Source organism: Thiomonas intermedia (assembly GCF_002028405.1).
Taxonomy (GTDB): domain Bacteria; phylum Pseudomonadota; class Gammaproteobacteria; order Burkholderiales; family Burkholderiaceae_C; genus Thiomonas; species Thiomonas intermedia.
The window spans coordinates 282,749-339,083 of record NZ_CP020046.1 but is presented as its reverse complement, the minus strand read 5'-3'; the positions used below and the strand labels follow the sequence as shown (position 1 = coordinate 339,083).

The 56,335-nt window shown below is 63.6% G+C and carries 51 protein-coding genes and 2 tRNA genes (1 of these 53 only partly in view); 31 read left to right on the top strand and 22 right to left on the bottom strand.

Annotated elements, in window-relative coordinates:
• Positions 1-205, top strand: partial view of an NADPH-dependent FMN reductase gene (locus BVH73_RS01620; RefSeq protein WP_079415526.1) — the 3' portion only. 368 nt of this gene lie to the left of the window's left edge; 205 of the gene's 573 nt are visible here — the last part of the coding sequence; its start codon lies off the left edge, out of view; the stop codon is at positions 203-205.
• Between the two features lie 159 nt (positions 206-364).
• Here the strand turns inward: BVH73_RS01620 and BVH73_RS01610 are convergent, their stop codons facing one another.
• Positions 365-805: an Lrp/AsnC family transcriptional regulator gene (locus tag BVH73_RS01610; RefSeq protein ID WP_079420224.1), complete on the bottom strand. Its 441-nt coding sequence runs from the start codon at positions 803-805 to the stop codon at positions 365-367.
• Positions 806-1,066: 261 nt separating this feature from the next.
• Between BVH73_RS01610 and BVH73_RS01605 the strand changes: the two genes are divergently transcribed.
• From BVH73_RS01605 to BVH73_RS01590, 4 genes are all read left to right on the top strand, one after another.
• The gene (locus BVH73_RS01605; protein WP_079415521.1) at positions 1,067-2,212 is read left to right on the top strand and encodes an ABC transporter substrate-binding protein; all 1,146 of its coding nucleotides are present in this window, start codon (positions 1,067-1,069) and stop codon (positions 2,210-2,212) included.
• A gap of 75 nt (positions 2,213-2,287) precedes the next feature.
• Positions 2,288-3,070 (top strand): class I SAM-dependent methyltransferase, encoded by a 783-nt coding sequence (locus BVH73_RS01600; protein ID WP_079420222.1) that lies wholly within the window; start codon positions 2,288-2,290, stop codon positions 3,068-3,070.
• Between the two features lie 9 nt (positions 3,071-3,079).
• Positions 3,080-4,468 carry an MFS transporter gene (locus BVH73_RS01595; RefSeq protein ID WP_079415519.1) on the top strand — a complete coding sequence of 463 codons (1,389 nt, stop codon included), beginning with the start codon at positions 3,080-3,082 and terminating at the stop codon, positions 4,466-4,468.
• Between the two features lie 101 nt (positions 4,469-4,569).
• On the top strand, positions 4,570-5,982 hold the full coding sequence (locus BVH73_RS01590; protein WP_079415517.1) for an FAD-binding oxidoreductase: 1,413 nt from the start codon (positions 4,570-4,572) through the stop codon (positions 5,980-5,982).
• Positions 5,983-6,020: 38 nt separating this feature from the next.
• On the opposite strand, the gene BVH73_RS01585 is transcribed toward BVH73_RS01590, so the two are convergent.
• Complete coding sequence (locus BVH73_RS01585) at positions 6,021-6,503, bottom strand: MarR family winged helix-turn-helix transcriptional regulator (protein WP_079415515.1); 483 nt, start codon at positions 6,501-6,503, stop codon at positions 6,021-6,023.
• A gap of 74 nt (positions 6,504-6,577) precedes the next feature.
• On the opposite strand from BVH73_RS01585, the gene BVH73_RS01580 reads away from it, so the two are divergent.
• Together BVH73_RS01580 and BVH73_RS01575 are read left to right on the top strand one after the other, a co-directional pair.
• The gene (locus BVH73_RS01580) at positions 6,578-7,069 is read left to right on the top strand and encodes a carboxymuconolactone decarboxylase family protein (RefSeq protein ID WP_079415513.1); all 492 of its coding nucleotides are present in this window, start codon (positions 6,578-6,580) and stop codon (positions 7,067-7,069) included.
• Between the two features lie 92 nt (positions 7,070-7,161).
• A complete protein-coding gene (locus BVH73_RS01575) occupies positions 7,162-7,593 on the top strand; it encodes a GNAT family N-acetyltransferase (protein ID WP_245800378.1) in 432 nt (143 codons plus the stop codon).
• 12 nt (positions 7,594-7,605) lie between these two features.
• Here BVH73_RS01575 and BVH73_RS01570 read toward each other — a convergent pair whose 3' ends face one another.
• On the bottom strand, positions 7,606-8,505 hold the full coding sequence (locus tag BVH73_RS01570) for a LysR family transcriptional regulator (protein ID WP_169836732.1): 900 nt from the start codon (positions 8,503-8,505) through the stop codon (positions 7,606-7,608).
• Positions 8,506-8,608: 103 nt separating this feature from the next.
• On the opposite strand from BVH73_RS01570, the gene BVH73_RS01565 reads away from it, so the two are divergent.
• From BVH73_RS01565 to BVH73_RS01550, 4 genes are all read left to right on the top strand, one after another.
• Positions 8,609-9,598 (top strand): aldo/keto reductase, encoded by a 990-nt coding sequence (locus BVH73_RS01565; RefSeq protein WP_079415507.1) that lies wholly within the window; start codon positions 8,609-8,611, stop codon positions 9,596-9,598.
• A 41-nt stretch (positions 9,599-9,639) separates the two neighbouring features.
• Positions 9,640-10,818, top strand: coding sequence for an MFS transporter (locus BVH73_RS01560; protein ID WP_079420220.1), 1,179 nt, complete (start codon positions 9,640-9,642; stop codon positions 10,816-10,818).
• Between the two features lie 162 nt (positions 10,819-10,980).
• Complete coding sequence (locus BVH73_RS01555) at positions 10,981-11,592, top strand: DUF6088 family protein (protein ID WP_079415505.1); 612 nt, start codon at positions 10,981-10,983, stop codon at positions 11,590-11,592.
• Complete coding sequence (locus BVH73_RS01550; protein ID WP_079415503.1) at positions 11,585-12,529, top strand: nucleotidyl transferase AbiEii/AbiGii toxin family protein; 945 nt, start codon at positions 11,585-11,587, stop codon at positions 12,527-12,529. Before BVH73_RS01555 ends, BVH73_RS01550 begins: the two co-directional genes overlap by 8 nt.
• Before the next feature lie 260 nt (positions 12,530-12,789).
• On the opposite strand, the gene BVH73_RS16180 is transcribed toward BVH73_RS01550, so the two are convergent.
• On the bottom strand, positions 12,790-13,143 hold the full coding sequence (locus BVH73_RS16180) for a hypothetical protein (protein ID WP_483887647.1): 354 nt from the start codon (positions 13,141-13,143) through the stop codon (positions 12,790-12,792).
• Between the two features lie 295 nt (positions 13,144-13,438).
• Between BVH73_RS16180 and BVH73_RS01540 the strand changes: the two genes are divergently transcribed.
• A complete protein-coding gene (locus tag BVH73_RS01540; protein WP_154048390.1) occupies positions 13,439-14,479 on the top strand; it encodes a linear amide C-N hydrolase in 1,041 nt (346 codons plus the stop codon).
• A 103-nt stretch (positions 14,480-14,582) separates the two neighbouring features.
• Here the strand turns inward: BVH73_RS01540 and BVH73_RS15975 are convergent, their stop codons facing one another.
• Complete coding sequence (locus BVH73_RS15975; protein WP_218919041.1) at positions 14,583-14,819, bottom strand: hypothetical protein; 237 nt, start codon at positions 14,817-14,819, stop codon at positions 14,583-14,585.
• A gap of 124 nt (positions 14,820-14,943) precedes the next feature.
• The gene (locus BVH73_RS01530; RefSeq protein WP_079415497.1) at positions 14,944-15,846 is read right to left on the bottom strand and encodes a LysR family transcriptional regulator; all 903 of its coding nucleotides are present in this window, start codon (positions 15,844-15,846) and stop codon (positions 14,944-14,946) included.
• Between the two features lie 111 nt (positions 15,847-15,957).
• Between BVH73_RS01530 and BVH73_RS01525 the strand changes: the two genes are divergently transcribed.
• Positions 15,958-16,842 (top strand): aldo/keto reductase family oxidoreductase, encoded by an 885-nt coding sequence (locus BVH73_RS01525; RefSeq protein ID WP_079415495.1) that lies wholly within the window; start codon positions 15,958-15,960, stop codon positions 16,840-16,842.
• Here BVH73_RS01525 and BVH73_RS15645 read toward each other — a convergent pair.
• From BVH73_RS15645 to BVH73_RS01510, 4 genes are all read right to left on the bottom strand, one after another.
• A complete protein-coding gene (locus BVH73_RS15645; protein WP_154048388.1) occupies positions 16,804-17,013 on the bottom strand; it encodes a site-specific integrase in 210 nt (69 codons plus the stop codon). The genes BVH73_RS01525 and BVH73_RS15645 overlap by 39 nt on opposite strands.
• A 35-nt stretch (positions 17,014-17,048) precedes the next feature.
• Entirely contained in the window at positions 17,049-17,441 is a 393-nt protein-coding gene (locus BVH73_RS01520) for a hypothetical protein (RefSeq protein WP_079415493.1), read from the bottom strand.
• A 103-nt stretch (positions 17,442-17,544) separates the two neighbouring features.
• Positions 17,545-17,631 (bottom strand) — tRNA-Leu (locus BVH73_RS01515).
• Positions 17,632-17,707: 76 nt separating this feature from the next.
• A tRNA-Leu gene (locus BVH73_RS01510) sits at positions 17,708-17,792 on the bottom strand.
• 173 nt (positions 17,793-17,965) lie between these two features.
• On the opposite strand from BVH73_RS01510, the gene rnr reads away from it, so the two are divergent.
• Positions 17,966-20,281 (top strand): ribonuclease R, encoded by a 2,316-nt coding sequence (gene rnr / locus BVH73_RS01505; RefSeq protein WP_079415491.1) that lies wholly within the window; start codon positions 17,966-17,968, stop codon positions 20,279-20,281.
• A gap of 19 nt (positions 20,282-20,300) precedes the next feature.
• Here the strand turns inward: rnr and BVH73_RS01500 are convergent, their stop codons facing one another.
• The 3 genes from BVH73_RS01500 to ompA all read right to left on the bottom strand — a co-directional run bounded on the left by BVH73_RS01500 (position 20,301) and on the right by ompA (position 23,530).
• A complete protein-coding gene (locus BVH73_RS01500) occupies positions 20,301-21,173 on the bottom strand; it encodes a cytochrome c oxidase assembly protein (RefSeq protein WP_079415489.1) in 873 nt (290 codons plus the stop codon).
• Between the two features lie 139 nt (positions 21,174-21,312).
• Entirely contained in the window at positions 21,313-22,671 is a 1,359-nt protein-coding gene (gene aptA / locus BVH73_RS01495) for an omega-aminotransferase AptA (protein ID WP_079415487.1), read from the bottom strand.
• 166 nt (positions 22,672-22,837) lie between these two features.
• Positions 22,838-23,530 carry an outer membrane protein OmpA gene (gene ompA / locus BVH73_RS01490; RefSeq protein WP_079415485.1) on the bottom strand — a complete coding sequence of 231 codons (693 nt, stop codon included), beginning with the start codon at positions 23,528-23,530 and terminating at the stop codon, positions 22,838-22,840.
• A 436-nt stretch (positions 23,531-23,966) separates the two neighbouring features.
• On the opposite strand from ompA, the gene gyrA reads away from it, so the two are divergent.
• The 8 genes from gyrA (at position 23,967) to BVH73_RS01450 (ending at position 35,101) form a co-directional block, all read left to right on the top strand.
• The gene (gyrA, locus tag BVH73_RS01485) at positions 23,967-26,558 is read left to right on the top strand and encodes a DNA gyrase subunit A (protein WP_079415483.1); all 2,592 of its coding nucleotides are present in this window, start codon (positions 23,967-23,969) and stop codon (positions 26,556-26,558) included.
• Positions 26,559-26,564: 6 nt separating this feature from the next.
• A complete protein-coding gene (gene serC / locus BVH73_RS01480) occupies positions 26,565-27,668 on the top strand; it encodes a 3-phosphoserine/phosphohydroxythreonine transaminase (RefSeq protein WP_079415481.1) in 1,104 nt (367 codons plus the stop codon).
• A 6-nt stretch (positions 27,669-27,674) separates the two neighbouring features.
• Positions 27,675-28,772: a prephenate dehydratase gene (pheA, locus tag BVH73_RS01475; protein WP_079415479.1), complete on the top strand. Its 1,098-nt coding sequence runs from the start codon at positions 27,675-27,677 to the stop codon at positions 28,770-28,772.
• A 59-nt stretch (positions 28,773-28,831) separates the two neighbouring features.
• Complete coding sequence (hisC, locus tag BVH73_RS01470; RefSeq protein WP_079415476.1) at positions 28,832-29,962, top strand: histidinol-phosphate transaminase; 1,131 nt, start codon at positions 28,832-28,834, stop codon at positions 29,960-29,962.
• Between the two features lie 4 nt (positions 29,963-29,966).
• Positions 29,967-30,881, top strand: a complete 915-nt coding sequence (locus BVH73_RS01465; protein ID WP_169836731.1) for a prephenate dehydrogenase — start codon at positions 29,967-29,969, stop codon at positions 30,879-30,881.
• Positions 30,868-32,850: a bifunctional 3-phosphoshikimate 1-carboxyvinyltransferase/cytidylate kinase gene (locus BVH73_RS01460; RefSeq protein ID WP_079415472.1), complete on the top strand. Its 1,983-nt coding sequence runs from the start codon at positions 30,868-30,870 to the stop codon at positions 32,848-32,850. The genes BVH73_RS01465 and BVH73_RS01460 overlap by 14 nt, the downstream gene beginning before the upstream one ends.
• Before the next feature lie 81 nt (positions 32,851-32,931).
• Entirely contained in the window at positions 32,932-34,635 is a 1,704-nt protein-coding gene (rpsA, locus tag BVH73_RS01455) for a 30S ribosomal protein S1 (protein WP_079415470.1), read from the top strand.
• A gap of 133 nt (positions 34,636-34,768) precedes the next feature.
• A complete protein-coding gene (locus BVH73_RS01450) occupies positions 34,769-35,101 on the top strand; it encodes an integration host factor subunit beta (protein ID WP_079415468.1) in 333 nt (110 codons plus the stop codon).
• 68 nt (positions 35,102-35,169) lie between these two features.
• Here the strand turns inward: BVH73_RS01450 and BVH73_RS01445 are convergent, their stop codons facing one another.
• The gene (locus tag BVH73_RS01445) at positions 35,170-38,004 is read right to left on the bottom strand and encodes a valine--tRNA ligase (RefSeq protein ID WP_079415466.1); all 2,835 of its coding nucleotides are present in this window, start codon (positions 38,002-38,004) and stop codon (positions 35,170-35,172) included.
• A 293-nt stretch (positions 38,005-38,297) separates the two neighbouring features.
• On the opposite strand from BVH73_RS01445, the gene BVH73_RS01440 reads away from it, so the two are divergent.
• The 3 genes from BVH73_RS01440 (at position 38,298) to BVH73_RS01430 (ending at position 39,938) form a co-directional block, all read left to right on the top strand.
• Positions 38,298-38,981, top strand: a complete 684-nt coding sequence (locus BVH73_RS01440; protein WP_079415464.1) for a 7-cyano-7-deazaguanine/7-aminomethyl-7-deazaguanine transporter — start codon at positions 38,298-38,300, stop codon at positions 38,979-38,981.
• 309 nt (positions 38,982-39,290) lie between these two features.
• On the top strand, positions 39,291-39,521 hold the full coding sequence (locus tag BVH73_RS01435; RefSeq protein WP_079415462.1) for a ribbon-helix-helix domain-containing protein: 231 nt from the start codon (positions 39,291-39,293) through the stop codon (positions 39,519-39,521).
• A gap of 9 nt (positions 39,522-39,530) precedes the next feature.
• Positions 39,531-39,938, top strand: a complete 408-nt coding sequence (locus BVH73_RS01430) for a type II toxin-antitoxin system VapC family toxin (protein WP_079415460.1) — start codon at positions 39,531-39,533, stop codon at positions 39,936-39,938.
• Positions 39,939-40,167: 229 nt separating this feature from the next.
• Here the strand turns inward: BVH73_RS01430 and BVH73_RS01425 are convergent, their stop codons facing one another.
• The 3 genes from BVH73_RS01425 to BVH73_RS01415 all read right to left on the bottom strand — a co-directional run bounded on the left by BVH73_RS01425 (position 40,168) and on the right by BVH73_RS01415 (position 42,830).
• Positions 40,168-40,713 (bottom strand): hypothetical protein, encoded by a 546-nt coding sequence (locus BVH73_RS01425; protein WP_079415458.1) that lies wholly within the window; start codon positions 40,711-40,713, stop codon positions 40,168-40,170.
• A gap of 254 nt (positions 40,714-40,967) precedes the next feature.
• The gene (locus BVH73_RS01420) at positions 40,968-41,816 is read right to left on the bottom strand and encodes an Ivy family c-type lysozyme inhibitor (protein ID WP_079415456.1); all 849 of its coding nucleotides are present in this window, start codon (positions 41,814-41,816) and stop codon (positions 40,968-40,970) included.
• Between the two features lie 78 nt (positions 41,817-41,894).
• The gene (locus tag BVH73_RS01415; RefSeq protein WP_079415454.1) at positions 41,895-42,830 is read right to left on the bottom strand and encodes an alpha/beta hydrolase; all 936 of its coding nucleotides are present in this window, start codon (positions 42,828-42,830) and stop codon (positions 41,895-41,897) included.
• Between the two features lie 340 nt (positions 42,831-43,170).
• On the opposite strand from BVH73_RS01415, the gene dnaX reads away from it, so the two are divergent.
• The 4 genes from dnaX (at position 43,171) to BVH73_RS01395 (ending at position 47,495) form a co-directional block, all read left to right on the top strand.
• The gene (dnaX, locus tag BVH73_RS01410) at positions 43,171-45,036 is read left to right on the top strand and encodes a DNA polymerase III subunit gamma/tau (protein ID WP_079415452.1); all 1,866 of its coding nucleotides are present in this window, start codon (positions 43,171-43,173) and stop codon (positions 45,034-45,036) included.
• Between the two features lie 59 nt (positions 45,037-45,095).
• The gene (locus BVH73_RS01405) at positions 45,096-45,425 is read left to right on the top strand and encodes a YbaB/EbfC family nucleoid-associated protein (protein WP_079415450.1); all 330 of its coding nucleotides are present in this window, start codon (positions 45,096-45,098) and stop codon (positions 45,423-45,425) included.
• A gap of 13 nt (positions 45,426-45,438) precedes the next feature.
• Positions 45,439-46,053 carry a recombination mediator RecR gene (recR, locus tag BVH73_RS01400; protein WP_079415448.1) on the top strand — a complete coding sequence of 205 codons (615 nt, stop codon included), beginning with the start codon at positions 45,439-45,441 and terminating at the stop codon, positions 46,051-46,053.
• Between the two features lie 341 nt (positions 46,054-46,394).
• Positions 46,395-47,495 (top strand): NHL repeat-containing protein, encoded by a 1,101-nt coding sequence (locus BVH73_RS01395; RefSeq protein ID WP_079420219.1) that lies wholly within the window; start codon positions 46,395-46,397, stop codon positions 47,493-47,495.
• An 18-nt stretch (positions 47,496-47,513) separates the two neighbouring features.
• On the opposite strand, the gene queF is transcribed toward BVH73_RS01395, so the two are convergent.
• The 5 genes from queF to BVH73_RS01370 form a co-directional block, all read right to left on the bottom strand.
• Positions 47,514-47,933, bottom strand: a complete 420-nt coding sequence (queF, locus tag BVH73_RS01390) for a preQ(1) synthase (protein ID WP_079415446.1) — start codon at positions 47,931-47,933, stop codon at positions 47,514-47,516.
• 38 nt (positions 47,934-47,971) lie between these two features.
• Entirely contained in the window at positions 47,972-48,655 is a 684-nt protein-coding gene (gene rsxB / locus BVH73_RS01385) for an electron transport complex subunit RsxB (protein ID WP_079415444.1), read from the bottom strand.
• A 14-nt stretch (positions 48,656-48,669) separates the two neighbouring features.
• On the bottom strand, positions 48,670-49,962 hold the full coding sequence (locus BVH73_RS01380; protein WP_079420218.1) for a polyhydroxyalkanoate depolymerase: 1,293 nt from the start codon (positions 49,960-49,962) through the stop codon (positions 48,670-48,672).
• A gap of 237 nt (positions 49,963-50,199) precedes the next feature.
• Positions 50,200-51,051: a hypothetical protein gene (locus BVH73_RS15970; protein WP_154048387.1), complete on the bottom strand. Its 852-nt coding sequence runs from the start codon at positions 51,049-51,051 to the stop codon at positions 50,200-50,202.
• A gap of 217 nt (positions 51,052-51,268) precedes the next feature.
• Entirely contained in the window at positions 51,269-52,477 is a 1,209-nt protein-coding gene (locus BVH73_RS01370) for an amino acid aminotransferase (protein ID WP_079415440.1), read from the bottom strand.
• Positions 52,478-52,634: 157 nt separating this feature from the next.
• Between BVH73_RS01370 and uvrB the strand changes: the two genes are divergently transcribed.
• Entirely contained in the window at positions 52,635-54,728 is a 2,094-nt protein-coding gene (uvrB, locus tag BVH73_RS01365) for an excinuclease ABC subunit UvrB (RefSeq protein ID WP_079415438.1), read from the top strand.
• A gap of 200 nt (positions 54,729-54,928) precedes the next feature.
• Entirely contained in the window at positions 54,929-56,173 is a 1,245-nt protein-coding gene (locus BVH73_RS01360) for a PQQ-dependent sugar dehydrogenase (protein ID WP_079415436.1), read from the top strand.
• Positions 56,174-56,335 lie beyond the last annotated feature (162 nt).

Sequence of the window (56,335 nt, the reverse complement as noted above, 5' to 3'; positions counted from 1 at the left end):
AATGGCAGCGAACGTTGTCGAATCTGCTTCGGTAACCATTCCATTATTAGGTGCTGGCCTGGATGAAAACGGCATGGTTCAAACGCTATCGATTGTTGAAGCGATTCGGAAGATGCTTTCAAGTTTGCATGAAGCAGTAGCCGTACAGCGACCCTCACAGTCACCGTCCTTTCCAGTGCCGACGCAGTGTCTCCCAACATCCTGAACCTCTTCGACTTCAAAGTGCAGCGGGTCGAGGAAGCCGACCACGACTATCACGCCTATGCCGAAGTTTCGACTCCTCCCGGAGTTTGCACAGTCTGCGGCTCTGATCGCCTGATCGGCCATGGCCGTAATGAGCAAGTCATCCGCGACCTCGTCCCATTCATCCACTCGGCAATTGGAGCCGGGTTTCCAGCTTGACTTCGCGCAACGCCACCGCTGTCTTCAACTGGCGCACGCCCTTGATCTTGAGCATGAAGCGCGAGACGAAACGATCGAATGCCTGCGCATCTGGCACGTAGATCTTTAACAGGTAGTCCGCATCGCCGGTGATGACCCAGCACTCCTGGATTTCCGGTGCTGCGCGCACGGCCCGCTCGAAATCGGCGACGACAGCCTCAGAGTGCTTCTCCAGACTCACCTGCGTAAACATGCACGAGTCCAGGCCCAACTTCGTGCGGTCAAGGAGTGCGGCATAGCGGACGATCAGGCCGCTTTCCTCCATATCCCGCAACCTCCGCCAGCACGGGGGCGCCGACAGTCCGATCGAGTCGGCGAGCGCCTGCACCGTGATGCGCCCGTCGCTCTGCACGATGTCGATCATGCGGCGTACGTAGGAATCCTGCAGGAGATCGGATGTTTCTTTCGACATGACGGCACTATTGGAAAAATACTTGCTGCATAACCCCATAGTTGCAGCCATTTGATTTTAATCTTAGCGCATACTGGTAATAGTATCGATTCGTCAGATGGCAGTTACGCCTGACCGCAGCAGCGACAACGCGCGACATTGACTCGTCGTACCAGTTGAGCCAGAACCGAGTCAGTCGCACCTTGCCTGCATTTCCCGAGAAGGAGTCTCACCATGTTGACCTTGCAACGTTGTGCGATAGCCGCCATGCTCGCGGCCTGTTCCGCAGCACCCGTCCTTGCGGCACCCAGCGTGGTCACCCTCGGCTATGCCGGGCCGATGACCGGCCCGGCCTCTGCCTACGGCAAGGATGCGGCCAACGGTGTCTCGATGGCGATTCAGCACCTGAACGCCGAGCACGCCAGCATCGACGGCAAGCCGGTGACCTGGAAGGTGGATGTGGAGGACGACCAGGGCGACCCCAAGCAGGCCACGGTCGTGGCGCAAAAGTTCGCCGATGAAAAAGTGAACGGCGTCGTCGGCCACCTCGAATCTGGCTGCACCTACCCAGCCTCGCGCATCTATGACCGCGCGGGCATTCCTGAAATCACCCCGGCTTCCACCGATCCCAAAATTGCCCAGCAGGGCTTCAAGACGTTCTTCCGCATGCTGGCGAACGACGACGCCATCGGCGCCGGCCTGGCGCAATACGCGGCACACCACCTGCACGACAAGACCGCCGCGGTGGTGGACGACGGCACCGCCTATGGCCAGGGCATCGCTTCCGTGTTCATTGCCGACGCGCAGAAGGACGGCATGCGCATCGTCGATCACCAATACACCAATGACCACGCGACCGATTTCACCGCCATCCTCATCCAGATCAAGGCGGCGCATCCGGCGGTGATTTTCTACGGCGGGGCCTATGCCCAGGCCGGGCCGATGCTGCGCCAGATGGCGCAGCTTGGCGTCAAGGCGCAGTTCATGGGCGGCGACGGCATCTGCACCGGCGAACTAGCGACACTGGCCGGCCCTGCGGTAAACGGCACGATTTGCGCCGAAGGCGGCACACCGCTGCAGGACATGCCCGGTGGGCCCACATGGAAGGCCCGCTACGTGAAGGCATTCGGCGCCTCCGCCCTGCAGCCGTTTTCGTCTTATGCCTATGACGCCACGATGGTGCTGGCCCACGCAATGATGAAAGCCAAGTCGGTCGATCCCAAGGTCTACCTGCCCTTCATCCGCCACGTCGACTACGAGGGCGTGACCAAGAAAGACATTCGCTTCACCTCCACCGGCGAATTGGTGCATCCGGTCATCACCCTGTCGCAGTTCAAAGAGGGAAAGAAAACTCCGCTGGCGGTGGAGAGCGTGCAATGAAACGGGCACGGCCGCAATGGGATGCGGTTGTTGATCGCGGTTTTCAGCCTTTTGTCAATTTTGGAGATCATTGCCATGTATGCCGACACCGATGCCGAATTCAGTGGTGAGCGCTCGACCAACTATCAGGATGCCCTGCGTCTGTATCCCGACGCGTGGCTACACGATTTGAAATTAATGCACGACTTGCTTCAACCAAGACCAGGGGAATCCATTGTGGAGGTTGGTGCCGGAACAGGGTACTTCAGCCGCGAAATTGCCAGAACGCTTGGTGCGAACGGCCGCCTGGACATCGTCGATCCCGCGTCAGAGCAAACGCAAGGGCTTGCCGAAATTCTGCCGCGCAATATCCGTATCCACCACCAGGCAGCAGAGGATATGGAACTGGCGTTCAAGGGTTTCGACGCGGTCTGGAGCCGCGGCGCCATCCATCATGTCCGCGACAAAACGCGGGCGTTTGAGCGATTCGCCGCGCACACCAAACTTGGCGGTCGGTTGGTGATCACCGACATCTTTGCGGGCACGACATTGGCGCGCTATTTCGATAGCTTCATCGCTCGCTCCTGCGTGACCGGCCATGAGGTGTCATTTTTGTCCCAAGATTTCGCCACCACAATTTGTGGATTGACGGGCTGGAGCCGCCCCGCGTTCTACGACAACACCGCTCGATGGCGATTTGCCGATTCTCAGCATCTGGGCAAGTTTTTACGTCTGCTGTTTTCTGCCAAGCCGGAGTATTCGGACGAGGATTGTCTTGAGGGAGTTCAGGACTTCCTGACAGTGCAAGATGGGGGCGGTAGTTGCACCTTGCTTTGGCCGATGACCACCTTGGTTGCGCAGCGTGCGGCGACGCATTGACTGACCCGTATGTCACCACCAGAACCTCTTGCAGAGACTTCAACGCAAATCACGGGCGGTGCAGTTCCGTCTCCGCTCGGTCTGCTGCTCGCCGTTTCTCTCGGCCTGTCCATGGTGCAACTCGACATCACCGTGGTCAACGTCGCGCTGCCGCAGATTCATCGCGAACTGCACACCACGCTGTCCGGCCTGCAATGGGTGAGCGACGCCTACGCGCTGAGCTTCAGCAGCCTGATGCTGGGCGCGGGCGAACTGGCCGACCTGTACGGCCGCAAGCGCGTCTACACCCTCGGCCTGGTGGTCTTCGTGCTGGCTTCGCTGCTGTGCGCCTTGTCTCCCTCTCTGGCCTGGCTGAACGCGGCGCGCGTGGTGCAGGGCGTGGGCGCCGCGGCTTTGTTGCCCAACTCCCTGGCCATACTGCGACAGGCCTTCGTCGATGCGCGCCTGCGGGCGCGGGCCATCGGCCTGTGGGCGGGTATTTCAGGAGTGGCGCTGGTGGCCGGGCCGACCTTGGGCGGGGTGCTGGTCGATGCGCTGGGCTGGCGGGCGATCTTCTGGATCAATCTGCCGGTCGGGCTGGTGGCTTTGCTGCTGACCGCCCGCTCCGTGCGCGAATCGCACGGGGACACTCAGCGGAAGCTGGACGCGGTCGGGCAGGTGCTGGCCACGGTGAGCTTGGCCGCCTTGCTGTTCGCCCTGATCGAAGGCCATGCGCTGGGCTGGGCCGCACCGCCCATCCTGCTGGCTGGCGGCGTCACCGTGTTGGGCGGCGGGCTCTTTGTCTTGTGGGAGGGCCGCGTGACCCAGCCGCTGATTCCGCTGACCTTCTTCCGCCTTCCTGCGTTTACCGGCGCCAATGTGGCGGCGGGCTTGATGAACTTCGGCGTCATGGGCATGCTGTTCGCCATGAGTTTGTTCTTCCAGCACGTGCAAGGCTTGTCGGCGGCGCAGGCCGGGGTGCGGCTGAGCGTGATGTTTCTGCCCTTCGTGGTGCTGGTGTCGTTCGGCGGGCGGCTGGTGGGGCGGTTCGGCGCGCGCTGGACATCTGTCGCCGGGTTGGCGCTGATGGGAGTCGCCTATCTCGGCTTGGTGCGCGTTGAGGCGCAGACCCCATTTCTTGCGATGGCGCCCTGGCTGCTGGTGGCCGGGCTGGGCCTGGTGCCGGCCATGCCGGCCGTGGTGCATGCCGCCATCGGCGCCGTGCCGCACGAACGCGCCGGCATGGCCTCGGCGGTGAACAACACCGCACGGCAAGCGGCTGGCGCGCTGGGCATCGCTTTGCTTGGCGGTTTCCTGCATCTGCACGCGGGAGGCATGGCGGGCACAGGTGCGGCGCTGCTAGGGGCGGCGCTGGCTTTGCTGGCCGGGGCCCTCATCGCGGCCTGGACGCTGCGCTGATGTGTGCTTCAAGAAATTCAATGCCCAGGACCTGCGCCTGAAATGTGACGAATGGACCGGTCCACAATGTGCTTGATTAACCAACCCCAGGGGGACGTCAAATGACTGCCGTGGCGAAAAGCGAGAAGGCGCAGATCATCACTCAACTGAGGGAATTATTCGGTGAGCGATGTGCACTGGGTCAGACCATTCGCGATCAGCACGGAAAAGATGTCTCCTTTCATCCGACATGCCCACCTGATGCCGTCGTCTTTGCGAAGTCCACGCAGGATGTCGCAGCAGTTGTCGATATCTGCCACGCATCTTCAGTTCCTGTCATTCCATTCGGTACGGGAACATCCTGTGAGGGAGGAATCGGGGCGATCTCAGGCGGCATATGCATTGATCTGTCGCAGATGAATGCCATCCTCGAAGTCAACACCGCAGACTTCGATTGCCGAGTGCAGGCCGGAGTGACGCGAAAACAGTTGAACGCTGAATTGCATGGCACCGGGCTTCACTTTCCAATCGATCCGGGCGCGGATGCCTCTCTTGGCGGCATGGCGTCGACGCGCGCGTCAGGAACGAATGCGGTGCGCTATGGCACGATGCGTGACAACGTGATGTCACTTCAGGTTGTGATGTCGAATGGAGAGATTATCGAAACGGGTGGGCGCGCCAGGAAATCTGCAGCAGGCTATGACTTGACCCGCCTGTTTACAGGTGCTGAAGGGACTTTGGGGATCATCACCGAGTTGACGCTCAGACTGCATCCACTGCCAGAAGGCGTGAGTGCGGCACGATGTGGCTTCCCCAGTCTGCAGACAGCCATCGACACAGTCATCCAGGTGATCCAGACAGGTATCCCCATTGGCCGCATCGAATTTCTGGATGAACTGCAAGTTGCAGCCTGCAATCGCTATTCGAAGCTTAATCTGCCTGAGGTGCCAACGTTGTTTTTCGAGTTTCAAGGTTCCCCCGCGAGCCTCGCAGAACAAGTCGAGATGGTTGAGGCCATTGCGCGCGACAACGGAGGCTCTGGCTACGCTTGGGCGACGACGCCCGAGGCTCGCTCCCAACTCTGGCAAGCGCGGCACGATGTGTGGTGGGCAGCGCTAGCGCTGCGTCCAGGATGTCAAGGCATACCAACCGATGCGTGCGTACCGATCTCCATGCTCGGTGATGCCGCAGTTGCTGCTCGGCGAGACGTTCTGGAGTTGGGGTTGACTGCGCCGATGTGCGGACATGTTGGTGATGGCAATTTCCACCTGTGCATCGTTGTCAACCCCGACGATGCCGATGAAATGACGCGCGCGGCGGAACTCAACGCCCGCTTGATGCGACGCGCCATCAGACTCGGTGGGACATGCACGGGGGAGCATGGCATTGGATACGGAAAGCTCGATTTTCTTGAACTCGAACGTGGCCCTTCAATGCACGCCATGGTTGCGATCAAGAAGGCCCTGGACCCCCGCAACATCATGAATCCGGGCAAGGTCCTGCGTGTGACAGACCGATATGACACGTTCCAATGATGAATTGGTATGCGTATCTAAAAAGAAGGCGGAAGGTGCTAGCGGTCAAAGGGGCTGAGCGTCGCGATGTGGACTAGCCATCTTCGAATCGCCGTCTCTTCTGCAGCGCTCATCCCGTCGAGCAATTCCTGCTCGACGCCGTCCACGCTTCTCCGGCAGCGGGCCAGAAGTCGCTTGCCATCGTCCGTGATGTCCATCTGCAGAACGCGTCCGTGCGTCGTATGACGCCGGCGCCGTAGCGCTCCCATGCGTTCCAGGTTGCCGACGATCACGCTCACCGTCTGAGGCGTCAGCAGGGACAGCCGCGCGACATCCGCGCCGCTGGCCCCTGGGTACGCGACCAGCATGGTCAGCACGGCGAATTGAGGCGGCGTCAGGCCGACCGCGGAAAGCGCACGCTCCATGCGCTGCCGATGCGCCACCTCGGCCTGGCGAAGCAGGTAGCCGATGTGCCCCGATTGGCCGCGCTTGCCTTCGCCCGCGTTCGGGATGGGGGTGACGTTCACTGCGTTCTTGCGCATGGTGTTCGAATTCGAATATCCTGTCGTTGTTCGAATTCTGATACTACGCCCACCACTTGACCAGGAGCCTCCCGATGACCCACACCGCCCCAAGACTAGATCGCGCGGACTATGAAAGCCTCGCGCCGCAGACCGTCGCGGCCCTGGGCGCGCTCGGACGCGCCGTGGCCGACTCCGGACTGGACAAGCAGCTCACGGAACTGATCAAGATTCGCGTCTCGCAGATCAACGGCTGCGCCTTCTGTCTCCAGTACCACCTGAATCTGGCCCGCAAGCTCGGGACTCCCATGGCCAAGGTCGATCTCGTCGCGACCTGGGCCGAGGCGAACATCTATTCGGCGCGCGAGCGCGCGGCGCTGGCCTGGGCGGAGGCACTGACGACGATGGCGACCGGATCCGTCGGCGACGCCGGATTCGACGATCTGCTCCTTCACTTCACGATGCAGGAAGCGGCGCATCTGAGCGCCGCGATCGGCCACATCAACGCCTGGAACCGCATCGCCGGGGGGCTGCGCTTCGCCCCACCGATCCCTGCCGGGCATCTTTCCGAACAGGCCGGCACATGAGCTCGGCGCACGGCGGCTCCGAAGGCGCGCGCAGCCCCCGAGGGGGGCGGGGCGAAGTGAGCGGGGGCCACGCATGCGCCGACGCTCGCACCGTGGAACCGGTCGACAGCATCGCGGCGGCGCTTGCCGTTCACCCCCTGATCGTCCAATTGCGTCCGCACCTGGCCGACGCAGACGAATTCCTCGAACGATGGGGCCGCCAATGCAAGGCCGGATATCGACTCGTCGTGCTCCGGGACGCGGGGACGCCGGTGGCCCTTGCCGGCTATCGCCTGCAGGAGAACCTTGTTCACGGAACCTTCCTCTACGTCGACGATCTGGTGACGGACGCGCGGTGCCGAAGCAGCGGTTACGGCGAGCAATTGATACGGTATCTGCAGGAGCAGGCGCATGAAGCCGGTTGCAGCAAGCTCGTGCTGGATACGCCGATGAGCAATGCGCTCGGCCATCGCTTCTACTTCCGCTGCGGACTGCTCGCGACGGCGCTCCGGTTCAGCACTGAGGTGCCCCATAGGGTTCGGTGAATCTCGGAGGAGTCATCGCCTGCCGGCGATCGCGTCCCCGTTGTCGTGGACGAGTTCGGTCAGCAGGTCGGCGATCAAGCGCACCCGCGGAGAATCCCGTAAGCCCTGCTGGATCACCAGCCAGATGTCCTGCGACACGCACCGCGACGGCGCCAGGCAGCGTTCCAGCAGCGCGCTGGCGTCGGCGATGTAGCAGGGCAGGACCGCCAGGCCAAGACCTTGCTCCGCGGCGTGGAGCTGGGTGAAGATGCTGTTGGCGGTCAACGCGATCGCGGCCTGCGGGAAGTGCTCGCGCTGCCAGCGGGCCTGCACCAGGTGCTGCACCGAGACGTCCCAGCCGATCCACGGCAGGTTGGCGAGCGCGGCCTGGCTGCGCTTGGCCGCGGTCGGCACCAGTCCCTTGCGCGCGTAGACGGCGTAGGCCTGGATCCCGAGCTTGCGCACGACCAGTCCGCCGGCTTCGGGGCGGACCAGGCGCAGTGCGAGGTCGGCGTCGCGGCGGTAGAGATCCTGCACGGCGGAGCCGGTGAGCAGTTCCAGCACCAGGTCGGGGTAGCGCGGCGCCAGTTCGGCCCAGCGCGGCAGGATCAGCAGGTTCGCCAGCGCGTCGTTGGTGGCCAGGCGCACATGGCCGCGCGGTGTGGCGCTCATGTCCGCAGCGTGGCCCCGCAGTTGCACGACGGCGTCCTCGACGCGGCGCGCCTCGTCCAGAAGCGCGCCGCCGTCCTCGGTCAGCCGGTAGCCGCTGGCGTGGCGCACGAACAGCGACACGCCGAGCGCCTGCTCCAGTTGCACGACGCGCCGGCCGACCGTCGACGGACTCACGCCCAGTTGCACCGCCGCGCCCGATAGGCTGCGGGTCCGTGCGACCAGCAGGAACAGGCGCAGATCGTCCCAGTTCAGGTTTTCCATAGATGCAAAACAGGCTTGCGTGGATTGGCCTTCACGAGCATAGCGCTGCTCCGAATAATGGCCGGTATCGCGGCATCCGGCCGCTTGCCTTCGGAGATGTTCCATGGACACACGACACCTGGGCCGCGACGGCCCCGAGGTTTCCGCCATCGGCCTTGGCTGCATGGGCATGAGCGACTTCTACGGCAGCCACGACGATGCCGCCTCCGAAGCGCTGATCGGCGCGGCGCTGGATCGCGGGGTCAGTCTTTTGGATACCGCGGATGCCTACGGGCCCCACACCAACGAGCAACTCGTCGGCCGTGCTATCCAGGGCCGCCGCGCTCAGGTGTTCCTGGCCACCAAGTTTGGCATCCGCCGCGACCCGGCCGATCCGAGCGCGCGCGGCATCGACGGCCGCCCGGAGTATGTCCGCAGCGCCTGCGACGCCAGCCTCAAGCGGCTCGGTGTGGACCATATCGATCTCTATTACCAGCACCGCGTCGATGCCAGCATGCCGATCGAGGACACGGTGGGCGCGATGGCCGACCTGGTGCGCGTCGGCAAGGTGCGCTACCTGGGGCTGTCCGAAGCCGGACCGGCGACGCTGCGGCGCGCGCATGCGGTGCATCCGATCACGGCGCTGCAGAGCGAATACTCGCTGTGGACGCGCGACCCCGAGGACGAGGTGCTGGCCACCTGCGCCGAGCTGGGCGTGGGCTTCGTCGCCTACAGCCCTCTGGGGCGCGGCTTCCTCACCGGCGCCATCCGCAGCCCAGCGGACTTCGAGACCGGCGACTATCGCCGCGGCAGCCCGCGCTTCCAGGGCGAGAACTTCGAGCGCAACCTCGAACTTGTCGGGGCGGTGCGCGACCTCGCGGCGGCGAAGGGGTGCACCCCGGCGCAGCTGGCGCTGGCCTGGGTCCTCGGCCGCGACCCGCACATCGTGCCGATTCCGGGAACGCGTCGGCTGGCCCGGCTGGAGGAGAACCTGGGCGCGCTGCGCGTCACCTTGACCCGCGAAGAGCGCGAACGCATCGACACGCTGTTCCCGCAGGATGCGGCCAGCGGCGCGCGGTATCCGGAGACCATGATGGGCCTGGTGCGCGGATGATGGGGCGCGGCCGGTCTCCCGTTCCCATCCGTCCCGACGCCATGGAATACGTTGCCGATCGGCGAACTGCCAACGCACGTTTCACCGTGCTGATGGCGGCAGCCTGCGGCATTTCGGTCGCGAATCTCTATTACGCGCAGCCGCTGCTGCTGCAGTTCGCCCAAGATTTTCACGTCACGATCGCCACGATCGGTGTCGTGCCATCGGCCGTACAGGTCGGCTACGCGGCCGGGCTCATCCTTCTCGGTCCGCTGGGCGATCGCCACGCCCGCCATCGCATCATCCTCTGGCTATCGGCGCTGCTGGTACCAGCGACCGTTTCGGCTGCGCTGGCACCTTCGGTGGCGTGGCTGGCGGCGGCAGCGTTCGCCGTCGGTGTATTGTCCTCGATTGCGCAGCAGATCATTCCGCTGGTCGCCCACCTGGCGCGGCCGGAGGAGCGCGGCCGATCCATCGGGACCGTGATGAGCGGTCTGATGATCGGCATTCTCGGCGGACGGGTCATCGCGGGCGCGGTGGCGCAGTGGGCCAGCTGGCGCTTTGTGTTCATCGTCGGCGCGGCGCTCGACGCCGCGATGTTCGCGATGCTCTGGGCCGTCCTGCCGCGGCAACCCGCACCGGCGGATGGTGAGCACCGCCGCTATCTCGGCCTGATCGTGTCCACCTTCTCCCAGCTCGGACGATTCCCGGAATTGCGCTCGGCAGCGCTGACCGGCGCGCTGTTCTTCGGCAGCTTCAGCGTGTTCTGGGTCGGATTGACGCCGTTGCTGCAAAGTGCCGCCTACGGCTACGGGCCCGCGGTCGTGGGAGCCTTCGGCCTGCTGGGGATTGCCGGCGCGAGCGCTGCGGCGATCTCCGGGCGCTGGTCGGATCGCGCGCGAGGTCCCCGGCGCGTTCGCGGCGTCGCCCTGCTGATCGTGCTGTCGTCGTGGGCCGCGGCGGTCGTCGGCGGGCATGCGCTCTGGGGGCTCGTCGTCGGCATCGTCGCCGTGGACGCCGGGTGCCAGGCCGCGCATATTGCCAACCAGGCATCGATCCACGCGCTTCCGGGCGAGGTGCGCAACCGCGTCAACGCCCTGTACATGACGTGCTACTTCGGCGGAGGGGCTCTCGGCTCCTTGCTGGCGAGCCACGCCTGGAGCCTGGGCGGATGGCCCGCCGTGGTCTTCGTGGGAGCCGGTTTTGCGCTGTTGGCGCTGCTCGCGCACGGACTGGGTTGAAAGGGCAGGGGAAGGTGTTGGCGCAAGGAGATGCTGGCGCACAAACCCTGAGCTCGGCAGCGCTTGCTCCGGATTGCTCCGCCAGTCAATCAGCGGCTTGCGCGATGACCTGCAGCACGCATCTGAACTAGAATTGCATGAAATCTCAACGAGGGTTTAGGCATGTCCGGTGTGGCTCATCAGCCTGCAGGGTCCAAGCGGGAAGCGGTGACGCGACTCGCGGGTGAGCTGCGCGCCGGGCGCGTCTACAGGCGCGAAGACCTGCTGCCGTTCTCGACGGCGGTGGACCGTCATCTACGCGAGCTCGTGGATGGGGGGCGCTTGGCGAAGCTTGCCCAGGGGTTGTATTACGCGCCCCGTCGGTCTCGGCTCGGGGTGCTGCCGCCAGATGATGAAGAGCTTGTTGCCGCCTTCTTGCGTGACAAGGACTTTCTGCTGTTCTCGGCGTCCGCCTACAACTCGGCAGGGATTGGCGCGACCCAGTTGTACAACCGTACCTTGGTCTACAACCACAAGCGCCACGGCGTCGTCAAACTGGGCAACCGACAGTTCGACTTCCGCATGAAGTCGCGCTTCCCGAAGAGGCTTACGCCTGAGTTTCTGTTCGTCGATGCGCTGAACAACCTCGGCGATCTTGCGGAAGACCAGGCAGCGTTGCTGGAGCGCGCCCAGGGCCGAGCAGCTTCCTTTGATCGACAGCGGCTGCTGCGAGCCGTCGAGAGCTATGGCTCGATGGCAACCAGGAAGCGCCTTGCGGCCTGGCTACATGCCTGACTTCCTGCACGACCGACGCGACTTTGCGCAACTCGTCTCGATCGTGGCCGGCGAGCGAGGCATTGATCCCGTGCTCGTCGAGAAGGACTACTGGATCATGCACTGCCTCTGGGGCTTGCAGGCGCAGGGCTTCCAGTTCGAACTGAAGGGGGGGACATCGCTCTCCAAGGGCTTCGGCGTCATCCATCGATTTTCGGAAGACATCGACATTCGCATCGAACCACCCGAGTCGATGCAGGTCCGAACAGGGCGGAACCAAGACAAGCCCGCGCATGTTGAGTCGCGGCGCGCCTTCTACGATTGGCTGGCGGCAGGGATCAAGATTCCCGGGATTTTGACCGGGGAGCGCGACACGGCGTTCGATGACGAGAAACTGCGCAGTGCGGGCGTTCGTCTCAACTATCCATCTGTCAACCGAGCGCTGCAAGGCGTCAAAACCGGCATTCTGCTGGAGTTGGGCTTCGACGACACGGCGCCGAATCGCGCGGTGACCATCTCGTCTTGGGCATACGACGCGGCTGTGGCGCGAGGTGTGAAAATGGCGGACAACCGAGCTCAGCAAGTGCCTTGCTACGCGCCAACGCACACCTTCGTCGAGAAGCTGCAGACGATCTCGACCAAGTACAGGCGGCTCGGTGACGCGAAGGAGTTCCCCAAGAACTTCCTGCGGCACTACTACGATGTTTACTGCCTGCTAGGCCTGCCCGAGGTCCTGGCGTTTCTCGGGCAGCCTGCGTACGAGGAGAGGAAGCGGCAGCGCTTTCGTGGCGGTGACGAACTGAAGATCGCAAAGAACGCCGCTTTTCGGCTCGAGGACCTTGCGCAGCGGCAGCTGTTCAGTGAGGAGTACCGGAAGACGTCGGCGCTGTACTACCTTGGGCAGCCGCCGTTCGAGGATCTGCTCGCACGTATCCACGAGCACATCGTGGTGATGTGAGATTTGGTCAGAGCCAATACGGAGGCAACTGCTTGCCAGCGGCGCCCCGATGATTATCGCCCCTGCTGTCGCGCCGGACACCAAGCAAAACCATGGTACGGAACATGGCATGATCCATGCATGTTATTGATAAGTCGAATGAAAATGTTCCCCCTCTCTCCGCCAATAAGCTGAACTAAGCCCATGATTCAATGGGTTTTTTCTTTTCTGGATTGCCTTCGTCTTACCGCTCGTCTTACCCGCGTGCAAGGATCGGGCAGTTATCCACAGGTTGATGACGCGATCCGCGCCGTCAGGCATGGCGTTCGGCATGGCAGGGTAGATGTGGAAATATTTTCACATCTAGATCTTGGCAAATCTCGCGATCTTGCCGCCGAGAAGTCCGGGCTCTTGGCGATTGCGCGGGCGATTGAAGATCGGCCGTCTGCGCGTTGTGCCGCAAGCCCACAAAGCGCTGAAAGCGCAGCCGGTCCAGCAACAAGAATTCCCTCTGCTTGTCGCAAGTTGTAGAGCTGCTGGATCACCAGCATGCGCATCATCAGTTCGGTGGGGAGTGGCGGGCGATCACCGCGGATCCGGCGCGGGCGCGGCGGCGCCCCGTCGATCTCGGCCACCAGCGCGGCAAAGCCCACATGCGCGGCCAGCTTGGCCAGCGCGCAGCCAATCCAGTTCAGCTTGGTTTCGCGTTCTTGCTCCGCGAACAGAGAGACTGATCTTGATCATTCCTACGCCCCCTCGCGTCATGCAGACCCCGCCATGCCAGGGTTGTCAGGTGATGGGGGAGATTTTTCGAGGTGCCCGGGCGATTGATCTCTGCACCAAGAACAAGCTAGGCTGCGCTCATCCTTCGTTAGATGAGATTGAGGTCGTCATATGTATTTCTCTCGGGTTGTCTGGGGTGCTGTGTTGATGCTGGCAAGTACCGCGTGGGTTTTGCCCGTGGCGAATGCTTGTACGCGCATGGTGTATCACGGTGAGCACGGTTTGGTGGTGACCGGCCGCACGATGGATTGGCGCGACGAAATCCCTGCCAGTTTGTGGATTATGCCGCGCGGGCTGACGCATGACGGTGGTGCGGGGGCTGATTCGGTGCACTGGACTTCGCGATTCGGCAGTGTCGTGACGAGTTCCTTTGGGTTCAGCACAGTCGATGGCATGAACGAAAAGGGCCTGGTTGCCAATATGTTATGGCTCGCTGGCACCAGATACCCAGAAACGCAGGGCGCCAAAAACCAGCTGAGTGTGGCCGCGTGGGTGCAGTACTTTCTCGACAATTTCGCCACGGTTGATGAGGCCGTTAAGGCCATGCAGGCCGATCCGGTGACCGTGGTGTCTAGCGTCATTCCCGGCACGAATCGATTCGCGACTTTGCATTTATCGATTTCCGATGCGCAAGGCGACAGCGCGATTTTCGAATACATCAACGGCAAGTTGTTGATTCATCATGGTCGTCAGTACCAAGTGATGACCAACGATCCCAGCTACGATGAGCAGTTGGCGATTCAAAAATACTGGCAAGATATTGGCGGCACTACCTTTTTGCCGGGAACGAACCGTTCGGCGGATCGGTTCGCTCGTGCCAGTTTTTATATTCATGCCATTCCGAAAACCGCCAATCCGGAACAAGCCGATGCGCAGGTCATGAGTGTGCTGAACAATGTGTCGGTGCCGATGGGAATTACCACGCCGGGGCAGCCGAATATTTCCAATACGCGCTGGCGCACGGTGGCCGATCAAACCACGCTGCGGTATTACTTTCAGGATGTTGAAACCCCCAATGCATTTTGGGTGGATTTGAAGCAGGCGAATTTGAAGGTCGGTGCGCCGGTGTTGCGCTTGCGTCTGGAGCAGCAGCCGGTGTACGCGGGCAATGTGCTCAAGGATTTCAAACCCGCGCAGCCCTTGAAATTTCTGTCGGTCGAGGAGGCGGAGGCTGCGCGCGGCCAGTAAGAAGTCCTACGGGCTGCCGCGCGGGTTTTTAGAGCCGGTCGAGAGTCGGCTGCTCGAATTCCAACGGTGGCGCCCCTACCGCCTGCCAAGCTTCCTCCCCTCGTCAGCCGCAGGAGACGCTTACGTGAATGGCGTTGTGCAGAGCGAACGGATGCTCATCGGCGGGCAGTTTGCGTGCGTGGAGGGCTTGATGAATGGGGCCGCCAGATGGCATCACCGTGTAGGGGCCATGATCCAAGAATGGGCAGACAAGTCCGACTCCAGATTCGGCGAAGCCGGTCTGCCGATCAAGGAGCTGTGTCGCCAGGGCCGTTTCAGCGACGCCTTTGATCAATTCCAAGGCGTGGAGGAAATTGGGCTTCGCGAATTTCTTCAGGGACCGATACGTTGAACCGCCCCGAGTTTTGATGGGCGCTCCGATCTTTGGGAAGATGGAACCATGAACAAGTCAACCGAGTTTTCCGCTACGTCGGCTGCGACTTAACAAAATCTACGAAGGCCCGTAGCGGCGCGGGTAGATGACGTCGGCCAGGGTAGTACAGGAACGGCCCTGTGAAGGGCCTCCACCACGGTGCCAACACGGGCTCCAACACACCGCTTTCAAAGTGGGGCCTCAGCCAATCCTCGAAAAGGTGGATGATGCCGCAGCCCGCTATGGCGATATCGACCGCGAGGTCCACACCCCCGCTCACCCGCACAATCAAGGGCCCACTGGGCTCCACAGTCACTAGCTCGGAACCGCATTGGAACTCCCAGTCTGGCATCGCGCCGCTAGCAAAGCGGCCACGCAGGCAGGCGTGGTTCAGCAGATCATGCGGATGGGATGGACGTCCGCGAGCATCAAGATAAGCGGGGGCGGCTGCTGTCGCCATGCGTTGCCAACGCGGGCCAATCGGGATGGCGATCATGTCCTGAGCCAGGCGCTCCTCGTAACGAATGCCGGCATCGCATCCCGCCGCGAGGATGTCGACAAAGCCTTCCTCAACGACCACGTCCAGAACGATATCCGGGTACGCCGCCAGAAAGGCAGGCAGCAGACCCGGCAGGACCAACCGTGCCGCACTAGCCGGCACGTTTAGTCGCAGCGTACCGACAGGGCGATCTCGATAGCCATTGACCACATCGAGCGCAGCCTCCAACTCCACGAACGCTGGCTCCAGCCGCTCAAGCAATCGCGCACCGGCCTCGGTGGGCATCACGCTGCGCGTACTTCGATGGAGCAGACGAACGCCCATCCGGGCCTCCAGTCGTCGCATCGCCCCGCTGAGACTGGATGCACTAACGCCGCTGGCTCGCGCTGCCTCGCGAAAGCCGCCGACCTTTGCTACCGCGAGGAAAGCCGCTAGATCGCTGAGAGGTGCCGCCATTGATAGCCTCATACTGTTTTATTTATCGCACAGTCTGTTCTTACTGTGCCTACTTATCGAACACATTCTATCTGGCTACATTGTGTTTTCTTTCTTGAAAGGGAATCTCCTATGAACACAATCGATCAGTCCGGCCACTTCCGACTAGGCAGTCGTGAGGTCAGGCGCATGGGCTACGGCGCCATGCAACTTGCAGGGCCGGGCGTCTTCGGGCCGCCGAGAGACAGGGCGGCCGCATTGGCCGTGCTCCGTATGGCGGTGGAAAGCGGTGTCAACCACATCGACACCAGCGATTTCTATGGTCCCCACATCACCAACCAGATCATCCACGAGGCACTACACCCCTATCGGGACGATTGGGTCATCGTCACAAAGGTTGGCGCCCGGCGTGGGACGGATGCTTCGTGGATTCCCGCCCTGTCGCGGGAAGATCTGACACAGGCCGTTCACGACAACCTGCGTCACCTCGGTTTGGATGTGCTGGAGGTGGTGAACTTGCGCAGCATGTGGGGCATTCACGAGCCAAACGAAGGGTCGCTGGAAGAGCCGCTTTCCGTCCTTGCCGAACTGCAACAGCAAGGGCTGATCCGCCACATTGGCCTGAGCAACGTTACGCCTCAGCAGGTCACGGATGGGCGCCGGATCTGCGACATCGTTTGCGTTCAGAACCACTACAACCTGGCACACCGCCATGACGACCCACTGATTCAACAATTGGCGCAAGATGGCATTGCTTACGCGCCATTTTTCCCGCTCGGAGGTTTCTCGCCACTGCAGTCGACGGCGCTTTCCTCCGTGGCCACGGAGCTCGGTGCGACACCCATGCAGGTGGCATTGGCTTGGCTGTTGCAGCGCTCACCAAATCTGGTGCTGATCCCCGGCACTTCGTCTGTCGAGCACTTACGACAGAATCTGGCAGCCTCTGAACTGAAACTGTCCGACGAGGTAATAGCCAGGTTAGACGCCGTGACCACAAAGGTCGCGTCGAATAATTGATTGCGGCATGACAGTATTCAGTGGCGTGCTTGCTTTCGTGAGCAGTTCGCCCTGGCGCATGCCCGTCTCTAGGGCGACAACGATTGCATCGATCACCACGAACAGCCGGACTTCCTCATCGCCCTTAAATCGCCTGTCTCGTTCATTCCGAACCTTGGGCTTGGCGATCATGCGGATCGGGTTCGCCGTGGTGGACAGGTGGGAGATCAGGGCCAGCTCAAGCCGGGTTGTCGCGGCGCAACCTCTTTGAGCCTGGCATCGCGATAGCGGGCGAAATGGTCGGGACGCAGTGAGCCGATGGCCCGCTTGGCGAGCGGGTGATCCAGCAGGATACGAATGCGCGACAACTCCGGCCGCTTACTCTTCTTGTCGACGCTGACCTCGTGGTCATAGCGGGTCAAGCAATCGCTCAGGGTCACGGACAGCGCAGGCCTGTGATCGGTGTGCTGGCCGCGATCAATCTCGGACTCGGTCTTGCGCGCCCAGGCCTCGTCTTCGGCCTTGGTGTCGACGGTCTGCGAAATCGCGGGGTGGCCCTTGCGGCGAATCAGTGCCCGCCAAGCATCTCCGCGCTTCTGTGAATACCGGCCAGGGTTCATTCCTTTGGTACAGCTTGGTGCGCCAAGTGTGCCAAAAGGGAACCAAATTCCCGATGGGGCGTAGCCGTGGCGCAATAGTGTGAGCCTAAGCTATTGATTTCATTGGTGCCGGGAGCGGGACTCGAACCCGCACGCTTTTAAGGGCGGTGGATTTTGAGTCCACTGCGTCTACCGATTCCGCCATCCCGGCTGGGAAATCAGGCCATGCGCCTGACAGAAAGCAAAACGGGGAATCGAAATCCCCCGTCAGTGCTTGCTTCAATATTTGGTGCCCAGAAGAGGACTCGAACCTCCACGCCTCGCAGCGCTAGTACCTGAAACTAGTGCGTCTACCAATTCCGCCATCTGGGCAACGAAGTCGTGCATCATAGCATAAAGGTTTTGGCTGTAAAGTCTTCCGCGCGCTTTCGAGATGGATCAAGGATGGCGGTGATAATGCAAGCCAGAACAACGTCAAGCTTCATCTCCCGGCGGCGCCAAGGCCGCGACGCTGCAGTGGCCTGCAGCCAAGAAAAGGATCTTCCGTGATTGTTGAAGGTATCGTGCGCGGTCATCGCGATGGCCATGGGTTTGTCACGCCTGATGATGGCGGCCCCGATCTGTATCTCCCGCCTCAGCAGATGCGTACCGTGCTGCATCTGGACAGGGTGCGGGTGCGGGCGGGCAAGCCCGATCGCCGGGGGCGGACGGAGGGGCAGATCATCGCCATCCTCGAGCGAAGCACGCGGCCCATCATTGGGCGCTTGTTGCAGGAGGGTGGGACATGGTTGCTGGCACCGGAAGACAAGCGCTATGTGCAGGACATCCTGATCTCGCCTGATGGCGTGGGCAAGGCGCGATCGGGTCAGGTCGTGAGCGCGGAGATTACCCAGCCGCCCTTGCCGAACGTGCAGCCCGTAGGGCGGGTGTTGGAGGTGCTCGGGGAGCTTGATGATCCTGGTATGGAGATCGAGATTGCGGTGCGCAAGTACGGCGTGCCGCATGTGTTTTCGCCCGGAGCGTCCAAGGAAAGTGCGGCTCTTCCCGACGTCGTTAGGGCGGCCGACTCGGAGGGACGGATCGATCTGCGCGATGTGGCGCTCGTGACCATTGACGGTGAAGATGCGCGCGACTTTGACGATGCGGTGTATTGCGAGCCTGCGAAGGTGGGCCGCGTCAAGGGTTGGCGGCTGCTGGTGGCCATCGCCGACGTCTCGCATTATGTGCGCGAGGGCGCCGAGCTGGATGCCGATGCGCTGGAGCGTGCAACCTCGGTGTACTTCCCCAGGCGGGTCATCCCCATGCTGCCGGAGAAGTTGAGCAACGGCCTGTGCTCGCTCAACCCGCAGGTGGATCGGTTGTGCATGGTGTGCGACATGCTGATCACCGCGCAGGGGGACCTCAAGGCCTATCAGTTCTATCCCGCCGTCATGCGTTCGCAGGCGCGGCTGACCTATACGGAGGTTGCGGACATCCTGTCGAATACGGCGGGCAAGTTGGCGCGCGAGCGTGCGCCGCTGGTGCCCCACCTGCTCAATTTGCACGCCGTGTTTCATGCGCTGCTGAAGTCGAGGCAGGTTCGGGGTGCCCTTGATCTCGATATTCCTGAAACGCAGATTGTGGTCAATGCCGCAGGCAAGATCGAGACCATCGTGCCGCGGCATCGTAACGACGCGCACCGACTCATCGAGGAGTGCATGCTGGCGGCCAATGTCTGTGCCGCCGACTTCCTGGAACGCAACAAGCAGCTTGCGCTGTATCGCGTGCATGAAGGGCCCACGCCTGAGAAGCTCGAGACATTGCGCACCTTGCTGCGCAATCTCGGGCTCACGCTGGGCAGCAAGGGCACGCCTGAGCCGGCCGACTATCAGACCTTGGCGCAGTCCATCGAGGACAGGCCGGACGCCTTGCAGATCCAGACGCTTCTGTTGCGATCCATGCAGCAGGCGATCTACACGCCTCATAACAGTGGGCATTTTGGCTTGGCATACCCAGCCTATACCCATTTCACCAGTCCGATTCGACGTTATCCTGATTTGCTCACGCACCGGGGTATCAAGGCTATTCTGCGCGGCTCGCGCTACACCCCGAAGTTCAGCGAGCGCATTGCACTCAACCGAGGCGAACAGAATGCGCGCCGTGCGCCACAACGTCAGGTCGCCAGCGTGGCGCCCGCAGCGCCCGTGAGCAAGCAGCAGGCCAAAGACATGCCGATCTGGGAGTCGGCGGGTGTGCATTGCTCGGCCAACGAGCGCCGCGCCGACGAGGCCAGCCGAGACGTCGAGAGCTGGTTGAAGTGCTGGTATATGCGCGACAAACTCGGCGAGGAGTACGCGGGGACGATCACCGCGGTCACCAGTTTCGGCTTGTTTGTGCAATTGGACGCGCTGTTCGTCGAAGGACTGGTCCATGTGTCCGAGATTGGGGCCGATTATTTTCGCTATGACGAGGCCCGGGGTGAGCTGCGGGGTGAGCGCACAGGCATTCGCTATGCCTTGGGGGGGCGTCTGCTCGTGCAGGTCAGTCGTGTCGATCTGGACGGTCGAAAAATTGACTTCCGCATGGTGCGCGAAGGCGGAAAATCCGTCCCGTCCAACAAGCCGCTGCCCACGTCTGGTGAGATCAAGGGGGGCGATGAGGATGTGTTCGCGCTGAATCCGCAAATGTCTGCGGGGGTGCGCAAATCCAGGGCGTCGGCCAACGGCGCGCCGAAGTCTGCCGCCAAGAAGGCGCGCCGCCCGGCCGAGGTACCGGTCAAAACCCCGTTGGCCTCCGCGCCCCAAGGGAAGGTCGGCAAGGGTCGGGCGTCAACCGCACGCAAGGCCGGTCAATCGGGCAGTTCGCACAAACGGAGTCGCTGAGGCTCGCGGTCCAGCAGGCTCAGATGGCGGGCGGAATTGCCGGCGAAGCCGCAGGCGTAGCGGCTTGGCTGTGCCGAGTCTTGAGACGGCCCTTTTCGGAGAGCCGCATCCAGTTCCGCAGGGCGATCATGCTGGCCAGCACCATGGCAAACGATCCGGGAATCCACAGGATCAGGCCGCCCAGGTGTTGGTCGGTCAAAGGATCGAGATTCAGCGCTCGGCCGCAAATCTCGTAGATCGGGTAGTAGTCCGTCATGCTGAGGGCGAGGATGGCACCCCACACCATCGTTGGCAGCATCGCCAGCAGCGGGAGAAATACGCGTTTGCCAGGTGACAGGTGCGCGGGTGGATGGGGGCGTGTGTCCAGAACCAGCCACCAGAACAAGAGGCCATCGAGTGCCATGCTCCAGTTCATCAGGCGGTAGGTGGGCGCGTTGAGCATGACAAACGGATGGAACGAAGGAATCAGCCAAAGCAGCGCCATGCCGCCGAAAAGAAAGGCTGCGAACAGCGGGTTGAACAACACCACTTTGATTCCCCGCACCATGGCCGTGCGATTCAGCGGTTTCAGCCACCTCAGGCGCCAGTGCAACGGAATGCCCGCGCGCAAGGTCGTCAGCGGATAGCTCCACATGATGAGCAGGGGGGCAAAATCATGCAGCGAAAGCTGCTGGGTGATGTGCACAAAAAACTGATGCTCGGCGTAGTAATCCCAGCGGGTCTGAAAGGCCTGCCACATCAGCACCCATCCGAGCCAGAATCGGATTTGACGTGAGACGGAGGTCTGTCGTCTGCGGCAACCGCGGACGTAGATGACCGCTGCCGCCGCCAGCAGGAAGAGGGCGGCCGGGGAGAGTTCCCAGGGAATGAACCAGCGCAACAGGGCATCCATGCCGGAAGTATGAGAGACGAAGTCTGCTGAAGACGAAATCAGCACTTTAGCGTGGACGACGCAAGAGCTGGCCATGCGTGGGCCAAGACATGAAAAACCCGGCGGTAAGCCGGGTTGAGGAAAAGACGGACCGCGACGCTCAATCCAGCGTGCGTATCACGTCGCGCAGGATCGACATGATCTGGTCGATCTGACCACGCTCGATGATGAGTGGCGGAGACAAGGCAATGGTGTCGCCGGTATAGCGCACGAGCAGGCCGCGGGCGTAGCACGCCGCGAAGGCTTCATAGGCACGTTTGCCGACTGCTCCAGGGCGAGATTCCAGCTCAAGGGCACCGATCAACCCGATGTTGCGCAGATCCTTGACATGCCGGACGTCGCTCAAAGCGTGCAACGCTTCCTGCCAGTATTGAGCGATGCCATCGTCCTGGACGCGAGTAAGCAGGTTCTCACGCTTGTAGATCTTTTGCGCGGCAACCGCTGCTGCCATGGCCAGAGGGTGGCCCGAATAGGTGTAGCCATGGAAAAACTCGACCGCGTTTTCCGGCGATCCATTCACCACGGTGTCGTAGATGCCGTTGCGGACGAAGACGGCTCCCAAGGGGACGGCTGCGTTGTTCACCGCCTTGGCGCTGGTAATGATGTCGGGAGTGACCTTGAAATACTGCGCGGCAAACGGCGTGCCCAGGCGGCCATAACCGGTGATCACCTCGTCAAAAATGAGCAGGATGCCGTATTTGTCGCAGATGGCGCGCAGCCGTTCGAGATAGCCCTTGGGCGGTACGAGTACGCCGGTCGATCCTGCAACGGGCTCGACGATGACGGCGGCTATATTGCTCGCATCGTTCAGCGCGACGATGCGCTCAAGATCGTCGGCAAGGTGGCCGCCCCATTCGGGAATGCCGCGAGAGAACGCCTGATGCTCGGCCGAGTACGTATGGGGAAGATGATCGACATTCGGCAGTAGTGCGCCGCGAAAAACCTTGCGATTCGCCACCATGCCCCCCACGGAAATCCCACCGAATCCCACCCCGTGATAACCACGCTCGCGCCCGATGAACAGGGTGCGCGCTCCCTCGCCGCGAGCACGGTGATAGGCCAGGGCGATCTTCAAGGCCGAATCGACCGATTCCGATCCCGAGTTGGTGAAGAACACTTTCTTCAGATCGGCAGGGGCGATGTCGGCCAGCAGATTGGCGGCTTCGAACTGGATGGGGTGGCCCATCTGGAACGGTGGCGCGTAATCCATTTCCTGCGCCTGATGGGCGATGGCTGCACTGATTTCCTGGCGGCCATGTCCTGCATTGACGCACCAGAGGCCAGATGTTCCATCCAGAATCTGCCGCCCATCATGGGAACGGTAATACATGCCCGCGGCACTGACCAGCAGGCGGGGCGAGGCTTTGAACTGTCGGTTGGCGGTAAACGGCATCCAGAGCTGGTCCATCGACGGCAGCTCGGTCATTGCGCCAGAACGCTGAAGTTCGGCTTGATCCATGAAACTCTCCTGTGAACGGGTGTGAGTGTCGCCCGAGTATCTTCATTTACGAGCCCCTCAAATATAACGAAGGCCCATCTTCCCGTCGCAGGTTGCCACGCAAATGAAAAAGCCCCGCAGAGCGGGGCTTTTTGCTTGGGATCAGCTCGATTCGCTGATCTGGGCCTTACTTGGTGACCATATGGGTTCCAACGACCTCAACCACGGTACGGCGGTTGGGGGCCTGGCACTCGACTTGGCTCTTGAAAGAACCCTTGCAGCTCTTGGGATCGACGCGGAAATCAGTCTTGCCCTTGCCTTCGACGTAAACCTTGTCCGCCGGAACGCCCTTGCTCACCATGTAGGCCTTGACGGCTTCGGCACGACGAACAGAGAGCTTCTGGTTGTAGGCCACGCTACCGAAGCTGTCGGTATAGCCGGTGGCGATCACGACTTCCAGGTTGATCGCCTTGACCTTGTCAGCCAGCTCGTCGAGCTTCTCTTTGCCAGCAGGCAGCAGAACAGCCTTGTTGAACTGGAAGAAGGCGTCGGCGTTGTAGGTGACTTTTTCGCTCACAGGCACGGGTGCCGGAGCGGGGGCGGGCGCCGGAGCCGGAGCGGGGGCAGGCGCGGGAGCCGGGGCAGGCGCGGGTTCTGCCTTGGCAACCACCGGCAGGCCGCAAGCTTCACTGGAGGCCGTGGCCGGGGTCCAGAAATTGTCTTGCCAGCACAGCTTGTTGTCGCCGTTCATCCAGGTCAGACCGTACGGGTCTTGCCAGTTGTTGATGCTGCGGGCGTCCTGTGCGTGGGCAACAGTCAGGGATGACGTTGCGATAACCGCTGCAGCGAACAATTTTGCGATTTTTTGGGGGTGGGTCATGTTTTTTCCTCTCGGTCGTTGATCGTTCATCGCAGCCAGAACTGCGTGTTGCCATAATAAACGACGGGATGAATTCCGTATGAACGATTGCAACGGAGATTCGTTCATTGGCTAGACATCCCGTAGCCAAGCTCACTACTAGTAAACCCGGATGTATTGTGCCACAGCGTGCATGACGTTCAATTGTTTCGGAAATTGCTTTACGGTTGACCTGAAACACCGCCAATCAGTGTTGTCATTCTGCAACGCAGAGGCGGTTCGCTTGCCGGTTGGTTCATCGTGCGCGCCGCGAGGGGCTGGAGTCAGTCGAGGAAATTCGGGCTGCTAACATCAGCCGCTTGACTTGGAACGCACTCGCCCGAGAGCGTTACCCGGTGTGGTTGGGGCACTTGCTGGTCGCTCCAGCGTCTGATTCATTGCAGAAAAGCGCTCACTCATGTCCGTCTTTGCCAAAGAAACACTGCCTATCAGCCTAGAGTCGGAGATGCGCCGCTCCTATCTCGATTACGCCATGAGCGTGATTGTGGGACGCGCCTTGCCCGATGTGCGAGATGGCCTCAAGCCGGTGCACAGGCGTGTGTTGTACGCCATGCATGAGTTGAGCAATGCCTGGAACCGGCCCTACAAGAAATCGGCACGTATCGTCGGTGACGTCATTGGTAAGTATCACCCCCATGGTGATCAGTCGGTGTACGACACCATCGTGCGCATGGCCCAGAGTTTCTCGCTGCGCTACATGCTGGTCGATGGGCAGGGCAACTTCGGCTCGGTGGACGGCGACAACGCCGCGGCGATGCGCTATACCGAGATCCGTCTGTCGAAGATCGCGCACGAGATGTTGGCCGATATCGACAAGGAAACGGTTGATTTCGGGCCCAACTATGACGGCTCCGAGCAGGAGCCTTTGCTGCTGCCCGCCAGGCTGCCCAATCTCTTGATCAATGGTTCGTCGGGCATTGCGGTGGGTATGGCCACCAACATTCCGCCGCACAACCTGGGCGAAGTGCTGGATGCCTGTCTGCATCTGCTGCGCCATCCCGAGGCGACGATCGAAGAATTGATGGAGCGTGTGCCCGCGCCCGACTTCCCGACGGCGGGCATCATTTATGGCACTTCGGGGGTTCGCGATGCCTATCGCACCGGGCGCGGCCGGGTGGTGATGCGAGCGCGCTGCCACTTTGAAGACCTTGAAAAGGGGCAGCGTCAGGCCATCATCGTCGATGAGCTGCCCTATCAGGTCAACAAGCGCACGCTGCTCGAACGCATCGCCGAGTTGGTGCAGGAAAAGAAGATCGAGGGAATTAGCCACATTCAGGACGAGTCCGATAAATCGGGCATGCGCGTGGTCATCGAGCTCAAGCGAGGCGAAGTGCCCGAGGTCGTGCTCAACAACCTGTACAAGCAGACCCAGCTGCAGGACACCTTTGGCGTGAATATGGTCGCGCTGGTGGACGGCCAGCCGCGCTTGCTCAATCTGCAGCAGATGATTGCGGCCTTTCTGTCGCACCGCCGCGAGATCATCACCCGCCGCACGGTGTTCGATCTGCGCAAGGCGCGAGAGCGGGGCCACGTGCTCGAAGGCCTCGCCGTTGCGCTCGCCAATGTCGATCGCATGATCGAACTCATCAAGGCCGCGCCCACGCCGCCGGTGGCGAAGGAACGTCTGCTGGCGCAAGCCTGGGAGCCGGGTGAGGCGCGCGCCATGCTGTCGCGCGTGGAGGGCGACATCACCCAGTTCCAGCCCGATGACCTCGACCCGCGTTACGGCCTCAAGCCCGACGGCTATTACCTCAGCGAGACGCAGGCGCAGGAAATCCTGCAGATGCGGCTGCAGCGCCTGACCGGCCTGGAGCAGGACAAGATCGTGGGCGAATACAAGGATGTCATGGAGCAGATCGCCGATCTGCTCGACATTCTGGCCAAGCCCGAGCGCATGACCGAGATCATCGCCACAGAAATGAGCACCCTGCGTGCCGAGTTTGGCGATGCGCGTCGTTCGCACATCGAGGTCAATGCCTACGACATCGACGTCGAAGATCTCATCACCCCGCAAGACCTCGTGGTCACCATCTCGCATTCGGGCTATGTCAAGAGCCAGCCTCTGGCGGAGTACCGTGCGCAGCGCCGCGGCGGCCGGGGCAAGCTGGCCACGGGCACCAAGGAAGACGACTGGGTCGAGCAGCTGTTCGTGGCCAATACTCACGACATGCTGCTGTGTTTCTCCAACCGGGGCCGGGTGTACTGGATGAAGGTGTACGAGTCGCCCATGGGCGGGCGTGGGTCGCGCGGCAAGCCCCTGGTCAATCTGTTCCCGCTGCAAGCGGGTGAAAAGATCACCACGGTGCTGCCGGTCAAGGCCTTCGACGAGCAGCACTACGTCTTCATGGCGACGGCTCGCGGCACGGTGAAAAAGACCCCGCTGACGGCCTTTGCCAACCGCCGTACCGCGGGCATCATCGCGGTCGGACTCGATGATGACGACTACCTCATCGGTGCGGCCATCACCGATGGTCAGCACGACGTCATGCTCTTCTCGGATGCGGGCAAGGCCGTGCGTTTCGACGAGGCAGACGTGCGCCCCATGGGGCGCGAGGCGCGCGGCGTGCGCGGCATGCAGCTTGAGGCCGACCAGGCCGTCATCGCGCTGTTGGTGGCCGAGGACGAGACGCAGAGCGTGCTCACGGCCACGGAAAACGGCTATGGCAAGCGCACCTCCATCACTGAATACACGCGTCATGGGCGCGGCACCAAGGGCATGATTGCCATCCAGACTTCGGAGCGCAACGGCAAGGTGGTCGCTGCCTGTCTGGTGCGGACCAGCGATGAAATCATGCTCATCACCGACACCGGCGTGCTGGTGCGCACCCGGGTGGAGGAGATCCGCGAAATGGGCCGTGCCACGCAGGGCGTCACCTTGATCGCGCTGGACGCCAAGGCTCAGCTCATCCAGGTGCAGCCGGTGGTGGAGGCCGAGGGCGACGAGGAATTGCCCTCGACGGACGGCGACGCCGACACGGCGGCGGAGTAAATCCGTATGGTCAAGCAACGCCCCTATAACTTTTCCGCCGGGCCGGCCGCCATTCCCGAAGAGGTGCTGCAGGAGGCGGCTGCCGAAATGCTCGACTGGCACGGCTGTGGCATGAGCGTGATGGAGATGAGCCATCGCGGTCCGCAGTTCGAGTCCATCCTGGCGCAGGCCGAGGCCGATCTGCGTGAATTGCTGCGCATCCCCGACGACTACGCCGTGCTGTTCATGCAAGGCGGGGCGATTGCGGAGAACGCCATTCTGCCGCTCAATCTTTCACGCGGGGCCAAGGCTGATTATGTGGTCACGGGAAGCTGGTCGCAGAAGAGCCAGCAGGAAGCCCGCAAGTATTGCGACGTGCACCTGAGCGCCAGCGCGCACGACGATCAGGGTTACGGCAGCTTGCCGGACAACGCCACCTGGAGCATCCGCCCCGACGCGCAATACCTGCACCTCTGCACCAACGAAACCATCGACGGCGTGGAGTTCCACTTCGTGCCCGACAGCCACGGCGTGCCGCTGGTGGCGGACATGTCCTCGCACTTATTGTCGCGAGAGGTGGATGTGTCGCGATACGCCTGCATCTACGGCGGCGCCCAGAAGAACATCGGCCCGGCCGGCCTGACGCTGGTCATCATTCGCCGCGACATGCTCGGGCATGCCATGCCGCACTGTCCCAGCGCGTTCGATTACGCCGTGGTGGCGGCCAACCACTCCATGTTCAACACGCCGCCCACCTACGCGATCTACATCGCCGGACTGGTCTTGCAGTGGATCAAGCGCCAGCGTTTCGAGGGTCTGAGCGGTTTGGCCGCAGTGGAGGCGCGCAATATCGCCAAAGCGCACCTGCTGTACGGCGCGCTCGATGCCTCACAGCTATACGAGACTCGGGTGGCCCGCGACTGCCGCTCGCGCATGAACGTGCCGTTTCATCTGCGTGACAGTGCCTTGAACGCAAGCTTTCTGCAAGGCGCCGAGGCGGCCGGGCTGCTGCAGCTCAAGGGGCACAAATCGGTGGGCGGCATGCGGGCCTCGATCTACAACGCCATGCCGCTCGAAGGCGTGCGGGCCCTGGTGGATTACCTGAATGATTTTGAAAAAAGCCACGGCTGAAATTCGATGAGTCAATCTTCTCCCGATGATCTGGGCCCCTGGCGCGACCAGATCGATGCCCTCGATAAGCAGATTCTGGCCCTGCTGAATCAGCGCGCAGAGGCCGCCCAGCAGATCGGCCACATCAAGCAGCGCCTGAACATGCCGGTGTTCCGCCCCGAGCGCGAACGTCAGGTGATCGAGAAACTGCATGAGCACAATGCCGGGCCGCTGCGCAATTCGGGCATCAGCGCCATCTGGCGCGAAGTCATGTCGGCCTGCCGTGCCCTCGAAGCACCGCAGCGCGTGGCTTTCCTGGGTCCGGCCGGCACGTTCAGCGAGCAGGCGGCGCGGCGTTTCTTCGGCGCCAGTGCCCAGGGTTTTCCCTGCGCGACCATCGACGATGTGTTCCGCAGCTATCTGAGCGGCGAAAGCGAATTCGCCATCGTGCCGGTGGAGAACAGCACCGAGGGCGCGGTGGCGCGCAGTATGGATCTGCTGCTCGCCCATCCCGTGCATCTGTGCGGCGAAGTGAGCCTGCCGGTGCGGCATTTCCTCATGCGGCAGACACCCGATCTGCAGGGCATTCAGACGGTGGCCGCGCACCCCCAGGCCCTGGCCCAATGCGCCGGTTGGCTGCGCGCGCATCTGCCCGGTGTCGAGATCCGGCCGGTGTCGAGCAATGCGGAAGGCGCGCGACTGGCCGCTGAAGACGCCAGCATCGCCGGGATTGCCGCCGAAGCGACCGCGGTGCTTTACGGGCTGCACATCGCCGCACGCGCCATTCAGGACGAGGCGCAGAACACCACGCGTTTTGTCGTGCTGGGTGCGGCGCAGCCCGAGCCCACCGGAGCCGACCGGACCAGTCTCATTCTTTCCGTGCCCAACAAGGCCGGCGCGGTGTACGACCTGCTCAAGCCCCTGGCCGAACACGGCGTCAGCATGACCCGATTCGAATCGCGCCCGGCGCGTTCGGGAGAATGGGAATACGCTTTTTACATCGACGTCGAAGGCCATCAGAACGACGACCGCGTGGCGACCGCCTTGCGGGAATTGCAATCGGTCTGCGCGATGTATAAATGCCTGGGCTCCTATCCCATCGACAGAAAGCCGCGCGAGAGCTGACCTGGGCGTGCCGCCGTAGCTCGCCGCAGTGACCCCTATACCCCCCTGAAAGTTTGACCATGTCAGAACACCAAGCCACGCAAGCCCGCTGGGGCGCCGACTATGTGCAGGCCATTTCACCCTATGTCGGGGGCAAGCCCATCGCGGAAGTAGCGCGGCAATTCGGTTTGGAGCCCGCACGCATCGTCAAACTCGCCTCGAACGAGAACCCGCTGGGCATGTCGCCCCGCGCCAGGGAAGCCATGCTATCGGCCATGACGGACAGCACCCGCTACCCCGACAACGATGGATACGCGCTCAAGCAGGCGCTGGCGACCCGGCTTGGCGTGCCTGCCGACTGGATCACGCTGGGACACGGGTCGAGCGACTTGCTGGAAATGGCAGCGCGCGCCTTGCTGACCGACGCCGATGCCGGTATGTACGCGCGCTACAGCTTCGTCGTCTACACCCAGGCCGTGCAAGGCGTCGGGGCGGCGCATCAGGTCGTGCCTGATCGAGCGTTTGGACACGATCTGCCCGCCATGCTGGCCGCCATCACACCGCAGACCAAGCTGATCTTCGTGGCCAACCCCAACAACCCCACGGGGACCTTCCTGCCCGCCGACGAGTTGCTCGACTTTCTCCGCAAGGTGCCGCCGCACATCGCCGTGGTGCTCGATGAGGCCTATGTGGAATACACCCTACCCGCCCTGCGCTACGACAGCATGGCGTGGGTGCGTGAATTCCCCAATCTCCTTGTTTCGCGCACCTTCTCCAAGGCTTATGGCCTGGCCGGTTTGCGCATGGGCTACGGGGTTTCGCAGCCCGCGCTCACCGACGTGCTCAATCGCGTGCGTTCGGCTTTCAACACCAGCACCCTGGGGCAGGCGGCGGCTCTGGCTGCGCTCGGGGACCTCGATTTCATCGATCAGGCTTATGCCGTCAACCGTGCTGGACAGGCCCAACTGACTGAGGCCTTCGATGCGCTGGGCCTGCGCTACATCCCGTCGCAAGGCAATTTCATCCTGGTCAGGGTCGGCGATGACGAGGGTGCGGGCGCCCGCGTGAATCTGGCCTTGCTGCAGCGGGGTGTCATTGCGCGTCCGGTGGACAACTACGGCTTGCCGCAATGGCTGCGCATCTCCGTTGGCACCGAGGCGGAGAACGCAACCTGTATCGCTGCGCTGCGCGCTCACTATGCCGAGAGCTGAACCGATGGACACCGTGATCGGCGACGGCGCCTCCGTACAGTTCGAGCGGCTGGCCATTCTGGGCGTCGGGCTGCTGGGGGGGTCTTTCGCCCTCGCGGCACGTCGCGCCAAGCTGGCACGGCACATCGTGGGTTACAGCAAGTCGCCCACCACCACCTGTACCGCACTTGAGCGCGGCATCATTGATGAAGAAGCCGACTCCGCGCTGCGCGCTGTGCATGGCGCCGATCTCGTCTTGCTGGCGGTTCCGGTGGTGTCGACCGGCGACCTGCTCAAGCAATTGCGGCATGGCCTTGAGCCCCACGCGCTGGTGATGGATGTGGGCAGTACCAAGGGCAATGTGGTGGCTGCGGCGCAGTCCCAGCTGGGCGCTCGGCAGAGCCAGTTCGTGCCCTGTCATCCCATTGCGGGCAAGGAAAAAAGCGGGGTGCTTCATGCCGAGGCCGGATTGTTCGACGGCAAGCGCGTGGTCGTCACGCCCCTCGAAGCCAATAGCGACAGTCTGGTGGACATCGCCACCCAGGCCTGGGAATCGATCGGCGGGGTGGTGTCCGTCATGACGCCGGAAGAGCACGACGCAGCGTTTGCCGCAGTCAGCCATCTGCCGCACCTGCTGGCGTTCAGCTATGTCTATGCCTTGAGCAGTCAGCCGCAGGGCAGCGCCTACCTCCAACTCGCGGGCCCCGGTTTTCGCGATTTCAGCCGGATCGCGGGTGGCGACCCTCACATGTGGCGCGATGTCCTCCAGGCCAACCGGGACGAGGTGTTGCGCCAGTTGCAGATCTACAAACAAGCCCTGGCCGGCTTCGAGGCCCAGACCCGTCAGGGCAACTGGAGCGCGGTGGAGGCCTTGATCCGGCGGGCCAGTCAGGTGCGTCAAGGCTGGGATGCTCCCATGGCGACCGATGATGACGCCTGAGACCCTTGATCTGCCGCCACTCATCGGCGCGGGCGGGCGGGTGGTGCTGCCCGGCTCCAAAAGTATCTCCAACCGGGTGCTGCTGCTGGCGGCGCTGGCTGAGGGGCAGACCGAGATCACCGGTCTGCTCGATTCCGACGATACGCGCGTGATGTTGTCCGCTCTGCAGAGTTTGGGCATTGGCGTGCAGCGCGATGGCGCCAGCGCCCGTGTGCAGGGCGGTGCCGGGCGGTTTCCGGCCTCGAGCGCGGATCTGTTCATGGGCAACGCCGGGACGGCGATCCGGCCGCTCACGGCCGCGCTGGCGCTGCAGGGCGGAGACTACCGGCTTCACGGTGTCCCGCGCATGCACGAGCGCCCGATCGGCGATCTGGTCGATGCGTTGCGGCAGTTCGGCTGCTCGATTAACTATGAGGCGCAACCGGGCTATCCGCCGCTGCGCATCGGGGCCAGCCGGTTCCGGCTGGGCGGCGATGTGGCGGTGCGGGGCGATGTGTCCAGCCAGTTCCTCACCGCCTTGCTGCTGGCGCTACCCCTTAAGGCCGCGGAGCAGGATTTGGTCATCGCCGTGCAGGGCGAGTTGATTTCCAAACCGTATGTCGAGATCACACTGAACCTGCTGCGCCGCTTTGGCGTGACCGTGCAGCGCACGGGGTGGGAGCGCTTTGTCATTCCCGCAGGCAGCCGACTGCGCAGCCCCGGCCGTATCGCGGTGGAGGGCGATGCGTCCTCCGCGTCCTACTTCCTGGCGGCGGGGGTGTTGGGTCAACTCCAGGGCCGGGGGGCGCCCGTGCGCGTGGAAGGGGTGGGGCGCGACAGTATTCAGGGCGACGTGGCCTTCGCGCGCGTGCTCGAAGACCTCGGAGCCCAGGTGCGCTGGGGCAATGATTTCATTGAAACCGACGGCCTTCAGCCCGGACTGAAGGCGCTGCGGGGCGGCGAAATCGACTGTCTGGCCATTCCCGACGCCGCCATGACACTGGCGATGACCGCGCTGTTCGCCGATGCGCCGACGACCCTGACCGCCATTGGCAGTTGGCGTGTGAAGGAAACCGACCGCATTCATGCGATGGTCACCGAACTGGCCAAGCTGGGCGCGCGGGTCGAGTCCGGCGCCGATTGGCTGCGGATACATCCCCTGCAGCCAGCCCAATGGCACAGCGCCACCATTGCCACTTACGACGATCACCGCATGGCCATGTGCTTCTCGCTGGCCAGCTTCGGCCCGGCCGACATTCGCATCGCCGATCCAGGCTGCGTGGCCAAGACCTATCCGGGCTATTTTCACGACTTTGCCCGCATCGCCCGGCCCGTGCCGGTCATCGCCATCGACGGCCCCACCGCTTCGGGCAAGGGGAGTATCGCCACCGCGGTGGCCGAGGCGCTGGGTTTTGACTGCCTCGACTCCGGGGTGTTGTACCGCCTCACTGCCTGGGCTGCGTTGCGGCAAGGCGTGGCGCTGGATGACCATGCTGCCCTGGCTCAACTGGCGGCAACATTGCCCGTGACCTTCGCCGCCGGGCGCATCTACCTGAACGAGCAGATTTTCGAAGCGGCGCAACTGCGCACCGAAGAGGTGGGACAGGCCGCCTCTACCATCGCTGCGGTGCCAGCCGTGCGCGACGCCCTGTTCGCCCTCCAGCGCAGTTTCCGCCGCGCCCCCGGACTCGTGGCCGACGGGCGCGACATGGGCACCGTGGTGTTTCCCGACGCGCGGCTCAAGATCTTCCTGACCGCCAGTGCCGACAGCCGAGCCGAGCGCCGGTATAAGCAATTGATTTCACAAGGGAATCCGACTATACTTGCCGACGTTTTTGCTGACTTGCAGCAGCGTGATGCGCGCGATACCCAGCGCGCGGTTGCGGCCCTCAGGCCTGCGGCCGACGCCAAACTGCTCGACAGTACCGACCTGAGCCTTGCGCAGACGGTCGAAGCCGTGCTGGCGCTGTGGCGGCAGCACGGTGGTTAAGTGGCCTGAACGCGCGCCCGCGCGATTTCAGTTTTTGTCTCCAACCCCACGGTCATGCCGTGGTCTGAAGGTCTGAACTCAATGTCCTCTGTTTCCCCAAGTGCTGCCTCCACCGAATCGTTCGCCGCACTGTTTGAAGAATCCCTGCAATCGCGCGACATGCGCGCCGGCGAAGTCATCACCGCCGAAGTCGTCGCCGTCGATCAGAATTTCGTGGTGGTCAACGCCGGCCTGAAGTCCGACGCCTACATCCCCATCGAAGAGTTCCACAACGATCAGGGTGAAGCCGACGTTCACGTGGGCGATTTCGTCTCCGTGGCCATCGACGCCCTCGAAAATGGCCGTGGCGACACCGTGCTGTCGCGCGACAAGGCCAAGCGCCTGGCGTCCTGGCTGTCGCTGGAGAAGGCGCTCGAAACCGGCGAATTCGTCGAAGGCACCACGACTGGCAAGGTCAAGGGCGGCCTGACCGTCATGGTCAACGGCATTCGCGCCTTCCTGCCCGGCTCGCTGCTCGACACGCGCCCGGTGAAAGACACCACGCCCTACGAGAACAAGACCCTGGAATTCAAGGTCATCAAGCTCGACCGCAAGCGCAACAACGTGGTGCTGTCGCGCCGCGCCGTGGTCGAAGCCAGCCAGGGTGAAGAGCGCGCCAAGCTGCTCGAAAACCTCCAGGAAGGTTCGCTGGTCACCGGCGTGGTCAAGAACATCACCGACTACGGCGCCTTCGTGGACCTGGGCGGTATCGATGGTCTGCTGCACATCACCGATCTGGCCTGGCGCCGTGTTCGCCACCCCAGCGAAGTCGTCACCCCCGGTCAGGAAGTTACCGCCAAGGTGCTCAAGTTCGATGCCGAGAAGGGCCGTGTTTCGCTGGGCCTCAAGCAGATGGGCGATGACCCCTGGCACGGCGTGTCGCGCCGCTACCCGGCGGGCACCCGCCTGTTCGGCAAGGTCACCAATATTGCTGAGTACGGCGCTTTCGTCGAGATCGAGCCGGGCATCGAAGGCCTGGTGCACGTCTCCGAAATGGACTGGACCAACAAGAACGTCGCCCCGAGCAAAGTGGTGCAACTGGGCGACGAGGTCGAAGTGCAAGTGCTGGAAATCGACGAAGACCGTCGCCGTATCAGCCTGGGCATGAAGCAGTGCCGCGCCAACCCCTGGGACGAGTTCGCCGCCAATCACAAGCGTGGCGACAAGGTTGCCGGCCCGGTCAAGTCGATCACCGACTTCGGCGTGTTCATTGGTCTGCCCGGTGGCATCGACGGCCTCATCCACCTGTCCGACCTGTCCTGGAACGACACGGGTGAGTCTGAAGTGCGCAACTACAAGAAGGGCCAGGACGTCGAGGCCGTGGTGCTGGCCATCGACATCGAGCGCGAGCGCATTTCGCTGGGCATCAAACAGATGCTCGACGATCCCTTCATGTCCTTTGCCGCGCTGAATGACAAGGGCAAGATCGTCGAGGGTACGGTCAAGGCGGTCGACCCCAAGGGGGCAACCATCGATCTGGGCAACGACATCGAAGGTTATCTGCGTGCTTCCGAGATCTCGCGCGAGCGCGTCGAAGACGCCCGCAACGTCCTCAAGGAAGGCGATCAGGTCACGGCCGTGGTCGTCAACATCGACCGCAAGACGCGCAACATCCAGTTGTCGGTCAAGGCGAAAGATGCTGCGGAACAGCAAGAGGCGATGGACCGCCTGGCGGGCGATCAGCGCGAAGCTGGCACCACCAACCTCGGCGCTCTGCTGCGTGCCAAGATGGACAAGGGCTCCTGATCGGCAGCTTCGATCCTTTGCCCTTGCGGGCTGAATGGCTGGTGCGTGCCGCCTGCGGTGCGCGCCAGAGCTGTCCTGATGTACGGCGGCCCTGGTGATTCCACCGAGGCCGCCGTTTTCACCTGTACTTCCTATGACGCGCTCTGATCTCGTAGAAATCCTGTCCGCTCGGTTTCCCCAGCTTGCGCATCGCGACGCAGAGCTGTCGGTCAAGACTATTCTGGACGCTTTGGCACAGGCGCTGGATGACGGGCATCGTGTCGAGATCCGCGGCTTCGGAAGCTTCAGCGTCAGCCATCGGCCCGCCCGCATCGGACGCAATCCCCGCTCGGGTGAGCAGGTCGCGGTACCGGAAAAACGCATTCCGCACTTCAAACCCGGCAAGACCCTGCGCGAACTGGTGGACTATCAGGCCGGGGAGCGCAAAGCCGACAAACTCGACGTGCCGGAGCACGCCGTCGATTGAATGAGCCCTGGCCGCCGATTGAGGCGGCTCTCTGAAACCCCGTGAACCGCGAAGGCCACGGGGTTTTTTTATTGGGGCAGGCGAACGATCTGGTCTTCGACCTTGGCGAGCAGGGCCTGAAAATCGCGCAGACGTTCCTGCTCCTGCGCCACGACAGATGCTGGGGCGCGGTCAACGAAACTGGCGTTGCCCAACTTGCCCTGCGCCTTCGCAATTTCGCCCTGAAGTCGTTGTGCCTCCTTGCCCAGGCGTGCACGTTCGGCCGCCGCATCGACTTCGACGAACAAGGCAAACTGGGTGTCGCCCAGCGCGCTCGTGGGTGAGGACTGGGTGGCGGTCTTCCACTGCGCGGGATCGGCAAAAACCTTGATCTCGGCAATCTTGGCCAGGGCTTGCAGTGCCGGCCGGTGCCGCTCGATCAGTGCGACATCGCCGCAGGCCAATAGAGGCAGACGCTGCGCCGGGGACACGCCGAGTTCGCCGCGCAGATTGCGGCAGGCATCGACGAGTTGTTTGAAGGCGGCGATTTCCGACTCTGCGGCTGTATCGATCTTCTCTAGCTGCGCCTCGGGGTAGGGCGCCACGGCGATGCTGTTGCCGGCGCGCCCGGCGAGCGGCGCGACCGTCTGCCACAGTTCCTCGGTGATGAAGGGCATGATGGGATGCGCCAGACGCAACACGGTTTCCAGGGTACGCACCAAAGTGCGCCGGGCCGCGCGCTGCTGCTGCGGTGTGCCTTGGGCGATCTGGGTCTTGGCGATCTCCAGGTACCAGTCGCAGTACTCGTCCCACACGAATTGATAAATGGCCTGGGCCGCGAAATCGAGCCGATAGTCGGCGAAGCCCTGCGCCACTTGCTGCTCGGTGCGTTGCAGTTGCGAGGCGATCCAGCGGTCGGCGGCGCTGAAGTGCATGTAGCCGTCGGGGCCGCAAGTGTTGTTGCAGTCGCCCATACCGCGGTCGAAATCGCTCATGCCCTCCACCTGCATCAGCACGAAGCGGGTGGCGTTCCACAGCTTGTTGCAGAAATTGCGGTAGCCCTCGCAGCGCTTGGTATCGAAGTTGATGTTGCGGCCCAGGGTGGCCATCGACGCGAAAGTGAAGCGCAGGGCGTCGGCGCCGTAGGCGGGAATGCCGTCGGGGAATTCCTTTTCGGTGGCGCGTCGCACAGCGGGCGCGGTCTCGGGTTTGCGCAGGCCGGTGGTGCGCTTGTCGAGCAGGGGGGCAAGCTCGATGCCGTCGATCAAGTCGACGGGGTCGAGCACGTTGCCTTCGCTCTTGCTCATCTTCTTGCCGTGCGCGTCGAGCACCAGGCCGTGGATGTAGACATGACGGAAGGGCACACGCCCGGTGAAGTGCGTGGTCATCATGATCATCCGGGCCACCCAGAAGAAGATGATGTCAAAGCCCGTCACCAGGACCGAGGAGGGCAGGAACAGATCCATGTCTTTCGTCGGCTCGGGCCAGCCCATGGTGGAGAAGGGCACTAGCGCGGAGGAGTACCAGGTGTCGAGCACGTCCGGGTCGCGGGTGAGCGAGCGGTTGTAGCCGGCGGCGGAGGCCTTGTCGCGGGCCTCGGCCTCGTTGCGGGCGACGAAGATTTCGCCGTTTTCGCCATACCAGGCCGGAATCTGGTGGCCCCACCAGAGCTGGCGCGAGATGCACCAGTCCTGAATGTTGGCCATCCACTGGTTGTAGGTGTTCACCCAGTTTTCGGGAACGAACTTCACTTCGCCGGCGGCGACCACGTCGATGGCCCTTTGGGCAATGCTTTTGCCGTCCGGGCCGGTCTTGGTGGTGGCGACGAACCATTGGTCGGTGAGCATGGGCTCGACGATCTGGCCCGTACGCGCGCAGACCGGCACCATGTTCTTGTGCGGAACGGCCTTTTCGAGAAAGCCGCCGGTTTCGAGGTCTTTCAGCAGCGCCTTGCGGGCGGCGTACCGATCGAGCCCCTGGTAGGGCTTGGGGCCGTTGTCGTTGATGCGGGCGTCGTCGGTGAATATGGTGATGAGCGGAATGTCGTGGCGAAGCGCGCAGGCGTAGTCGTTGAAGTCGTGCGCGCCGGTGATCTTCACGCAGCCCGAGCCGAATTCGCGCTCGACGAAGCCGTCGGCGATGATGGGAATCTTGCGGTCGCACAGCGGCAGATCGACGAACTTGCCGATGAACTTCGCATAGCGTTCGTCCTCCGGGTGCACGGCCAGCGCGCCGTCGGCCATCATGGTTTCAGGGCGGGTGGTGGCGATGTGCATGCCACGCACGCCGTCGATCGGGCCATCGCTGAACGGGTAGAGGATGTGCCACATGAAGCCGTCGTGCTCCTGGCTTTCCACCTCCAGGTCGCTCACCGCGCTTTTGAGCACCGGGTCCCAGTTCACCAGGCGCTTGCCGCGGTAGATCAGGCCTTGTTCGTAGAGGCGCACGAAGGTCTCCACCACGGTTTGGGACAGATCCTCGTCCATGGTGAAGTACTCGTGCGGCCAGCTCACCGAGTCGCCCATGCGGCGCATCTGGCCGGTGATGGTGTTGCCCGACTGGAGCTTCCACTCCCACACCTTTTTCACGAAGGCCTCGCGGCCCAGATCGTGGCGGCTTTGGCCCTTGTCCTGCAGTTGGCGCTCCACCACGATCTGCGTGGCAATACCTGCGTGGTCCGTCCCCGGCACCCACAGTGTGTTGAAGCCGCGCATGCGGTGGTAACGGGTGAGGGCGTCCATCACCGTCTGGTTGAAAGCATGGCCCATGTGCAGCGTGCCCGTGACGTTGGGCGGCGGCAGCTGGATGCAGAAGGCCGGCTTGCCCGCATCCATGCTCGGTGCGAACACGGCCAGTTCCTCCCAGCGCTGCGTCCAGCGTGATTCGATGGCGTGGGGTTCGAAGGATTTGGCAAGTTCGGTCATGGAAAGGGCGAGCGAGAGGAAAGACGGGCCATGCGCCGGTCTGCGGCGCAAACACGACACTCAGGCATCCAACGGGTAAGGGCCGCGCTTGATCGCCCCGAGGGTGCGCAGGTGGCTGCTACGGCGGCCGTCACGGCAGGAAGCCGAGATTTTATCGGGAGCGTCACCCGCTTTCCCGCGCCGTCGCACCGCGCCGCATAAAATGCACGGCTTCTCAACCCGGTCGCGACGCGCGCAAATTGCGTCAGGCCCCGGCGGTTCCCTTACCCGCCGCTCAACGAAAAAGGTGTCTCATGCTTTTGACGCTCAACCTGAGCGCAGCCCGCCAGCGCGCCACTGTGGCCGCCCTGGCCGTTCTGCACATCGCCATCATCATTGCCAGCAACTACCTCGTGCAGTTGCCCATGACGCTGTTCGGCCTGCACACCACCTGGGGCGCCTTCAGCTTTCCGCTGGTGTACGTTGCCACCGATCTCACCGCGCGGGTGCTCGGCGCAGGCCCCGCACGGCGCGTGGTGCGCTGGGTGATGCTGCCTGCCCTGGTGCTGTCCTACGTCATCTCCGTCCTGTTTCACGACGGCGCGTTCGCCGGCTGGACGGCGCTGGGCGGATTCGACGTCTTCGTGTTCCGCATCGCCCTGGGCAGTTTCATCGCCTATGCAGTGGGGCAGATGCTCGACATCTTCGTGTTCTCGCGCCTGCGCGCCACGCTGGCCGGTGGCCGTCACTGGTGGCTGGCCCCAGCCGCATCGAGCGTGCTGGGCAACCTGGTGGACAGCGTGCTGTTCTTCTCCATCGCGTTCTACGCCAGCAGCGACCCGTTCATGGCCGCGCATTGGGTGGAGATCGCCATGGTCGACTACGTGGTCAAGCTGGTGATGGCGGTGCTGGGCATTCTGCCGCTGTATGGCCTGCTGCTGGCTGCGCTGCAACGCTGGCTGGCGCGCGGCGCGGCGGCGCAGCCCGTGGCAGCCTGAGGTTGAGAACATCTCAGCCATGTCCGCCTTGCGCGCCAAAACACCTCTGCTCATCGCTGCAAAAGCTCGCCATAGCTTGGGCTATGGCTGTGCTTTACGCCTCGATCTGGGGCGTTTTCATACGCCTTTCGGGCGCACCCGAAAGATTCTCAATCTCTGGTGCTCCAAGGTCGGCTCGCCGACCCGCCCCCCGTGGCGCTCAAGGAAACTTGGGGCAGCCCTGCGTTTCCTTGAGCGCCCGCCTTGCGCGGGATGATTATGAAAATATAATTGCACATATAAGTTTTTGGGTTGCAAGGAGGTATCGCCATGTCGCAAATCACGCTTTACCTGGATGACGCCACTCAGGCGCTTGTCGACCAGGCCGCCCAGGCCAATGGCGTCTCGAAAAGTCGTTGGGTGGCCGACATCATCCGCAAGTACGCCGTGCAGGAATGGCCGCAGGATTGCCTCGCGCTGGCCGGGCGATTCGCGGACTTTCCCTTGCGCGAGGACGGCCGCCCGCCGCAACCGGCCGACGTGCCGCGCCTCGATTTCTGACCGCCCGCCATGCTGCTGCTCGACAGCAACACCATCAGCTACTACTTTCGTGGCGATCCGCAGGTCGTGCCCCGCTTGCAGGCCCTTTCCCCGGCCGACATCGGTGTGCCGTCCATCGTCGAATACGAGTTGCGCTACGGCTTGATGCGTTTGCCATCCGAGGCGGCCGTGCCCCGCCTGGAGGCATTGAGCGCCTTGCTGCGTCCCTTGCAGAGCGTACCGTTCGACAGCGCCTGCGCGGCGTATGCCGCCCGCATCCGCATCGAACTCGAAACTGCGGGCACCCCCATCGGCCCGCACGACACCCTGATCGCCGCCACGGCCCTGCGCCATCAGGCCCGGCTGGTCACCCGCAATACCCGCGAGTTCTCCCGTGTGAGCGGCCTGCAGTGGCTGAACTGGCACGACGCTGATTGAACCGGAACAGCCGGGGAACAGCGAACAGCCGGGGGCAGGTCTAGCTCCGTAGCATCCGACATGCCCGACGTGCCCGAAGCCACCGCACCACCACCACCCGCCTGCTCGCCCTCAACCACGCCCACGCAGACCGCGCTGGCGATGGATGGCGAGGCAGCGCCCCTCGTCACGGCCACGACAGCCTCGCCTGCCGAGAAGGCGCGGACTGGCGGGGATAGGGCCGCTCAGCTCAGGGTTGCAGAGCGCGGGCCGCGGCCGTCACCTTGGCGATGAGGGCCTTCTGGCGCGAGAAAATCCAGTAGATGCCGCCGCCGCCCAGGGCCAACAGGGCGATGGCCGAGCCGATGTGGCCGCTGAACAGATCGAACACGCCGATGGCAATGAAGATGGCGGTGACGATGAGCAGCAGGTTGTAGAACGGCGGTCCCGCAAGGTCGTTGATGGGCTTGCGCAGGGTGTGCAGCGCGCCGGTGTCGTGATTGATGACGGCCAGATAGGGGCCTTCGTCCTTGTGGCCGGGTATGCCCCAGATCATCGACGCCCTGTTGCCCGCGCGGGCGCTGAAGCCTTTGTCCTCGATCTCTATGGATCGCTCGGCGCCATCCTCGGCCTGGATGAACACCTTGTTGTAATGTGTGGTCGAGACTTGCTGCTGATCGTTATTGCTCCGGTTGACCTGCGTGTAGGTGGATTTTTGCTGGTCCACGACGATGCCGCTGAAGGCGTGCAGATGAATGGGCTTGCCGCCCGCCGTGATGATGCCGATCTCCGCCATGTCGAAGCTCCCTGTCGTTGGCGCTGCAAACTGGAGCGGATGCGGTCCGCAGCGCATCACTCCCGGGAAAGACGCAGAGGCCATCAGAGGGGCCGCTGGCGGAGGGGCTCTGACAGGCTCGACTCCCTCCATCAGCACGAGATGGGGCGCGACAGGGAGCACTTAGATTTTTGGGGATGTCGGGCTGTCAGTCGGCATGTTTCACGTGATATGCCGGTTCATCTATGCCTTACTTGGGGGGCAGGTGCGCTGTGTCATCTGCCCTGCCGCCACTCCTGGCGCCAGAGGGTTTCGATCGCGGCGGCGAGCCTGGGCGGCGGTTTGCCAATGAGGGTGGCGCGTCGGCCCTGCTGCAGCACCCGGCCATGCACGGTGCCGCTGCGCGGGTTGTAGAGCAGCACGAGGTTGTTGTCGCCGCAGTCGTGCGGTTTGCAGGCGGCGGAGAGGGTGTAAGTGTGGCCGTCGATCTGTACCTGGCGGTTGGGCGGGGCGGGGCCATTGAGGGTGCGCAGCCAAGCCTCGCGCGCCAGCGGGCCAAGCGCGGCGAGGTAGGCCGCTTTGAAGCGTGGGTCGCGCAGCAGATCGGTGGGGCTGGCGGCTTCGCCCGGGGCCGGGAGCGGTGGCGGCGCGGGTGCTGCGGTGTCGCCCGAGGGCGGCCTTGCCGCGGCGTTGCAGTCGCGGTATTTGGCGCGCATCGCGCTGCCGAGCACGGGGGCCAAGGCGGTTTCCACGGCTTTGTCGCCCGAAATTTCGATGTAGGGGCCGCGGGCGTCGCGCCAGATCAGGAAGGTGAGTTCGGCGCCGGGTCTGACCTCGGAGAGCAGGGCGACATCGAAGTTCTCGGGCGTGCTCTGGCCGAAGTAACTGTAGGCAGGGCGTACCTGTCTTCCGGCGAGCTGGCGGTTTCGCGCCACGACCATGAGACTGGACTGCAGCACCCGCAGATAAGGGGCGGCTGTGTTGCCGCAGGCCACGGACCAGTTGCCGCCCCACAGCCGCAGCGCGGCGGCGTCGAGATCGGCCCAGGCGGGCGCTGCCGGGACGAGCAGGGCGGCCAGCGTAGCGGCCGGGCCGCAAGCGCGGGTTCGGGTGAGGGTGGACATGAGCGGTCTCCCAACAGCCCGCAGGTGCGGGCGCGCGACAACTTTGGGGGCTCTTCCTGCGCGGCGCAAGGCCGCCGATCAGGGGGTGGTTGCAAGGGCTGCCGCCGTGGTCGGTCCGGGGGCGTCGTGCACGAAATCCACGACGTCGTCGAGCACGGGCGACATCCAGCGCAGCGGGGTGGCGAAGGAGCCGATCAGGGTTTCGTGGTTGACGCCTGGGTAGAGATCGAGCGTCACCTGGGCGCCGTCGGCCTTCAGGGCCCGGGCGAGCTGCACGGTGTTGCGCTGGGGGTTGACCAGGCTGTCGACACGGGCGGCGCCGAGAAAGGTGCGCGGCACGCGGGCGTCGTGAACGTAGTCGATGGGCATGCAGTCGGCGGGGTAGTCGGGGAAATGGAAGACCGGCTGGACGTCGCGGTCGGTGATGGGCAGAAAGTCGTAGGGTCCGGCCAGACCGATCCACCCGGCCAGATCGGCGCGGCGCAGGCCGACGGCGTGCAGCCAGCGCGGGTCGAGCGCCAGCATGGCGGCGTTGTAGGCCCCGGCGCTGTGGCCCATGAGGTAGATCTGGTGCGGGTTGCCGCCCCAATGGGCGATGTGCTGCGCCGTCCAGGCGACGGCGCGGGCGTTGTCGCGCAGGAAGTCGGGGTAGCGCACTTCAGGGTAGAGGCGGTAATCGGCAATGACGGTGACGATGCCGCGTGCGGCCAGCGCTTCGCCGACGAAACGGTACATGGCGCGGTTACCGCTGGTCCAGCTGCCGCCGTAGAAAAACACCACGACCGGGGCTCCGTCGGGTGGCGGCCGACGCCGCGTGCTGGCGATCGGCCGATAGATGTCCAGCGCCTCGCGCGGGGCGGAGCCGTAGGCGATGTCGCCGCTGAAGGTGTAGGTCTCGGTCGGCGTCAGTCGGTTGATCATGGTTACCGGGGAGCAGGCGACCATGAGCGGAGTGAGGCAGGTCAGGGCGAGACGCTGGCAAAGTCGCGTCAGAGTAGGCAGGGATGGGCGCATGGGACGTGGTTCGAGGTGTCGAAGCGGGCGGCGGGCCAGCGTGATCGGGCTTCTCCGCTTTACGGCGCCAGCGTGGTTTTGGATTCAGCCAAGGGGGCGGTGCAGGCTTCTATTGATTTGGCAATTAGAGCCTCCCCACCCCGACTCTCCCCACAAGTGGAGAGGGAGCCAACACGCCTCCCGCACACCGCGGGGAAGTCGGGAGGGCTTACGCAGATCGCGCGCAGCGCTGTTTTCTCCTCTCCCACGCCGTGGGGGAGGTTGGGAGGGGGAGGTCGTTGTACGGCACTGTCCATGAGCCCTGCGTGCTTCTCCATGCCGGATCAATAGAATCCGGCTTATGACCTCCGTCGCGCTGGCGCGCAAGTGGCGCCCTAAATCATTTGCCTCGCTCGTGGGGCAGGACCATGTGGTGCGGGCGCTCACGCATGCGCTCGACCACGACCGTCTGCACCACGCCTATCTGTTCACCGGAACGCGCGGGGTGGGCAAGACGACGGTATCGCGCATTCTGGCCAAGGCGCTCAATTGCACCGGCCCCGACGGGCAGGGCGGTGTGACCAGCCAGCCGTGCGGCGTCTGTCCGGCGTGCACGGAGATCGACGCCGGGCGTTTTGTCGATTACATCGAGCTCGACGCCGCCTCCAACCGTGGTGTCGAAGACATGACCGCGCTGCTGGAGCAGGCGGTCTACAAACCCACGGCCGGCCGCTTCAAGGTCTACATGATCGACGAAGTGCACATGCTGTCCAACCACGCCTTCAACGCCATGCTGAAGACGCTGGAGGAACCGCCCGACTATGTGAAGTTCGTGCTCGCCACGACCGACCCGCAGAAGGTGCCGGTCACGGTGCTGTCGCGCTGCCTGCAGTTCAACCTCAAGCAGATGATGCCCACGGCCATCGTCGACCATCTGCAGCAGGTGCTGCAGGCCGAGAACGTGCCGGCGGAAGATGCCGCGCTGCGCCTCATTGCCCGCGCCGCGCACGGGTCGATGCGCGACGCGCTCTCGCTCACCGATCAGGCCCTGGCGTATTGCGCCGGCCGGGTCGAAACCGCCGCGGTGCAGCAGATGCTGGGCACGGTCGATCGCAGCGATCTGCTGCAGATCCTGCAGGCCCTGGCTGCGCAGGACGGCGTGGCCATGATCGCCCAGGCCGACGCGCTGGAAGCGCTCGGCCTGTCGTTCGGTGCCGCGCTGGAAGAACTGGCGGCGCTGCTGCAAACCCTGGCGCTGCTGCAACTCGTGCCGGAAGCCGCCGATGCGCAAGACCCGCAACACGAGACGCTGGCGGTCCTGGCCGGGCAGCTCAGCCCGGAGCTGGTGCAACTGGCCTACACCACGGTGCTGCACGGCCGCAACGAGCTGTCGCTCGCGCCGGACGACCGCACCGGCTTCACCATGACGCTGCTGCGTCTGCTGGCTTTCGCCCCGGTCATGGCAGGCAGCGTGCCGCCGGGCGGGCTGGCCCTGCCCAAAGGGGGCGGTGCCGCGGCGCCGACCTCTCAAGGCAAGGCGGCGCCTGCCGCGCAGGCCTCGGCGCCGGTGGCCAAACCTTCCGTGCAGACGGCGTCCGAGGCCATGCCGCGTAGCGCGGCCATCTTGAGTGCTCCACCGGAGCCGGCAGCGGCGATGCACGCAGCGCAGGATGCGGCCGCTACCGGTTATGTGGCGCAGGCCAAGCCGCCAGCGACCCCGCTGGCCGAAGCTCAAATCGCCCAGGCCGCGCCCGCGCTGTCCCCAGTCACCCAGCCCGCCGCGTCCCTCCAGGGCGCCGCCATCAAGCCGCCCCTGCAGATCGCGCCCGGCACCGACTGGCCCGCGCTGGTGCAGCGTCTGGAAGTGCCGGCGGGCCTGCCCCGCGCGCTGGCCCAGCAGAGCGAGCTGGCCGCGCTCGATGGTTCCAACTGGCTGCTGCGCGTGCCCAACGAACAGCTCACCCGCGCGGGCTCGCTCGATAAACTCCAGGCCGCGGTGCGCCAGGCTCTCGGGCGGGACGACGTGGTGCTGCGGGTCGAAGTGGGCGAGGTGATCGACAGCGCCACCCAGCGCGAGGTACGCGCCAGGGCCCGCGCCCAGGCCGACGCCGAGGCGGCCATCCACGGTGATGCGCTGGTGCAGCAACTCATGCACGACCTGGGCGCGCAGATCGTGCCCGGCAGCCTCAAACCCATGCCCGCATCGGGGCAGACGCCGTCGGCCTGACGGACAATGTCGCACCGCTGCCAGGGCAGCCATTCACTTTTCTGATTGAAGGACATCCCATGTTCAACAAAGGACAACTCTCCGGCCTGATGAAGCAGGCGCAGATGATGCAGGACAACCTCAAGCGCGTGCAGGACGAGCTCGCGCAGATCGAGGTGGAAGGCCAGTCTGGCGCCGGTTTGGTGAAGGTGGTGATGACCTGCAAATTTGGCGTGAAGCGCGTGAACATCGACCCCAGCCTGGTGGCCGAAGACCGCGACATGCTGGAAGATCTGGTGGCGGCTGCCTTCAACGACGCCGTTCGCAAGGCCGAAACCACCTCCCAGGAAAAAATGGGCGCGGCCACGGCTGGCATGCCTCTGCCGCCGGGCATGAAGCTGCCGTTCTGATCGGCTGCGCGCTATGCATGAGGCCGCCCCGGGCCACGTTCCGGCACTCGACGCCCTGATCGACGCCCTCAGGCGTCTGCCGGGCGTCGGCCCGAAGTCGGCGTCGCGCATGGCCTACCACCTGCTCGAGCACGACCGCGAGGCGGCGCAGCACATCGCGCGTGCGCTCGACGCTGCGCTGGGCGCAGTCCAGCGCTGCACCCGCTGCAATACCCTCACCGAAGACACGGTGTGCAGCATCTGTGCAGATCCCAGGCGCGACGCGCGCCAGCTCTGCGTCGTCGAAACCCCGGCCGATCTGGCCGCCGTGGAGCAGACTCTGACCTACCGCGGGCTGTACTTCGTGCTCATGGGCCGCATCAGCCCGCTCGACGGATTGGGGCCGAAAGAGATTGGCCTCGACCGCCTCATGGCCCGCGCGCTCGACGGCGAGGTGGACGAGGTCATTCTGGCGACCAACTTCACCAACGAGGGCGAGGCCACCGCGCACGTCATCGCGGAAACCCTGCGCCCACGCGGCCTGCGCGTCACCCGGCTGGCCCGCGGCGTACCCGCTGGAGCCGAACTGGAATATGTCGACCTGGGCACGATCGCACGCGCGCTGGTTGATCGGCGCGGAACCTATTGATCCGGCACGTTGAGGGCTGAAACGGCACCCCACCCCAACCCTCCCCACAAGTGGAGAGGGAGCCAACACGGCTCCCCCACAGCGTGGGGGAGCTTGGGAGGGGCTTAAGCAGATCGCGCGTAGCGCAGTCTTCTCCTCCCCCACGTCGTGGGGGAGGTTGGGAGGGGGAGGAGCCTGCATGGCGAGGCCCATCACCCGTTCATATTTCTCCAGGCCAGATCAATAAGAGCCTGTCGGACTTGAGAATCGCAGGCCTGCAGGCTTGGGCGAGGTGGAATAAGCTCATGGTTATCTTGCATCCGACCCGTGCGACCGACGCGGGCGTTTTCTTCCTGACATCCATGCAGCGACGACAGTTCATTCAATCCGCCGGGGCCGTGGTCTTTGGCGCTGGCCTTGTGCCTCATCTTCAGACGTCCGCCCGCGCGGCAACGCAGGCGACCGCGACGATGGAGGTGTTTTCAGGCGCCATCGGCCCCGGCGCGTATGACGCGGGCAGCTTTCTGCAGGCCCGGTTTCACGATCCGCGTGGCATGGCGGTTGATGCGCAGGGCAATGTGTTCGTGGCCGACTATGTCAACAGCGTGGTGCGCAAGCTGGGTACGGACGGCCAGGTGACCCTCATCGCGGGCCAGGTGGAGCAGCGCGATGCGCGCAACGGCCCGGCGCTCAAGGCGAGGTTCTATTCGCCGGAATGCGTGGCCGTCGCCGCCGACGGTATCGTCTACATCAGCGACTCGGGCAGCAACACCGTGCGCCGCCTCGACCGTCAGGGTCGGGTGAGCACTCTGGCGGGCAAGCTGGAAGTCGAAGGCTTCGCCGATGGGCCGGGGGCGCAGGCGCGCTTCAACCATCCCGTCGGGCTGGGCGTCAACGCGCAGGGCGTGCTCTACGTGGCCGACGCCTACAACAGCACCGTGCGCCGCATCAGTCCGCAGGGTCAGGTCAGCACGCTGGCCGGCTCTCCCGGGGACACCGGCTGGCGCGATGGCCAGGGCAACCGCGCGCGCTTCAACACGCCGGTCGGCCTCGCCTTGGACAAGCAGGGCCATGTGTTCGTGAGCGAATACTTCAACAACGTCATTCGCAAAATCACGCCCGATGGCAGCGTAACCACGTTTGCCGGCCAGCCCGGCAAGGGTGGCTTCGCCGACGGAAGCGCCAGGGAGGCTTTGTTCCTGCATCCGCAAACCCTGTCGTTCGCGCCCGATGGCAGCCTGATCGTGGCAGATGCCGGCAATAACCGGGTACGCCGCATCGCCCCTGACGGTGCCGTGTCCACCCTGGCCGGCACCGGATCGAATGAGAAAGTCGTGACGGGCGCCCTGCCCGGAGAACTGCATCTGCCTTACGGCGTGCAGGCGCTGGCCGATGGTTCGGTGCTGGTCACCGGGCTGAACGCCATTCTGCGCATTCAGCCTGCGGCGCCGCTCAAGTCTTGAGCGGCGCCTTTCGCAGCGTCAATTCGCGGCGGGTTCGGCGACGTCGAACGAGGTGAGATCTACCCGGGGCGCCGGCTTCCAGCCGCGCTTGCGATGTTCGACCACCACATTGGTGTAGATGCCGCCGCGCACATACCAGCGAGCGGTCACCCGCAGGAAACGCGGCGACATGGCCTTGACCAGATCGTCGAGGATGGTGTTGGTCACTTTCTCGTGGAAGGCGCCCTCGTCGCGGTAGCTCCACATATACAGCTTGAGGCTCTTGAGTTCGACGCACTTCTTGTCGGGGATGAAGTCGATGTCGAAGCGGGCGAAATCCGGCTGTCCGGTCAGGGGACACAGGCAGGTGAATTCGGGGATCTGCATGTGGATGTGATAGTCACGCGCGGGGGCCGGATTCGGGAAGGTTTGCAAGGATTTGCTGGATTTTGTCGTCATATCGCGGATTTTCAGGGGTAAAGAAGGTCAGGCGAAGGTCAGGTGCCGGGCCGCTGGCGCTGGCGCGCCCGCTCCAGCGCCGCCCGCAGCAGCGCGGCCTTGCGCTCGGCCGCGTCGTCCGCGGGCACGGTCGGCAGAGGCGGCGGCGCGGTCTGGGGCGCGTCGGTCTGGGCTTGCTCTGCCGCAGCTGCCTGGGCGAGAGCGCGAGGATGGCGTTCGAGATGTCGGGCATAGCGCGCCCGCGCCTCGCTCGCCTGCGCCGCAGTCCAGGCGTCCCAGCCTGTACGGGGCGCCAGAGCGGCATCGCTCAGCGGCATCATGCGAATGCAATCAACAGGGCAGGGCGGTAGGCAGAGCGCGCAGCCGGTACACCATGACGCAATGACGGTGTGCATCCGCTTGGAGGCGCCGGCGATCGCATCGACCGGACAGGCCTGAATGCACAGGGTGCAGCCGATGCACTGGCCGGGGTCGATCACCGCCTGCTCGCGAGGGCCCTCGGCGCCGCAAGACGGATCGAGCGCCGGCGCGGGACGCGCCAGCAGCTCAGCCAGTCTTTGGATGCCCTGTTCGCCACCAGGCGGGCAACGGTTGATTTCCGCCTGTCCGTCGGCGATGGCCTGGGCGTAGGCGGCGCAGTCGGCATAGCCGCATCGCGTGCATTGGGTCTGCGGCAGGAGCGCGTCGATTTGCGCGGCCAGCGCGCCGGTCGCGATGGGCATGGCGGTTGAGCGGATCAGGCGGCTGCGGGCTTGCGCACGGTCTTGCGCGGCGGCTCGCCCGCAGCGCCGTGGGGGTGCGCGGCAATGAAGTCGCGCACCTGCGGATAGACCTTCTCGCGCCAGCGACGCCCGGAGAAAATGCCGTAATGCCCCGCACCTTCGGCGACGTAATGCTGGCGGCTGACCGAGGCGATGCCGCTGCACAGGTCGTGCGCAGCCTCGGTCTGCCCGGCGCCGGAAATGTCGTCGAGTTCGCCTTCGATGGTCAGCAGGGCCGTGCGGTGAATGTCTTGCGGGCGCACCGGCTGACCCGCCACGCTCCAGGTGCCGTTGACTAGGCCGAAGTCCTGGAATACCAGTTTGATGGTGTCAAGGTAGTAGTCGGCGTCCATGTCGAGCACGGCGTTGTACTCGTCGTAGAAGCGGCGGTGCGCTTCGGCGTCATCGTTGTCGCCGCGGACCAGGTCGAGAAAATAGTCGTAGTGCGACGTGAGGTGGCGGTCGGGGTTCATGGCCACGAAGCCGCTGTGCTGCAAGAACCCGGGATAGACGCGCCGGCCCGCGCCGGGATAGTTGGCGGGCACGCGGTAAATCACATTGTTCTCGAACCACTCGTAGCTCTTGTTCATCGCCAGGTTGTTCACCGCCGTGGGCGATTTGCGCGCGTCAATGGGCCCGCCCATCATGATCATGCTGCGCGGCGCCATCTCGCCCGCGCTGGCCATCAGGGAAATGGCCCCCAGCACCGGCACCGTGGGCTGGCAGACCGACATCACATGCACGTCGGGGCCGATGGCGGCGATGAACTCGCGGATATAGGCCACATAGTCGTCCAAGCTGAAACGGCCCTGTTCGGTGGGCACCATGCGGGCATCGTTCCAGTCGGTTATGAACACTTTGTGATCCTGCAGCATGGTGCGCACGGTGTCGCGCAGCAGCGTGGCATGGTGACCCGAAAGCGGCGCGACGATCAGCACGGTCGGATCGTCCTTGAGCTTGCCCAGCAGTGCGGCATCGTCGGAAAACCGCTTGAAGCGCAACAGACGGCAGAACGGCTTTTCCATCACCACCCGTTCCTGCACCGCCACCGCCTTACCTTGAATGGAAACCGTGTCGATGTCGAACGACGGCTTCTCGTAGTCCTTCAGCAGCCGGTGCATCAGGTCATAGCTGGCCGAGACGCGCTGGGTGACCGTGTGCGGCACCGCGGGCCATATGGGGTTGGCGTAAAACTTGGCGGCGGCTTCGGCAAAGTCGGCCAGCGGGCGCATCATGGCGCGCTGGGTTTCATACAGGTCATACACCATGATGGGCTCCGACTCGTTCTTGTTGCGACGCACAAATTTTAGCCGGGTCGGGGCTTCTGCGCACCAGGGAATTTGCTGGTCATGACTCCGGATGTGGGGCAATGGTAAGCGCTTCTGACGCACGGGAAAATGCTACGAATCTAGACCTGACCCCGTTTTCGCTTGTGTTTAGCATGGCTTGTGGTGGCGGGAGGTCAAGCGGCATGGGGTGGGAGCACTTGGGGAGATGTTACGTAGCTAGGCCTGAGCCCTTTTGTTCCCTCGATCGGATGTCACATGTGCTGGGCTTTTGAGGTGGATTGCAGTGTGGAGTCGCAATAAGTCTCGTATAAGGTAGTTTGTCATGTGTTGACTCTCTCCTCGCTTTCCGTCCATCTGTGTTGTGAATACATCGATGGATATTGTTATGAATGAAATGGCGTGCTTCACAATTACAAAAAGAAGCCCTATCAGAATCGATATTAGGAAATCGGTTAATAGGAGGGCTAATGCCGAATATCCGCTGTACCAGTTTTTTATACCCGCTAAGGAGGCTCCATTTTTTATGCTTAACGCGGTGATGATGGCGATTAGCGCGCCAAGTAGTGTGTATATCCTCGGCTTGGAGTCTGGCGAATAGATGTATCCGAGAATTGCCCTGAGCGAATAATCTCGGGGGTCGGCGACTGACTGCTCCAATGCGGCAGCGGCTCCAATCTTTTTTGCAATATCAGCGAATTCCGTTGAACGCACTTGCAGGTATGTGGATAGGGCGTGTCGTTTGAGTAGTCGAAGAGGGGCATCGCGCAAATCTTGTGATCTCTGTGCTCGCTTAAGTAGGTAGGTGTATTTTTTGAATTGGAATACAAACCACGAGCCCAAGCATAGAATCTCAGTTGCGATTATTATCAACAGGCGTTCGTTGTGCGGGATGTGTCGGATTCTTGATAATTTTGTTGACGCCTCGACGGAAAGAATGAAGAAAGTGTAAATAAAAATTGCGAGGCTAGCAAGAAAGAACCAAAATGCCCAGGATCTTAAAATGTGGCGCCAGCCCGGCCACTCAAAAGCATTGTAATATACGCGTGCAACATTTCTGTAGTTTGCCATGGCGGGTTCTACTAGTGCATTTTTGGGCTATCTGGTTTTCTATTTGTTTGTTTGTTCTGAGGTCTATATATTAAATTTCGCGTTTACTCGCGGGAAATCTAAACCATTTTATACTGCTTAGTTTCAATGTTTTCATGGGCATTGATGCGCCATTCATATTTATCAACGCTACACTGCAAGCCGACCCTGCTTAATCCAGCGCCGACCTGCAGTTTGATTATGACTGCATCACCGTCGCAATCGACTTGGCGATGTAATCCACGTTGTGCAGATTGATCGCCGCCACGCAGATACGCCCGGTGGAAACGCCATACACCCCGAATTCGGTGCGCAGGCGCTCCATCTGGCCGGCTGAAAGGCCTGAATAGCTGAACATGCCTTTCTGGCGGGTGATATAGGAAAGATCGCCCTTCACGCCGGCGGCGGCGAGTTTGTCCACCAGGGTGCTGCGCATGGCGCGGATGCGGTCGCGCATGCCGGCGAGCTCTTGCTCCCATTGCGCGCGCAGTTCGGGCGACGACAGCACGGTGGCGACGATCTGCGCGCCGTGGGTGGGTGGGTTGGAGTAGTTGCTGCGGATGACGCGCTTGATCTGCGACAGCACGCGGCCGGCCTCGTTCTTGCTGGTGCACACCACGCTCAGGGCGCCGACGCGCTCGCCATAGAGCGAGAAGCTCTTGGAGAAGGAGGTGGCGACGAAGAAGTCGAGCCCGGCGGCGAGAAATTGCTGGATGACCGCGCCGTCTTCGGCGATGCCTTCGCCAAAGCCCTGATAGGCCATGTCGAGGAAGGGCACGAGGTTGCGCGCCTTGAGGGTGGCGATCACCTGGTCCCACTGTGCCGGGCTGATGTCGTAGCCGGTGGGGTTGTGGCAGCAGGCGTGCAGTACGACGATGGTGCCCGCGGCGGCGGCGTTCAGCGCGGCCAGCATGGCGTCGAAATTCACGCCCTGTTGGGCGGCGTCATAGTAGGGATAGGTGCCGACGCTGAAGCCCGCGGCCTCGAACAGCGCGCGGTGGTTTTCCCAGCTCGGGTCGGAGATCAGCACCTTCGCGTCGGGGTTGATGCGCTTGAGAAAGTCGGCACCGACCTTCAGGCCGCCGGTGCCGCCCAGGCCTTGCACCGTGGCGATGCGGCCGGAGGTGACGGCCTCGTGGTCGGCGCCGAACACCAGACCCTGCACCGCCTTGTCGTAGGCGGCGATGCCGTCGATGGGCAGATAGCCGCGCGGCTTGGGCGCCTGCATGAGCTGGGCCTCGCCTGCCTTCACGCAGGCCAGCAGCGGCAGCTTGCCGTCGGCGTCGGTGTAGACGCCGATGCCCAGATTGACTTTGTTGGGGTTGGGGTCAGCAGCAAATTGTTCGTTCAGGCCGAGGATGGGATCGCGCGGGGCCATTTCCACGCGGGAAAAAAGCGACTGGGTCATGGGAGGGGCAGTTGAGTGACGGAAAAACCAGGCTTGCGGGACAATAGACGCTGCAAAGCGGGACGATTTTACGCCCGGGCTGCCGCGTCGGCCGCCGCGCTGTGGCGCGCGGCCGACGGCGCTTCTGACGACCTTCCCATCTCACGACCCTCCGCCCATGTCCGCTCCGAAACCCGTTGCCACGCTCGACCCGGACAAGTTCGTCAGCTTTCCCGACTCGCCGTTCCGTCTGTACCAGTCCTATCCGCCGGCGGGTGACCAGCCCACGGCCATCGCCCAGCTTGCCGAAGGCGTGGGCGACGGGCTGAGCTACCAGACCTTGCTGGGCGTGACTGGCTCGGGCAAGACCTACACCATGGCGAATCTCATCGCCCGCATGGGGCGTCCGGCCATTGTGTTTGCGCCCAACAAGACGCTGGCCGCACAGCTCTACAGCGAGTTCCGCGAGTTCTTTCCGAAAAACGCGGTCGAGTATTTCGTCAGCTATTACGACTATTACCAGCCCGAGGCCTATGTGCCGCAACGCGACCTGTTCATCGAGAAGGACAGCGCGATCAACGAGCACATCGAGCAGATGCGGCTGTCGGCCACCAAGAGCCTGCTGGAGCGGCGCGACGTGGTGATCGTGGCCACCGTCAGCGCGATTTACGGCATCGGCAACCCGGCGGACTATCACGCCATGATTCTGACCGTGCGCACTGGCGACCGCATGGGCCAGCGCGACGTGATCGCGCAACTGGTGCGCATGCAGTACCAGCGCAACGAGGTGGATTTCACCCGCGGCACCTTCCGCGTGCGCGGCGACCGCATCGACATCTTTCCGGCCGAGCACGCCGAGCTGGCGGTGCGCATCGAGCTGTTCGACGATGAGATCGAGTCGCTGAGCCTGTTCGACCCGCTCACGGGCGTGGTGCGGCAGAAGATTCCGCGCTTCACCATCTATCCCAGCTCGCACTACGTCACGCCGCGCGAGAAGGTGCTCGAAGCCGCGGAGGGCATCAAGCAGGAGCTGCGCGAGCGCTCCAAGGAACTCACCGGCATGGGCAAGCTGGTGGAGGCGCAGCGGCTGGAACAGCGCACCCGCTTCGATCTGGAAATGCTCACCGAAATCGGCCATTGCAAGGGCATCGAGAACTACTCGCGCCATCTCTCGGGCGCCGCGCCGGGCGAACCGCCGCCCACGCTGGTGGACTACTTGGCGCCAGACGCCATCATGTTCCTCGACGAAAGCCATGTGCTCATCGGGCAGTTCAACGGCATGTACAACGGCGACCGCGCGCGCAAGCAGACCCTGGTGGAGTACGGCTTTCGGCTGCCCTCGGCGCTGGACAACCGGCCGCTCAAGTTCGCCGAATTCGAGCGCAAGATGCGGCAGGTGATCTTCGTCTCGGCGACGCCCGCAGACTACGAGGAGCAGCACGCCGACCAGGTGGTGGAGCAGGTGGTGCGGCCCACGGGGCTGGTCGATCCGCTCATCGAGGTGCGACCGGCCACCAGCCAGGTGGACGACGTGCTGGGCGAGATCAGGCTGCGGGTGGACAAGGGCGAGCGCGTGCTCATCACCACCCTGACCAAGCGCATGGCCGAGCAACTCACCGACTACCTCGACGAGAACGGGGTGAAGGTGCGCTATCTGCACTCCGACATCGACACCGTGGAGCGCGTGGAAATTCTGCGCGACCTGCGGCTGGGCACCTTCGACGTGCTGGTGGGCATCAACCTGCTGCGCGAGGGGCTGGACATTCCCGAGGTGTCGCTGGTGGCCATTCTTGATGCGGACAAGGAGGGCTTTCTGCGCTCCACCCGCTCGCTGATCCAGACCATCGGCCGGGCCGCGCGCAATGTGAACGGCATGGCCATTCTGTACGGCGACCGCGTCACCGATTCGATGCGCCGCGCCATCGACGAAACCGAGCGCCGCCGCGCCAAGCAGACCGCCTTCAACGCCGAGCATGGCATCACGCCCACCGCGCTGAACAAATCGGTGCGCGATCTGATCGACGGCGTGGTGCAGACCCCGGGCAAGGGCTTGCGCGCCGGCAGCGTGGAGCGTGAAATCGCGGAACTGCAGATCGACAACGCGCAGGACGTGGCGCGCGAGATCAAGCGCCTGGAAAAGCGCATGATCGAGCATGCGCGCAATCTCGAATTCGAGCAGGCCGCGCGGGTGCGCGACCAGCTCGGACTGTTGCGGCAGCGGGTGTTCGGCGGCGGCGACGACCACGACACCGATGCGCAGCAGCGGGCTTGACGCCGTGGCCTATTGATCTGGCGTCGGGAAGGATGAAAGGGCGTGGGCTGCCATGTAACGGCCTCCCCCTCCCAACCTCCCCCGCAGGCGGAGGAGGGGCGGTTTTGCTCCCTCTCCACTTGTGGGGAGGGCCGGGGTGGGGAGCGGCGCAGCGCAGTTTCAAACTTCAACCTGCCGAATCAATCAACCAGGAGCCGATCATGAGAACGCCATCGCATCCCTCCCTGCCCACGCGCCGCCACGCCCTGCGCTGGCTGGGCGCGGGCCTGGGTAGTACCGTGCTGGGCGCCTGCGGCGGCGGGGCGGTCGTGGTGGTGTGGGGCGAAACGCCGGCGGCCGCGGCCTCCGGGCCCTCGCAGACGGGCGCTTTGCCCGCCGTTCGAGCCAGCGCGGTGATCGTGGCCCGCGGCCTGTCGCGGCCGTGGGCGCTGGTGTTTCTGCCCGATGGCCGCATGCTGGTGACCGAACGCACGGGCTCTCTACGCATCGTGTCCATGGAGGGCACTCTCTCGGCGCCCGTGGCTGGGGTGCCCGCGGTGGACGCGCGCGGGCAGGGCGGTCTGCTCGACGTGGCGCTCGATCCGGCCTTTGCGACCAACCAGCGCATCTATCTCAGCTATGCCGAGGCGGGCACGGGCGCGGAGTCCGGGCGCAATGGCACCGCCGTGGCGCGTGGGGTGCTGGCCGCCGACGGGTCGAGTCTGACGGATGTGCAGGTGATCTTCCGGCAGACGCCCAAGATCGACAGCACCGCGCACTTCGGTTCGCGGCTGGTTTTCGCCCCCGACGGCACCCTGTTTATCACCCTGGGCGACCGCTTCAGCCAGCGCGACGCGGCGCAGGATCTGTCCAACACTCTGGGCAAGGTGGTGCGCCTGCGCGCCGACGGCAGTGTGCCGCCGGACAACCCCTTCGTCGGCCGTGCCGGGGTTCGCGCAGAGATCTGGAGCTACGGCCACCGTAATGTGCAGGGCGCGGCCATCCACCCGCAGACGGGCGAACTGTGGACTCACGAGCACGGCCCCCAGGGCGGTGACGAAGTCAACATCACCCGCGCCGGTCGCAACTACGGCTGGCCGAAGATTTCCTATGGCTGCGAATACGGCGCCCCGGTGGGCCAATGCCCGCCGGTGGGCGGTGCGACCAGCGCGTCCGGCATGGAGCCGCCGGTGACTTACTGGGTGCCGACCTCCATCGCGCCCTGCGGCATGGCGTTCTACACCGGCGCCCTGTTTCCGCAATGGCACGGCAACCTGTTCGTCGGCGCGCTGGCCGGGCAGGCGCTATGGCGTCTGCAACTCGATGGCGGACGGGTGGTGGCGCGCGAGGCGCTGTTCACCGACCTGGGCGAGCGCATCCGCGATGTGCGCCAGGGACCGGACGGCGCGCTCTACCTCGTCTCCGACGGCGATTCGGCCAAGATCTACCGGGTGCAGCCGGTGTGATGGCGCTGTCTTCCTGGGCGTTGGGCGTCTCCCCCTCCCAACCTCCCCCACGACGTGGGGGAGGAGTAAACAGCGCTGCGCGCGATCTGCGCAAGCCGTCCCAACCTCCCTCACGGCGTGGGGCAGGCGTGTTTACTCCCTCTCCACTTGTGGGGAGGGTCG

Bases quoted from the DNA above. Each gene is read 5' to 3' on its own strand.
- dnaX (WP_079415452.1), top strand. From the start codon at position 43,171: ATGACCTCCGTCGCGCTGGCGCGCAAGTGGCGCCCTAAATCATTTGCC.
- BVH73_RS01530 (WP_079415497.1), bottom strand. From the start codon at position 15,846: ATGGCGGCACCTCTCAGCGATCTAGCGGCTTTCCTCGCGGTAGCAAAG.
- BVH73_RS01420 (WP_079415456.1), bottom strand. From the start codon at position 41,816: ATGTCCACCCTCACCCGAACCCGCGCTTGCGGCCCGGCCGCTACGCTG.
- hisC (WP_079415476.1), top strand. From the start codon at position 28,832: ATGTCAGAACACCAAGCCACGCAAGCCCGCTGGGGCGCCGACTATGTG.
- BVH73_RS01370 (WP_079415440.1), bottom strand. From the start codon at position 52,477: ATGACCCAGTCGCTTTTTTCCCGCGTGGAAATGGCCCCGCGCGATCCC.
- BVH73_RS01610 (WP_079420224.1), bottom strand. From the start codon at position 805: ATGATCGACATCGTGCAGAGCGACGGGCGCATCACGGTGCAGGCGCTC.
- BVH73_RS01595 (WP_079415519.1), top strand. From the start codon at position 3,080: ATGTCACCACCAGAACCTCTTGCAGAGACTTCAACGCAAATCACGGGC.
- BVH73_RS01465 (WP_169836731.1), top strand. From the start codon at position 29,967: ATGGACACCGTGATCGGCGACGGCGCCTCCGTACAGTTCGAGCGGCTG.
- BVH73_RS01445 (WP_079415466.1), bottom strand. From the start codon at position 38,004: ATGACCGAACTTGCCAAATCCTTCGAACCCCACGCCATCGAATCACGC.
- BVH73_RS01425 (WP_079415458.1), bottom strand. From the start codon at position 40,713: ATGGCGGAGATCGGCATCATCACGGCGGGCGGCAAGCCCATTCATCTG.
- BVH73_RS01415 (WP_079415454.1), bottom strand. From the start codon at position 42,830: ATGCGCCCATCCCTGCCTACTCTGACGCGACTTTGCCAGCGTCTCGCC.
- gyrA (WP_079415483.1), top strand. From the start codon at position 23,967: ATGTCCGTCTTTGCCAAAGAAACACTGCCTATCAGCCTAGAGTCGGAG.
- queF (WP_079415446.1), bottom strand. From the start codon at position 47,933: ATGACGACAAAATCCAGCAAATCCTTGCAAACCTTCCCGAATCCGGCC.
- rpsA (WP_079415470.1), top strand. From the start codon at position 32,932: ATGTCCTCTGTTTCCCCAAGTGCTGCCTCCACCGAATCGTTCGCCGCA.
- BVH73_RS01600 (WP_079420222.1), top strand. From the start codon at position 2,288: ATGTATGCCGACACCGATGCCGAATTCAGTGGTGAGCGCTCGACCAAC.
- BVH73_RS01430 (WP_079415460.1), top strand. From the start codon at position 39,531: ATGCTGCTGCTCGACAGCAACACCATCAGCTACTACTTTCGTGGCGAT.
- aptA (WP_079415487.1), bottom strand. From the start codon at position 22,671: ATGGATCAAGCCGAACTTCAGCGTTCTGGCGCAATGACCGAGCTGCCG.
- rsxB (WP_079415444.1), bottom strand. From the start codon at position 48,655: ATGCCCATCGCGACCGGCGCGCTGGCCGCGCAAATCGACGCGCTCCTG.
- BVH73_RS01580 (WP_079415513.1), top strand. From the start codon at position 6,578: ATGACCCACACCGCCCCAAGACTAGATCGCGCGGACTATGAAAGCCTC.
- BVH73_RS01520 (WP_079415493.1), bottom strand. From the start codon at position 17,441: ATGAACCCTGGCCGGTATTCACAGAAGCGCGGAGATGCTTGGCGGGCA.
- BVH73_RS01550 (WP_079415503.1), top strand. From the start codon at position 11,585: ATGCCTGACTTCCTGCACGACCGACGCGACTTTGCGCAACTCGTCTCG.
- BVH73_RS01570 (WP_169836732.1), bottom strand. From the start codon at position 8,505: ATGGAAAACCTGAACTGGGACGATCTGCGCCTGTTCCTGCTGGTCGCA.
- BVH73_RS15645 (WP_154048388.1), bottom strand. From the start codon at position 17,013: ATGATCGCCAAGCCCAAGGTTCGGAATGAACGAGACAGGCGATTTAAG.
- BVH73_RS01560 (WP_079420220.1), top strand. From the start codon at position 9,640: ATGGAATACGTTGCCGATCGGCGAACTGCCAACGCACGTTTCACCGTG.
- BVH73_RS01450 (WP_079415468.1), top strand. From the start codon at position 34,769: ATGACGCGCTCTGATCTCGTAGAAATCCTGTCCGCTCGGTTTCCCCAG.
- BVH73_RS01380 (WP_079420218.1), bottom strand. From the start codon at position 49,962: ATGGTGTATGACCTGTATGAAACCCAGCGCGCCATGATGCGCCCGCTG.
- BVH73_RS01590 (WP_079415517.1), top strand. From the start codon at position 4,570: ATGACTGCCGTGGCGAAAAGCGAGAAGGCGCAGATCATCACTCAACTG.
- BVH73_RS01395 (WP_079420219.1), top strand. From the start codon at position 46,395: ATGCAGCGACGACAGTTCATTCAATCCGCCGGGGCCGTGGTCTTTGGC.
- BVH73_RS01565 (WP_079415507.1), top strand. From the start codon at position 8,609: ATGGACACACGACACCTGGGCCGCGACGGCCCCGAGGTTTCCGCCATC.
- BVH73_RS15970 (WP_154048387.1), bottom strand. From the start codon at position 51,051: ATGGCAAACTACAGAAATGTTGCACGCGTATATTACAATGCTTTTGAG.
- BVH73_RS01585 (WP_079415515.1), bottom strand. From the start codon at position 6,503: ATGCGCAAGAACGCAGTGAACGTCACCCCCATCCCGAACGCGGGCGAA.
- BVH73_RS01440 (WP_079415464.1), top strand. From the start codon at position 38,298: ATGCTTTTGACGCTCAACCTGAGCGCAGCCCGCCAGCGCGCCACTGTG.
- recR (WP_079415448.1), top strand. From the start codon at position 45,439: ATGCATGAGGCCGCCCCGGGCCACGTTCCGGCACTCGACGCCCTGATC.
- BVH73_RS01460 (WP_079415472.1), top strand. From the start codon at position 30,868: ATGATGACGCCTGAGACCCTTGATCTGCCGCCACTCATCGGCGCGGGC.
- BVH73_RS01555 (WP_079415505.1), top strand. From the start codon at position 10,981: ATGTCCGGTGTGGCTCATCAGCCTGCAGGGTCCAAGCGGGAAGCGGTG.
- uvrB (WP_079415438.1), top strand. From the start codon at position 52,635: ATGTCCGCTCCGAAACCCGTTGCCACGCTCGACCCGGACAAGTTCGTC.
- ompA (WP_079415485.1), bottom strand. From the start codon at position 23,530: ATGACCCACCCCCAAAAAATCGCAAAATTGTTCGCTGCAGCGGTTATC.
- pheA (WP_079415479.1), top strand. From the start codon at position 27,675: ATGAGTCAATCTTCTCCCGATGATCTGGGCCCCTGGCGCGACCAGATC.
- BVH73_RS01500 (WP_079415489.1), bottom strand. From the start codon at position 21,173: ATGGATGCCCTGTTGCGCTGGTTCATTCCCTGGGAACTCTCCCCGGCC.
- BVH73_RS01525 (WP_079415495.1), top strand. From the start codon at position 15,958: ATGAACACAATCGATCAGTCCGGCCACTTCCGACTAGGCAGTCGTGAG.
- BVH73_RS01540 (WP_154048390.1), top strand. From the start codon at position 13,439: ATGCTGGCAAGTACCGCGTGGGTTTTGCCCGTGGCGAATGCTTGTACG.
- BVH73_RS01605 (WP_079415521.1), top strand. From the start codon at position 1,067: ATGTTGACCTTGCAACGTTGTGCGATAGCCGCCATGCTCGCGGCCTGT.
- BVH73_RS01360 (WP_079415436.1), top strand. From the start codon at position 54,929: ATGAGAACGCCATCGCATCCCTCCCTGCCCACGCGCCGCCACGCCCTG.
- serC (WP_079415481.1), top strand. From the start codon at position 26,565: ATGGTCAAGCAACGCCCCTATAACTTTTCCGCCGGGCCGGCCGCCATT.
- BVH73_RS01405 (WP_079415450.1), top strand. From the start codon at position 45,096: ATGTTCAACAAAGGACAACTCTCCGGCCTGATGAAGCAGGCGCAGATG.
- BVH73_RS01435 (WP_079415462.1), top strand. From the start codon at position 39,291: ATGTCGCAAATCACGCTTTACCTGGATGACGCCACTCAGGCGCTTGTC.